Consider the following 57,671-nt stretch of genomic DNA (forward strand, 5'->3'; position numbering starts at 1 on the left):
TGTGTACTTAGCGAATAACTTCAACATTATGAAAATCAGCGGATTCGGAAAGGTCTGGAGTGTAGCACTACAAATTGTTTTGATCGATATAAACGATCAATAATGTGATATTTGATAGTTTAAACTTATTGTTATCTTATTAATTGATCGTTGTTACCGATCAATTGGGACTACTGATTGCTAAGTGGTTTGGGACAAAAACGGGACACACAAAGCTTTGCATCGGCTTGCAAGGCTTTGCATGTTTTTCGAAGATGGGGCGAGTGTGAGTGCCGTAGTATGGGATAACTTGTTGTTAGCTCAGGTAGTTCCAGAAACATCTAAGCCGTGGGTCGCAGGTTCGAATCCTGCAGGGCGCGCCATTTAACCTCTCAAAATTATGTTAATCCGTAAGCTTCTGCGGCGACGACGTTGCGCCATCCGCAGTACGTGACGCTAATATGCAAATAACTAATTGCGTTTAATCTGTTTATGGTGTTCCTCAGCCTGGATCTCGTGGGCGAAAGAATGGGCATTATTCATCGATTGATGGATGACCATTGCTTTTTCATAGTCGTCCATTTCAGAAAAGGGTGTCGCATTTTCCACAGTAGTCGGGGCGCTGGGTTTCTGTGTCTGAGCCATTTGCTGATGCGCGAAGGCGTCACCGTTATTCATCATCTCATGCGCCGTGGCGGATAATTGGCGGGATTCCATTTTCTCTGCGGCGTTTACGCCAGCTGAAATAAAAAAACGACAGCTAAAAGGGATGTAAACTTATTTATCTTATTTCTCCGGTGTGGGTTAATAAGAGAAATAATAAAACAGTCGTTGGGTCTGGCGCGTGACGGGATAATGACGATGATGTCAGATTATTTTGCTGGCTAGTGATAGCGCCTTTCACTATCGCTACAGTTCAACGGAGGTGTTTGGGTAATGTCAAAATAAAACGAGTAGCGCGCGTATCGGAGGTGACAGAAACTTTTCCCTGATGCGCAATGACGATGGATTTTACAATTGCCAGGCCTATACCGCTGCCTTCCCCTTTACGCTGGCGGGAGGGATCAATGCGATAAAAATGATCGAAAAGGCGCGGCAAATGTTCCGGCGCGATTGGCGTACCGGGGTTTTCAACAATAATATGTATCTGGTCGTCCGCTTCTTTTATCCGAAGAGTAATGGTTTTACCCGGCGGCGTATAGCGCATCGTATTAGAGAGTAAATTACTGATCGCTCTGCGCAGCATGATGGGATCGCCGGTGATCCAGCAGGCGCGGCCTTCAAAGCGCAAGCTCCCAACACCTTTTCGGCAGAAAAACTCGATGAGACGCTTTACCACGGGGCGGTGCTCCGGGTGCGGCCAAAAGCCATGACGGTAGCGGTGATTATCGCCGGTCTGCTGCCTTTTTTATGGGGGGCTGGCGCGGGTTCTGAGGGGATGAGCCGTATTGCCGCGCCGATGGTCGGCGGCATGATTACCGCGCCGTTGCTGTCGCTGTTCATCATTCCGGCAGCCTACAAGCTGATGTGGCTGCGCAGGCATCGTCGCCTTGCGGTATAACGTGTGCCGCCCGCCTGCGGCGTCAAACTGCAGGCGGGTTCAGCCTACGTTTATCGTCCGAGCGCGCTGACCCGTTTGCGGTACTCGCCTGGTGTACAACCGAATTCACGGACAAAAGCTTTGTGAAAAGAAGATTCGCTCGCATAACCTACCGACTCGGCAATCACCATCACCGGCAGCGCTTCACGCGACAGGGTCTGAGCGGCGATTTGCAGGCGCAGCGTTGTTAACACGGCTAAGGGCGTCGTAGCGGATACGTCGCGAAATAGCTGGGCGAAGCTTGCCCGCGACATGTGTACCCGTTGCGCCAGCGTTTCGACCGTCCAGGGATGCGCCGGTGTTTCCAGCATGTGAAGGATCACGCGGCCCAGCCGGGGATGCAGCAATAAATTGAGCACGCTTTTCGCTGTGCCAGCCTGCGATAGCCAGTCGCGAACGGCAAGGGTAAACAGCGTGGCGCACTGCTGACTGTATAAGACATCAGCGCCAGGTAAATGGCGTTCTGACTCCTGCTGTAACAGCAAAATGGCGGCGTTAATCCAGATACTGGCGGGGCTATGCGGCGGCGGGGCAAGACATAACACTTCCGGCAACGCGGTAAGGAAATAACGCGACGTCGTGTGCAGACGTAGACTACCGCACACGATATGTGTCGGTGCTTCGCCAGACTGGCGCAAACGGTGGGCGGAGTTTTGCGGCAGAATCACCACCTTTCCCGGCGTAAGCGTCATGGCGTCGCCGGTAGGCATTTCCAGTTGCGCTTCGCCCTGCGTAACGGTATGCCAGCGAATCACCGATAGCTCGCCAGCGGCGTGCGGTAACTGCCAGTCGCCGCCTAACGGGCAATTCTTGTCGATTGAGCCCTGAGGGGCGTTAAGCGTCAATAGCCGACTAAGCGCATCCATATAGACTCCAGAGCAGATTTATTTTCAAAAATAGAGATAACCATTTCTGTATCTGTTCACTATATTTCTGACTCAATGTCATTTCTACCCTTATTTTTGCTAACCGCCAATTTAGACGATAAGACAAAAAATGACGCGTTGCGGATAACCCTGTCTTTTTTGACGTTACTTATACTTGTCCTGACAAACAGATGGTGATTTGGCGGAGAAAGAAGATGACACAGTATCAGGCGCTCATTATTGGTTTTGGCAAGGCAGGAAAAACGTTGGCGGCAACTCTGGCGAAGACGGGATGGCGCGTGGCGATTATCGAACAGTCCGCCAGTATGTTCGGCGGAACCTGCATCAACATTGGCTGTATTCCAACGAAAACGCTGGTGCATGATGCGGAACGTGAGGGCGATTTTTCTGTCGCCATGCAACGCAAAGCGGCGGTCGTAAATTTTTTACGCGACAAAAATTTTCATAATCTTGCCGACCTGGACAATGTCGATGTGATTGAGGGAAGGGCGGAGTTTATTGATAACCATACCTTACGGGTATTTCAGGCGGACGGCGAGCGGGTGTTACGGGGAGAAAAGATCTTCATTAATACTGGCGCAGAGTCGGTGATCCCGGCTATTACGGGCTTAACAACGACGGCAGGGGTGTTCGATAGCACCGGGCTACTCAGCCTGAGCCAGCGTCCGGCGCGGCTGGGGATTTTAGGCGGCGGTTATATTGGCCTTGAATTTGCCTCAATGTTCGCCAACTTCGGTACGAAGGTCACTATCTTTGAAGCAGCGCCGCAATTCCTGCCTCGTGAAGATCGGGATATCGCGCAGGCAATTACCCGTATTTTACAGGAAAAGGGCGTCGAGCTGATTTTAAACGCCAACGTACAGGCCGTATCCTCAAAGGAGGGCGCGGTACAAGTAGAAACGCCGGAAGGCGCGCATCTTGTGGATGCCCTGCTGGTGGCGTCGGGGCGAAAACCGGCGACGGCTGGCTTACAGTTGCGGAACGCCGGCGTGGCGGTGAACGAACGCGGCGGGATCATCGTGGATGATTACCTGCGTACCACGGCGGACAATATCTGGGCGATGGGCGATGTTACCGGTGGGTTGCAGTTTACCTATATTTCACTGGATGATTTTCGTATTGTACGCGACGGGTTATTGGGAGATGGCAAACGCAGTACCCGCGATCGCCAGAATGTTCCGTATTCCGTCTTTATGACGCCGCCGCTCTCTCGTGTCGGGCTGACGGAAGAACAAGCGCGGGCAAGCGGCGCAACGGTGCAGGTGGTGACATTACCGGTGGCGGCGATCCCTCGCGCCCGTGTTATGAACGATACCCGTGGCGTACTAAAAGCGGTAGTGGACGTGAATACGCAGCGTATCGTAGGGGTGTCATTGTTATGCGTCGATTCTCATGAAATGATTAATATCGTTAAAACCGTTATGGATGCAGATTTACCTTATACGGTGTTACGCGACCAGATCTTTACCCATCCTACAATGAGTGAGTCTTTAAACGATCTCTTCTCTCTCATTAAGTAAAACATAAATAACGTAGCCCTGTTAATCAGGGCTTTTTTTGCCTGTCAGGCTATAAAAATACGCCAGGACAAATATGCTGGCGTCTGAAAGAAAAGGCTTTAGTCAGGCGTAACGTATTATAACACCATTGAAATAACCCACGACTGGAAATCTCGATGTTAAAAGTTACCACACTTATTGCTTCATTATTGGCTGCGCCGCTGGCGTTTTCCGCCTCCGCCCAGCCGCTAACTGACGTTGAATATATCAGCGTTTCTGCGGTGTCAGCAACGCCGTCAATGCTTGAAGACGCTATTGCCAGACTGGCGCAAAGTAAACAGGCGTCGTCATGGAAAATTACGTCCATGCGTATTGATAATACGGGTTACGCCACTGCGATATTATATAAATAAGGAGAGCCTGAGATGGATAAATATCTTCGTCTGTTAAGTCAGGGGGATCGGCTGGGATTAACATTAATTCGCCTGAGTATCGCCATCGTTTTTATCTGGATTGGACTACTAAAATTTGTGCCCTATGAGGCAGACAGTATTACCCCGTTTGTAGCGAACAGTCCGTTTATGTCTTTTTTCTATGAACATCCTGAAGAATATCGTCAGCATCTGACTCATGAGGGCGAACTAAAACTGGAGGAACGCGCCTGGCAAACGGCCAATAATACGTATGCGTTTTCGGATGGTCTGGGCGTGGTGGAATTGATTATCGCGGCGCTGGTACTGGCTAACCCTGTCAGCCGCTGGTTAGGGCTGGCGGGCGGCGTGCTGGCATTCCTGACGCCATTTGTCACGCTGTCGTTTTTAATCACCACGCCGGAGGCCTGGGTTATGCCGCTGGGCGATGCGCATTATGGTTTTCCGTATTTATCGGGCGCCGGACGGCTGGTATTAAAAGATACGTTAATGCTGGCAGGTGCGGTGATGATCATGGCGGACTCCGCCCGTTCGTTACTTTTACAGCGACAGTAGCGCCCCTCTTACCCTCTTTATGCCGCGATTCGTCGGGTGGCGCTTGCGCCATCCGACAATTTATTGATGAATGATGGACTACCCTGACAGAAGTTCCTGTTCCACCTGTTGAACCTGCGCCTCCAGCGTATTGCGAATTTCGGTTAGCGCCCGTTCCTGCTCGGAGAAATAGGCTTCCTTATCCGCAACGGAAGAGGCGAGCCGCCAGGCATTTTCCGTTTCCAGTTGCGTTATCTCTTTCAACAGCGCGTCGATTTGCGTGCGGAGCTGGCGTATTTTATGGCGCAGATGTTCCAGATTATTTAGCCTGTCGCTTGCCATCATCGGTTCCAGACCGCTTTGCAGCTGCGTCAATAACGCGCGAATTGCCGCCAGATCGGCATTCTGCCGCGCCTGATTAAGCTGTACCATCATCTGGTGCGCTTTTTCTTTCAATTCATCGGCGACCACATCCGGGTGACACAGGCGGCTGGCCTGACGCCACAAACGTTTTAATTCACTGCGTTCGTCTGCCGACAAACGTTGATCGCGGGCGTAGCGGAATTGCGCTTCCTGCTGCTGCTCCCGGTACTGGTGATAGTCCTGTTCCGCATTTTCCTGCGCCTGGCGGAATGCGCTGTCGTCCTGATGGGAAAAATCCGCTTCCAGCTCGCGAATTTCCGCCAGCAACGCGGTAATTAATTCCGTCTGCTGCTGGATTCGCTGACGGATGCCCACCGCTTCGCGCGAGGCGGCATTCAATCCTGTCCACTGCTGTTTTAGCGTTGCCAGTTGATCCACGGCCTGGGAAATAAATTGCAGGCAGGATTGATAATCCTTTTCCCGGCGTTTTATTTCGGCTTCTTGCTTACGCTGCATACTCACCGCGAGCTGTTTACGCAACTCCAGAATACGGCTCATCAACGGCCCGAGGCGCAGATGATAGAGGTCGTTGAAATCGTCGAGGATTTGTACCCGCGCATTTCGTTTGTCAATCAGATCGCGAAGCTGGGCTTCAAGCGCTTTCAGCTCCAGCTTACTGGCGGCAATAGAGGGATCTTGCCACGTCGAGAGCGCCCGTTGAGCCTGTAGCCAGGCGGCGATCTCTTGCATGGCGTCACTGAATCGACGAGCTTCAATCGCCTGGGCAATCGCGCTGATTACGGCATCCTGCGGCTCATTTTTCAGGTAGATGAGCTGCTGACGGATAATCTCTTCGTCCTCAAGTTCAATGGCGCTTTTGATGATCTCTAAACGTTTGATGATCTTATTCATGACGTTGATGCCTGGCGTGGCTCAAAAACGGATAACAGATACCAGGTCTGATTCACCTTTTTGAAAATACTGAAAAAATACTAAATGTATTCTGTAGGGTGTCGTACTTTTCGTCCAGAGTTATTCACATGTTTTATACTCGGCGTCTGTCACCCGTAACGTTCTATATCGGCGCGCGCTCTTTTCTTTTTACTCCCCGCGATATCTTTTTTTACACGATAACGTTAACGTCCGGAGTTGAGCCTTGACAAACGATTGCGCCTTGCGGCAGCGAGAGCGAAATGTTAAAAGGTGCCCCTCAATAAAAACGATACAGGGGTAGGACGTGAAAAACGCGTCAACTGCATCCGGCGCCAGCGTGTCGGATGCCGCGTCGAAGAATGAACCGACGCTTCAACGGGGGTTGCAAAACCGCCATATTCAGCTAATTGCGCTGGGCGGCGCCATTGGCACCGGACTGTTTCTGGGCATCGGCCCGGCGATTCAAATGGCGGGGCCGGCTGTTTTGTTGGGCTATGGCGTTGCCGGGATTATCGCTTTTCTCATTATGCGCCAGTTGGGTGAAATGGTCGTGGAAGAGCCGGTTTCCGGATCGTTTGCCCACTTCGCCTGGAAATATTGGGGGCCGTTTGCGGGCTTTTTGTCGGGCTGGAACTATTGGGTCATGTTTGTGCTGGTCGGGATGGCGGAGCTGACCGCGGCGGGCATCTATATGCAGTACTGGCTGCCTGACGTACCAACATGGGTATGGGCGGCGGTGTTTTTTATTATCATTAATGCCGTGAATCTGGTGAACGTTCGTCTGTATGGCGAAACGGAATTCTGGTTCGCGCTGATTAAAGTGCTGGCGATTATCGGCATGATAGGTTTTGGTCTGTGGCTGCTGTTCTCCGGCCACGGCGGCGAACATGCCAGCATTGATAACCTCTGGCGTTATAACGGTTTCTTCGCTACCGGTTGGCATGGTTTGCTTCTGTCGCTGGCGGTGATTATGTTTTCTTTTGGCGGACTGGAGCTGATCGGCATTACTGCGGCGGAAGCGCGCGATCCGCAAAAAAGCATTCCGAAAGCGGTGAATCAGGTGGTATACCGTATTTTGCTGTTCTACATCGGTTCGCTGGTGGTGTTGCTGGCGCTCTATCCGTGGGTAGAGGTGAAATCCAATAGCAGCCCTTTTGTGATGATCTTCCATAACCTGGACAGTAATGTGGTGGCGTCGGCGCTGAATTTCGTTATTCTGGTCGCGTCGCTTTCGGTGTATAACAGCGGCGTTTATTCGAATAGCCGAATGCTGTTCGGCCTGTCCGTACAAGGCAACGCGCCGAAATTTTTAACCCGCGTCAGCCATCGCGGCGTGCCGGTGAACTCGCTGATGCTTTCCGGAGCGATTACCTCGCTGGTGGTGCTGATCAACTATCTGTTGCCGCAAAAAGCGTTTAGCCTGTTGATGGCGCTGGTTGTCGCGACGCTATTGCTAAACTGGATAATGATCTGTCTCGCGCATTTACGTTTTCGCGCGGCGATGCGTCGTAAAGGGCGCGAGACGCAATTTAAGGCGCTGTTCTATCCCGCCGGAAATTATTTGTGCATTGCGTTTCTGGCGCTGATTCTGGTGTTAATGTGTACGATGGACGATATGCGATTGTCGGCGATTTTGCTGCCGGTATGGATTGTATTCCTGTTTATCGCGTTTACAGTTTTGCGCCGTAAGGCTCATTAACTTTTTTGCCCGATCCCATGCTCATGCGATCGGGCAATCCATTAATGCCGCAATGTCCCTGACAGCGCGCGAATATCGCTGCCGGTCGGCGTCTGATGAATACGCAAGCCAAACTCTTCCACCACGGCAAAAATATGGTCGAAAATATCGGCCTGAATGCTCTCATATTCCAGCCACACGACGGTATTGGTAAAGGCGTAGATCTCTATCGGCAAACCATGATCGTCAGGCGCCAGTTGGCGTACCATCAGCGTCATATCTTTACGGATGCGCGGATGGTGGCGTAAATATTCGTTCAGATAGGCGCGAAATGTCCCGATATTGGTCATTCGGCGGTGATTTAAGGCTGATTCCGGCGCATCCAGCTGTTTATTCCATTCATCGATTTCCTGATGACGGCTGGTAAGGTACGGCTTTAACAGTTGCGCGGTTAACAGCCGCTGTTTTTCATCATCATCCAGAAAATGGATACTGGTCGCGTCAATATTAATGCTGCGTTTAATCCGGCGTCCGCCGGACGCAGACATGCCGCTCCAGTTTTTGAACGAGTCGGAAACCAGTGACCAGGTGGGAATGGTGGTGATGGTATTATCCCAGTTGCGTACTTTTACCGTGGTTAAGCCAATATCAATGACCGCGCCATCTGCGCCATATTTTGGCATCTCCAGCCAGTCGCCCAGTTTGAGCATATCGTTGGCGGAAAGCTGGATACCGGCAACCAGGCCAAGAATCGGGTCTTTAAAGACCAGCATTAATACCGCGGCCATCGCGCCCAGCCCGCTGATTAAAATTGCTGGTGACTGGCCAATCAGCAGTGAGATCATCAGAATGCCGACGATAATTGCGCCGATGAGCTTAATGCCCTGAAATATTCCTTTTAGCGGCAACTGAGAGGCGGCGGGCCATTTTTGCGATAGATTGAAAATCACGTCCAGCAGAGAAAATAACGACAGCAGGGCGTAGGTCATAATCCATAACTGCGCGCAGGTCGTCAGGATATCCGCAGCCTCACTGCCTTTTTGTAGCCAGAGCGCGGCCTGAATATTGACAATGATGCCTTGCAGCGTAAAAGCCAGACGATGGAATAATTTATTCTGGGTAATAATTTGCAGCCACAGGCGGGAACTGGCGCTGGCGCGTTTTTCAAAAGCGCGCAGTACTATCCAGTGCAAAATAATATGCACGACAACTGCCGTCAGAAAAATAATACCAAATATCACCACCAGCGATGTGGTGTGATTCATTTCAATTCCCGCTAAATCTTCTACCCGGGATATCAATTCCTGCATAATCTCTCCTTTATAAACAGCAGCCTATGATGACTGCTGAATGGCATTTATGCAAATCAGGACGCTCGCGCTTCAGGCATAATCAGCAACAGACGGGTAAAAGCGCTTCAGGGGTTATCCATACGCTATATTTTATCCAGCGCCCCATAAACGTCGTTATTTTACGCCACCCCATTTTTTTGAACAGGCGCCAGTTCGTCAACAATGGATGAAAACATTTTAACCAGAATGCTTAAAACGATTGCAATGTTTCTGTCGGATGATGATTAGCACCGTCGTACCTCTCAACAATAACATTAAGGAACATCGGATGACCCAAAAGCGTACCCTGCTAAAATACGGCATACTCTCGCTGGCGCTGGCCGCGCCATTATCTGCCTGTGCGTTTGACTCTCTTACGGTATTTGGCGATAGCCTTAGCGATACCGGGAATAACGGTCGCTGGACCTGGGATAGTGGTCAAAATAAGCTCTACGACGAACAGTTGGCCGAACGATTTGGGCTGGCATTAAGCCCTTCCAACAATGGCGGTTCTAATTATGCCGCCGGCGGCGCGACGGCGACCCCGGAATTAAACCCGCAGGATAATACCGCGGATCAGGTACGGCAGTGGCTTGCCAAAACGGGGGGAAAAGCCGACCACAACGGTTTGTATATTCACTGGGTCGGCGGAAACGATCTGGCGGCGGCCATCGCGCAACCAACCATGGCACAGCAAATAGCCGGTAATAGCGCCACTAACGCGGCGGCGCAGGTAGGACTGTTACTGGATGCCGGCGCCGGGCTGGTTGTGGTGCCAAACGTACCGGATATTAGTGCGACGCCAATGCTTCTGGAGGCGGTAATCACCGCCGGGCTGGGCGCAGCGGCGCCTCCGGCGTTAAAAGCGGCGTTAGACGCTCTGGCGGAGGGTGCTACGCCCGATTTCGCCAGTCGGCAACAGGCGATCCGCAAGGCGTTGCTGGCGGCGGCTGCAACGGTAAGCAGCAATCCGTTTATTCAGCAACTGCTCGTTGAGCAACTGCTGGCGGGCTATGAAACGGCGGCAGAGCAGGCGTCAGCTCTGACCGATTATTATAATCAGATGGAAGAGAAGGGGCTGGAGCAACACGGCGGCAATATAGCCCGTGCCGATATCAACGGCCTCTTTAAGGAAATTCTTGCCAACCCGCAGGCGTTTGGTCTGACAAATACCGTAGGTATGGCCTGCCCGCCGGGCGTATCCGCTTCGGCGTGCTCCTCGGCAATGCCTGGATTTAATGCGTCGCAGGACTATCTGTTTGCCGATCATTTACATCCCGGTCCGCAGGTCCATACCATTATTGCGCAATATATCCAGTCGATCATTGCCGCGCCGGTACAGGCGACATACCTGAACCAAAGCGTTCAGTCGATGGCGCAAGGCAGTCGTACCACGCTTGACAGCCGTTATCAGCAGCTTCGCCAGGGGGAAAATCCTGTTGGTTCACTGGGCATGTTCGGCGGATACAGCGGGGGATATCAACGTTATGATAATAATGAGGCCGACGGGAACGGTAATCATAATAATCTGACGGTTGGCGTCGATTATCAGCTTAACGAGCAGGTACTGCTGGGAGGGCTGATAGCCGGTTCTCTGGATAAGCAACATCCTGACGATAATTATCGTTATGATGCCCGCGGTTTTCAGGCCGCCGTATTCAGCCATTTACGCGCCGGTCAGGCGTGGCTGGATAGCGATTTACACTATCTGTCCGCTAAATTCAGTAACATCCAGCGCAGTATAACGCTCGGTGCGCTAAGACGGGTGGAAGAGGGCGAAACCAACGGTCGGCTGTGGGGCGCGAGGTTAACCAGCGGTTATGATTTTGTCATGATGCCGTGGTTAACGACCGGACCGATGCTGCAATATGCATGGGATTACAGCCACGTTAATGGTTATAGCGAGAAGCTCAATACCAGTACATCAATGCGTTTTGGCGACCAAAACGCCCATTCGCAGGTGGGTAGCGCTGGTTGGCGTCTGGATCTCCGCCACAGCATCATTCACTCCTGGGCGCAGATTAATTATCGCCGTCAGTTTGGCGATGATACGTATGTGGCGAACGGCGGCCTTAAATCGACCGCGCTGACGTTTAGCCGCGACGGAAAAGCGCAGGATAAAAACTGGGTTGATATCGCGATTGGCGCAGATTTTCCGCTGTCGGCAACGGTGTCCGCTTTCGCCGGGCTGGCGCAAACGGCAGGGTTAAGCGATGGCAATCAAACCCGTTATAACGTTGGGTTTAGCGCCCGATTTTGATGATACGCCAGGGAGGGCCAACTCCGTGGTGACAATATCGCCATCGTAGGCGCAAACCGGTGTCACGCCGTTTTCTCCTTCATCCAGATAGGGGTATCCAGATATGGCAAACGGCGTGCCAGTTTTAAATATTATTTATTTTCAATAGGTTGAGAGAGGGAGTTAACACTAGCGATGTAAAACCTGGCACTTCGCGCTATTAATCATTGGGGAACCTGGCAGAAAGGTGAAAAAAGCCGGACGGGCGTCCGGCTTAGGCAGGGGATTAAACTTCCGTCAGTGTGGTTTCAAGCGGCAGACGTGATTTCGGCAGCCCGGCGTTGAAATCCTCGACGCTATGATGGCCGACCGGCACCACGACCAGACTGGTATAGCCTTTTTCTTTCAGACCAAATTCAGCGTCGAGCACCTCGGCGTCGAAACCTTCAATGGGGACGGCGTCGAGACCCATCGCGGCGACGCCCAGCAGAAAGTTGCCGACGTTCAGATAAACCTGCTTCGCCATCCACTGGTGGTCATCTTTCAGCGAGACGCGGTGCATATCGGCGAAAAAGCGGCGACCTTTATCATTTGCCGCTTTAGCTTCCGGCGTAGCGAAACGGCCATCAGCATCTTCCTGATCGACGACGCGCTCAAGCCATGCGTCATCCATTGCGGTTTTGGCGCAGAAGACCACCACATGGGAGGCGTCCAGCATTTTGCGTTCGTTGAACGTGTAGTTTCCGGCAGCGGATTTTGCTACGCGCGCTTTGCCTTCTTCCGTACTGGCGACAATAAAGTGCCACGGCTGGGAATTGGTGCTGGAGGGGCTGTACTGTAGTAGTGTTTTTATTTTATCCGCTTCTTCGGCGGTCAGTTTTTTGCTGGGATCGAACGCCTTGGTGGAGTAGCGCTGTAAGGCGACAGAAACGATATCCATAAATGCTCCTGGTTGGTTTAGTACCCTTTTGTATCAGCAGGGTACCGGGTTATCGGTAAAAAGATAAGGGAGGAAAATGCGGAAACGGTTATTGCATCAGCGCGGCCGCAGGCGCAGTTGCTCTCTTTTAGGCAGCCCGTCTACGACCAGATTCCATGAGTCATTTATCAAATCGTTGAGTAGCGAGACGGTGATATCCTCACCCGCATAGACTGAAATCCAGTGTTTCTTATTCATGTGATAGCCAGGCGCAATGCTGGGGTAAATTTGTTGATTTACCAGGGATTTTTGGGGATCCGACTTCAGGTTCACCACTGGACGGCAGTGATGTTCAGTGAAAAGCATGAATATTTTGCCGCCGACTTTAAACACATCGTACTGTGGGCCGAAAGGCCAGCAGTGTTCGGTAAAAGGCAGTTCCAGCGCAAAGCGTTTTGCACAGGCGTGCAGTGTTTGACCGTCCATTATTGCTCCTCGCGAGTCAGCGCGCGCCACATGGCTTCGAATCCCAGCGCAATATATTCGCCAGCGCGAGCGGGATCGCGCGCGGCGAAATCCATTGTTGTTTCAGCCAGCGCCAGAAAAAGGCCGTCGCCGAAGGCGCGGTACTCATCCGACATAAACACCATCAAAACGGAACGATGACATAAATCGCGCAATTCGGGGAACATATCGTCGGCCCGTTGTTCCGTCTCTTTGGTGAGCTTTTCGCTGACGGCCAGTTGACGGATCGCCCGATGGCGCGCGGGATGGTTCAGACCCCAACTGATGTAACTGTTCCAGATAAAACGAGTCATCATTTTGGCATCGGTAATGGATCGATCCAGCTCCATTATCATTGACTGGCAGAGATCCTGCTTTAAATGCAAATACAACGTGTTAATCAGCTCATCTTTGGTCGCGAAATAGCGAAACAATGTTCCTTCTGCAACACCTGCGTTACGCGCAATCACCGCCGTTGAGGCAGCGATGCCGGATTGCGCTATCGCCTGGGTTGCCGCTTCCAGTAATGCTTGTTTTTTGTCTTCACTCTTCGGACGAGCCACTACACGTTACCCTTATGTCTGGAAAAACATGATTGAATCATGCCCGTTGTCGCGTCGCAACGGTGAATGTCAACCTTTGAAAAGTACCTTGACGGCGTATCTTTGCTTTCTATAATGAGTGCTTACTCACTCATAATCAAGGGCTGCCGCATGAAGTGGTAGAAAAGCATATTGCAGGCCATGCGATAAGCCGTCTCACAATTTGTGTGGTTATTACTATGCTTATTGCTGTTGCCGTAAATGTGCGGTGCGGGAGCCGCTGACGAGTTTGATAGAGGGGAGAGCACGATGACCATTTCCGCTCAGGTTATCGACACGATTGTCGAGTGGATTGATGATAATTTGAATCAGCCGTTACGTATTGATGATATTGCCCGTCATGCGGGGTATTCCAAGTGGCACCTGCAGCGCCTTTTTATGCAGTACAAAGGGGAGAGTCTGGGGCGCTACGTGCGTGAACGTAAGCTAAAACTGGCGGCGCGCGACCTGCGCGACACCGACCAGAAGGTGTATGATATTTGTCTAAAGTATGGTTTTGATTCGCAGCAAACCTTTACGCGCATTTTTACCCGCACGTTCAACCTGCCGCCAGGCGCTTATCGTAAAGAAAAGCATGGCCGTACGCATTGAAATGTTTAATCGGCCAGCGAAAACCAACGCCGCCAGATAAAGCGAATAACATAATATTCCAGCGCGCCGAGCAAAAGAAACCATAAACAAAACAACAAAGTATAAAGCTGGTTGAGATCCATAAGATGAAAGATCCCGACCAGTTTTTGCGCCAGCGCAAGGCCGAGCGAAGGGGCGGGCAGCAGCAGGCTGGAGAGCAACGCCATCAGCAAAATACCGGCAGCGGTCATCAATGATTCAAGCGGGTGTTTCATGGCTTTGTTAAACGTAAGTTAAAACGCCATTGTCCGGGATATCGCCTGGTAAGGCAAATATGCTGTCTATTGTCCCGCCCAGATTTCACAATGTTTTTGTACCAGGCCTATCAGCGATCCGCCGTCGGCAATAAACTCCCGCATATATTGCGCTTCGTTACCGCCTTTTTTCACCTGCAGACGTAGTGCGTCAATGGCGCTGTCGGCGCCCAGCTTGCGCGCAGAGGGGGTAACGTTGTCCAGCAGACGCAGTGTATCATCTGCCAGGCGACGGCGGTCGCCGGTATAGGCATCGGTTAGCAAGCTCTCCAGACCATAGCGGCAAGCCTGAAAACGGTTGAATTTATATAACAGATAGTCTTGTTCCTGCGGTTTAAAGGGACGCTCGGTCAGCAGCCAGTGCGCGGTCGCCTGAATCAACCCTGCCATATTGATGGCATGATCAAGGGTGAGCGGCGTATCCATCACCCGAACTTCTACCGTGCCAAAGGCCGGGCTGGGGCGGATATCCCAGTGCAAATCTTTGATGCTGTCGATCATCGTGGTGTAAGACAGACGACGAAATAGTCCGGCAAACTCTTGCCAGTTACTGACCCACGGCATGGGACCGTTATCGGGAAAAGCGGAAAAAATATTCAGGCGCGCGCAGGCAAAACGGGTGTCAGATCCTTGCATATAGGGAGACGCGGCGGAGAGCGCAATAAAGTGTGGCACAAAATGCGACAGCCCGTGTAAAAGATAAATCGCATCGTCGCCGTTCGCGCAGCCGACGTGGACATGCTGGCCGAAAACCGTCGCCTGTTGAATTAAGTAGCCGAAATTTTCCAGCGTGCGTTGATAGCGCTCATTATCACAGACCTCCTGACGCTGCCATTTTTGAAAAGGGTGCGTACCGCCGCCGCAAATGCCGAGATGGTGTTCCGACGCCGCCTGTAAAATAACGTGCTGCATGGCAGAAAGTTGGGCCGCCGCCTGGTCAATATCGCGGCAGACGCCCGTGGCCATCTCCAGCATACTTTCGGTGATATCGTGCTTAATTTCTCCCGCAGTAAGTTGGGGCTTAACGGCGTCGATCAGTGTAGAAGAGTCCTGACTTAAATCGTAGCCAGGTGGATTGATCACCTGCATCTCCAGCTCAATACCAAGCGTATAAGGTTCAGAAACGTGAAAATCATTCAGCGCCATAGTGATCTCATTTATCGGGGTATTGCGCTAAGTATAGAAGCGGGAGCGCTCCTGTCGTGGGGAAAGCGCGTTATTGCAGAAACAAGAGTAATAACGCTATTGCCACGTTGAAACCATTCTGTACGGACGGTACGTTCAGCCATCGTGGCGGCAAAGGCTGGCAGCAGATGTAACGAGATGTGCGTGGCGGTAAGCGAGGTAACTTTTGCGCTATCGAATCCCGGGAGCGTGACGCGGTCTGAAAAGGCTTTATAAACGCTCTCCTTGGCGGAGAAAGCCAGCGTCAGGGCAAGCGGAAAAGGGAGCGAGCTCGCCTGGAGAATTTGGTGCTCATCGCTATCGATAATGGACGGCGCCAGCTCTGTCGCCGTGTGCTGACTCATGATTTTTTCTATATCAACGCCGACACGTTGTCGGGATATGACGGCCAGCGCCGTTGACGCACAGTGGCTGATGCTGCCAAATAGGCCGTCCGGCCATAGCGGCTGTCGCTTGTCGCCAATACCGGGCACTGTCCTGACGCCCACCTCGCGTAGCGCGTGAACGGCGGCAATGCGGCCTGCCAGATGTTCAGCTTTACGCTTGCGTCCGGCAGACCGGAGCCGATCGTGATGAGGAAGCCATAGCAGGTCGTGTTCGTGAAAGCTGCTCGCATCAAAGTCGACGATATGCAGCCTGTGTCCGGCAAAGGGAAGGGGAAAATGAGATGTCCGCATCGTTTTTTGCTAATTCCCTCCCCGAATGAGGGAGGGAAGGTTGCCATCAGAAATGGGTATTAATGCTCATATACCACGTACGTCCCGGTTCGTTATAGGTGTACGCGCCAGCGCCCGCCATATAAGCGCCAGTTTGAGTATCCCTGACGGTTTGCGCGTTACCTTCACGCCACAGACGTTTGTCAAAGAGGTTATCCACGCCACCGGTCAGGCTGACATTTTTGGTCACGTCCCAGGTCGCGCTCAGGCCAACAATACTGTATGGGCTGACCGCTTGCTTATCTGTTCCGGTAACGGGGTTACCCTGATAATCATATTTCTTCGGCTCTTGTTTGCCGTACCAGGTGAAGGTCGATTGCAGAGAAACGTCCTGACGTACCTGCCAGCTCAGGGTTGAGTTAAGCGTGTACTGTGGAATAATCGACAGGCGTTCGCCGGTCTCTTTGTTTTTACTCTGCAGCATATACGTAACGTTATTCGTCCAGTTGACGGTGTCGCTAACCGGTACGTTTAACGTGCCTTCCAGACCTTCAACGACCGCTTTCGGCACGTTCTCCCACTGATAGACATCCGTTTTGCCGTTGTTGATACGCTGCAACGGCACCGTACCCGCTTCAATCTTATTGCGGTAATCATTGCGGAACCAGGTGATGCCGGCCAGCCAGCCATCGCGTTTAAATTCCAGACCGATCTCTTTATTGATGCTGGTCTCGGCTTTCAGATCATCGTTACCCATCATATAGCAGCCGATGCCGGTACCCGCGCCAGTCGCGTAGCAACCCTGACCTTTACTGTACAAAATATAGTTTGGGTTAGTCTGGTACAGACTCGGGGCTTTATAAGCGCGGGCGATCCCCATTTTCAGGGTAAAGTCATCCCCCAGACCTTGCGACAGGTTCAGCGACGGGCTCCAGTTATCCCCCACAATACTGTGATGATCGAAACGTAGCCCCGGCGTCAGCATGGTGCTGTCGGTCAGTTCCATGTTGTTTTCAGCAAACAGAGAGAAAATTTCCGCTTTTGAATAGGGGCTACGATTGGTACTGCTGTAACCCGGGATATTTCCCCCCATAAAGGTTTGCGAGTTGGAGAGCTCGTCTTTCATACGCTGTTGGGCCCATTCGCTACCCAGCGTCAGGTTTTGATTGACCAGCAGATCGAAAGGAAGGCTCACTTCGCTGTGTAGGGTGACGTCATTCAAATCGGCATCGGCATATTTTTGCGATGCTTTGGGATCGAAAATTCCTTCGGTGCCGCCTGCTAAGCCTTCCGGCATCCGGGAGTTACGGGTATGTTCGTATTGCACCCAGTTACTGGTGGTTACGCCATTATCCCAGCCGCCGTTCCAGGTCAGAGAGTAGTTCTGCCGATAGAGGCGGTTCGTCTCTTTTCCGTAATTATCTTTCACCAGTTGGTTCGTATTGGTGTTCTGAGTATCACCGGCATAGAGATTGCCCTGGCGACTGTATCCGGCCTCCAGCTCCAGAGACTGAAGCGGAGCAAAATCCCAACGAACTACGCCGTTGATATCTTTGTTAATGACCCCCTCGCGTCCTGCCGGTAGCGTGTCGGCGTAACTCCCGGTACGTTCAGACTGATGCCCCTGGTTAATATTACGCGCATCCGCCTGCGTTTTGTCGAGGTTGCCATACAGACGGAAGCTGAAATCCCCGCCCAGCGGGCCGTTCAGGCTAAAGTTAGTGCGTTTGGTCGCGCCTTCGTCTTTATGTTCCGGCGCGTTGAAATAGGTATTCCAGGAACCGTGCCACTCGCTACCGCCTTTTTTGGTAATGATATTGACCACGCCACCCGCCGCGCCGTTACCGTAGCGTGCGGCGGCAGGGCCACGCAGCACTTCAATGCGTTCGATCATCTCCGGCGGCACCCACGCGGTATCGCCGCGGGTATCGCGTTCGCCGCGCCAGCCCAGGCGCACCGAGTTACGGCTGGTGACGGGTTTACCGTCTATCAGGATGAGGGTGTTTTCCGGCCCCATGCCGCGAATATCGATTTGGCGGTTATTCCCGCGCTGACCGCTGGTGGAGTTGCCGGTCAGGTTTACGCCTGGCATGGTGCGGATGATTTCTGACACGTCGCGCGCGGGCGGATTTTTGCGGATCTCATCGGCGGTGATGGTGGATACGCCTGGCGCCTGTAGGTTTTGCTGGGCAGCGGTCACCACGATGGTGTCTTCATTGGTGAGCGCAGCGCTATCGGTTTTTTCTTCCGCCATCACGGGCAGAGCGGCCCCGTAAATCCCTAAATTGACCAGTAAGGTCAGGGAATGAATCTTCTTGTTCATTGTATATCCTGCTTTTCTTTAGCCACATAAGCCAAAGCGCCCGTCAAAGGCATTGGCCGGGTGGTGAAATTGTGTTCGCGCGTCCCATAGCGCGACAATACGCTATTGCAAATGCAAATAGTTATCAATAATATTATCAATATATTTCACCTTTTATATACAAAATTCATAATAAACACAGGGTTATAATGAAAGAGGCGCTGGCAACGGGAAGCGAGGCCTGGTGGAGGACGAAAACCGGGCCGGAATGGATACGGGAAAAAGACGGAAATTATCGGGTCACTTTTTGGTGGCGCGACCCGCAGGGAAACGAAACACACTCCCCGATACGGCATGTCTGGGTCTACATCACTGGCGTAACCGATCATCATCAAAACGCGCAGCCTCAGACGATGGCGCGTATTGCCGGAACGGATGTCTGGCGCTGGAGCACGGCGCTTAGCGCTAACTGGCGCGGCAGCTACTGTTTTATTCCTACCGAGCGCGATGACGCTTTTGCCGCTTTTGCGCCGGGCGAAACGCCCGATCGGAACGCACTGCGTGAAGGCTGGCGACAGCTATTACCGCAGGCAATTGCCGACCCGCTTAATTCGCAAAGCTGGCGGGGAGGACGTGGTCATGCGGTTTCAGCGCTGGAAATGCCGGATGCGCCCCTTCAGCCGGGATGGGATCGTCCTGAAACGCCGTACTCGCCGCCTTTGATGATGCAGTGGCATAGCGCACGTCTGGGCAATTCCCGCCGCGTATGGATATTGACGACCGGAGACGAGGCGCCGGAGGAAAAACCGTTGGCTATTCTGCTGGACGGTCAATTCTGGGCGGAAAATATGCCCGTCTGGCCCGCGCTCGCCTCGCTGACTCATCAACGCCTGCTTCCTGGTGCCGTCTACCTGCTGATTGACGCGATTGATACTCAACACCGCAGCCAGGAGTTGACCTGCAATGCCGACTTCTGGCTGGCGGTGCAGCAGGAACTGTTGCCGCAAGTCAGAGCCGTGACGCCTTTTAGCGATGATGCCGGGCGAACGGTGGTCGCCGGACAGAGTTTTGGCGGCCTGTCGGCGCTGTATGCCGGCCTGAACTGGCCGACGCGTTTTGGCTGTGTACTAAGCCAGTCAGGATCGTTCTGGTGGCCCCATCGCATCACCCCGCCGGAGGGGGAAGTCATTACCCGGCTGAAAACCGGCGCATTATGCGCGCACGGACTGCGTATCGTACTGGAAGCCGGCGTGCGTGAGCCGATCGTGTTTCAGGCGAATCAGGCGCTTTATGCCCAACTGAATACCTCGCAGCAGTCCATTTTCTGGCGTCAGGTTGACGGCGGACACGATGCGCTTTGCTGGCGCGGCGGGCTAACGCAAGGGCTGATGCTGCTTTGGCAGCCGCTTATCGACACGCTTTAACCGGGCACATGTCCATGACAGGAGTTGAGTATGGAATTCAGTAATCCCTTCGATAATCCGCAGGGACAGTTTTACATCCTGCAAAATGCGCAGCGTCAATTCAGCCTTTGGCCAGCGGCGTGCGCGCTTCCCGCAGGCTGGGACGTGGTATGCGAACCGCAATCGCAGGACGCGTGCCAGCAGTGGCTTAATACGCGCTGGACAACACTGAATCCGGCCCATTATGCCGATAAGCAGGAGGCGAAATGACGCAGCGTTTACCGTTAGTCGCCGCTCAGCCGGGGATCTGGATGGCGGAAAAACTCTCTGATTTACCCTCCGCCTGGAGCGTGGCGCACTACGTGGAACTGAATGGCGAGCTGGATGCCCCCTTGCTGGCAAAAGCGGTAGCGGTAGGGATGCAACAGGCGGATACGCTACGGATGCGTTTTACCGAAGAGAACGGCGAGGTCTGGCAATGGATAGATCCTGAGCGCACCTTCGGCGAGCCCCCGATTGCCGATTTACGCGACCAGCCCGATCCGCATCACGCGGCGCTGACGTTAATGCAGGCGGATTTACGGCAAAACCTGCGCGCAGATAGCGGTAAGCCGCTGGCTTTTCACCAGTTAATCCGCATTGATGATACCCGCTGGTATTGGTATCAGCGCTATCACCATTTGCTGGTGGATGGCTTTAGCTTCCCGGCGATAACCCGCCAGATTGCGGCGATTTATCGCGCCTGGCAGAGCGAGGCCCCTACACCGGAGTCGCCTTTTACCCCCTTTGCGGATGTGGTCGAGGAATATCAGCGCTATCGCCAGAGCGAGGCCTGGCAGCGTGACGGCGCCTTCTGGGCGCAGCAGCGCCGCGAGCTGCCGCCGCCGGCGTCAATTTCTGCCGCGCCGCTGCCGGGGCGGTCGGCGAGCGCGGGTATTCTGCGTATGAAATTGAGCGCGCCGGCGGGGGCGTTTCGCCAACTGGCGGCGCACATGCCTGAGATACCGCGAGCGGATCTTGCCCTGGCGCTGGTGACGTTGTGGCTGGGACGATTATGCGGGCGAATGGATTATGCCGCCGGATTTATCTTTATGCGGCGGATGGGCTCGGCGGCGTTAACGGCGACCGGGCCTGTCCTTAACGTGTTGCCGCTGGCGGTTAACCTTCATGCGACGGAAGATCTGCCAACGCTGGCGAAGCGTCTGGCGGCGCAGTTAAAGAAGATGCGCCGCCACCAGCGTTACGACGCCGAACAGATTGTACGCGATAGCGGGCGAGCCGCAGGGGAGACGCCGCTATTTGGCCCGGTGCTCAACATAAAAGTGTTTGATTATCATCTGGATCTTCCTGGCATACAGGCGCAAACCCATACCCTGGCGACGGGGCCGGTTAACGATCTTGAACTGGCGCTTTTTCCGGATGAAAACGGCGGTCTGGATATTGAATTGCTGGCGAATGCACAGCGTTACGATGATGCCACGCTCTCCCGCCATGCCTTACGGTTGATGGCGCTTATCACACAGTTTGCGGATAACCCGGCGCTGTGCTGCGGCGATGCGCAAATGCTGCTGGCGGAAGAACAAACGCAATTAACACACCTTAATAATACGGCGGTAACGATTCCCGCCGCCACGCTTAGCGATTTGGTGGCGCAGCAGGCGCAAAAAACGCCAGAGGTTTCCGCGTTGGCAGATGCGCATTATCATTTTACCTACCGTGAAATGCGCGAACAGGTTGTAGCGCTGGCGTACGCGCTGCGGGAACGCGGCGTTCAGCCTGGCGATAGCGTGGCGGTGGCGTTGCCGCGGTCGGTTTTCCTGACCTTAGCGCTGCATGGCATTGTCGAGGCGGGCGCCGCCTGGCTGCCGCTGGATACCGGTTATCCTGACGATCGGCTGCGAATGATGCTGGAAGATGCGCAGCCGAAACTGTTAATTACGACTCAGGCGCAGCTGGCGCGCTTTCACGATATTCCGGGGATGGAATATTTGTGTTATAGCCAACCGCTACCGGTCAGTGACGCCACTCCGCTGGGGCTGTCGTTACCGCATCATACCGCTTACATCATTTTCACCTCTGGCTCGACGGGCAGGCCGAAAGGGGTGATGGTGGGACAAACGGCGATAGTCAACCGGTTGCTGTGGATGCAGGATCACTATCCGTTGACGGCGGATGATGTAGTAGCGCAAAAAACGCCGTGCAGTTTTGACGTCTCAGTATGGGAATTTTTCTGGCCGTTTATCGCCGGGGCGAAACTGGTGATGGCTGAACCGGAAGCGCACCGCGACCCGCTCGCGATGCAACGGTTCTTTGCGCAATACGGCGTCACGACCACCCATTTTGTGCCGTCGATGCTGGCGGCCTTTATTGCCTCGCTCACGCCAGCGTCGGCTGGGAAAAGCTGCGCTTCCTTAAAGCGCGTTTTCTGTAGTGGCGAGGCCCTGCCGACGGCGCTGTGCCGCGAATGGGAGACGTTAACCAACGCGCCGCTACACAATCTGTACGGACCAACGGAGGCCGCGGTGGATGTGAGCTGGTATCCGGCCTGTGGTGATGAGCTGGCGGCTGTTGACGGCAACAGCATCCCGATTGGTTATCCCGTCTGGAATACCGGTTTACGTATTCTCGATGCGCATATGCAGCCGGTGCCGCCGGGCGTGGCTGGCGATCTCTATCTTACCGGTATCCAACTGGCGCAGGGCTATCTGGGGCGTCCGGATCTTACCGCCAGCCGTTTTATCGCCGATCCTTTTGCGCCAGGCGAACGGATGTACCGTACCGGAGATGTGGCGCGCTGGCTGGATTCCGGCGCGGTGGAGTACTTGGGGCGCAGCGACGATCAGCTCAAAATTCGGGGTCAACGTATTGAACTGGGCGAGATTGACCGCGTCATGCAAACGCTGCCGGATGTTGAACAGGCGGTAGCACATGCCTGCGTCTTTAATCAGGCGGCGGCGACGGGCGGGGATGCCCGGCAACTGGTCGGCTATCTGGTGTCGCACTCCGGTTTGCCGCTGGATTTACCGGCGCTGCAGGAAAAATTACGCCAAAAACTTCCCGCGCATATGGTGCCGGTTGTGTTGTTGCAACTTGCCGGTTTGCCGCTTAACGCTAATGGCAAGCTGGATCGTAAAGCCCTGCCGCTGCCGGACCTGACGCCGCGCGTGAAAGGGCGTGCGCCGCAGTCCGCAACGGAGATTGCTGTCGCCGCGGCGTTTTCCCGCCTGCTGGGCTGTGAGATTAACGATGTTGAAAGTGATTTCTTTACGCTGGGCGGACACTCGCTGCTGGCGATGAAACTGGCCGCGCAGCTAAGCCAGACGTTTAATCGCCAGGTGACGCCGGGGCAGGTGATGGTGGCGTCTGACGTGGCGCAGTTGAGTAAGCTGCTCGATACTGACGATGACGAACGCTCGCGCAATCTGGGGTTCGGGCCGCTGTTGCCGCTGCGTGAAAGCGATGGTCCAACGTTATTTTGTTTCCATCCGGCGTCGGGGTTCGCCTGGCAATTTAGCGTATTATCACGCTATCTCAGCCCGTCGTGGTCGATTATGGGGATTCAGTCGCCGCGCCCCGCTGGCCCTATGCAAACCGCAACCACCCTTGATGAGGTATGTGAACATCATCTGGCGACTTTGCTCGTGCGGCAGCCGCATGGCCCTTATTATTTATTAGGCTATTCGCTGGGCGGGACGCTGGCGCAAGGGATCGCCGCCCGGTTGCGCGCACGCGGCGAAACCGTAGCGTTTTTGGGGTTACTGGACACCTGGCCGCCGGAAACGCAAAACTGGCGGGAAAAAGAGGCGAATGGCCTCAATCCGGACGTATTGGCGGAAATTGAACGTGAACGCGCAGCGTTTGTCGCCGCTCAGCAGGGAAATGCCTCCGAAGCCTTATTTACCGCCATTGAAGGCAATTATGCGGATGCCGTCCGTTTGCTGACGACGGCGCATAGCGTACCGTTTGATGGACATGCTACGCTCTTTGTGGCGGATAAAACGGTGCCGGAAGGCGTATCGCCTGAACAGAGCTGGTCGCCGTGGATAGCGTCTTTGGCTATTTATCGCCAGCCGTGCGCGCATGTAGATATTATTTCTCCCTCCGCTTTTGAAACTATCGGGCCCATCATCAGCGAGCTCATTAATAAATAACGGGCGTTGTTTCTGCCTTTAACAAATTAAATCCTGAAACCCATAATAATTACTAATTATTATGGGTTTTTTATTGCAACGATTAATTCTTTTAACATAAGTGATACATGCTACAGGCAAGTTTAATTCCGAATATTTAGCTTTTCGGGCACTGGCGCGCAAAGAGTGTTTCGGATAATTCTGACTTGCTGTTAGAATCTCTGACAGGAATGTGTTCTTTCATTGGATAAAGTTTTCAGGTCATACGGCATGCCATCTCTTAATGTAAAACAAGAAAAACATCAGTCACTTGCAGGTTACTCACTGCCGCCCGCCAACAGTCATGAAATCGATTTGTTTAGCCTTATAGAGGTGTTATGGCAGGCGAAACGTCGTATTCTTGCTACCGTTTTCGCCTTTGCGTGCGTGGGGTTACTTCTGTCCTTTCTGCTGCCGCAAAAATGGACCAGCCAGGCGATTGTCACACCGGCGGAGTCGGTACAGTGGCAGGGGCTGGAGAGAACGTTGACCGCGCTGCGCGTGTTGGATATGGAGGTAAGCGTTGATCGGGCCAGCGTCTTTAATCTGTTTATTAAAAAGTTTAGCTCGCCCTCGCTGCTGGAAGAATATCTTCGTTCTTCTCCGTATGTCATGGATCAATTAAAAGGCGCGCAAATAGACGAGCAGGATCTTCACCGGGCGATTGTCGTGCTGAGCGAAAAAATGAAAGCGGTGGACAGTAATGTCGGCAAGAAAAATGAAACGTCATTATTCACGTCGTGGACGTTGAGTTTTACCGCGCCGACGCGGGAAGAAGCGCAAAAAGTGCTGGCTGGCTATATTCAGTACATCTCTGATATCGTCGTGAAAGAGACGCTGGAAAATATTCGTAACCAGCTGGAAATCAAAACCCGCTATGAGCAGGAAAAGCTGGCGATGGATCGGGTGCGTCTCAAAAACCAGCTTGATGCCAATATTCAACGTCTCCATTATTCGCTGGAAATCGCCAACGCCGCCGGCATTAAGAGACCGGTTTACAGTAATGGTCAGGCGGTAAAAGATGATCCGGATTTTTCTATTTCTCTCGGCGCGGATGGTATTTCCCGCAAACTGGAAATTGAAAAAGGGGTAACGGACGTGGCCGAGATCGACGGTGATTTGCGTAACCGTCAATACCATGTTGAACAACTGGCGGCAATGAATGTGAGCGACGTGAAGTTTACCCCGTTTAAATATCAACTGTCGCCGTCTCTGCCAGTGAAAAAAGATGGCCCGGGTAAAGCGATCATTATTATTCTGGCGGCGTTGATTGGCGGTATGATGGCCTGCGGCGGCGTATTACTGCGTCACGCGATGGTCTCGCGTAAAATGGAAAACGCGCTGGCGATAGATGAACGGTTAGTCTGATTTAAACGAAAAGCCGGATAGCGATTATCCGGCTTTGTCATCTGTGTGAACGACTATCGCCGCCCCAGCGGTACCACCAGCGGCGTCCCGGCAACCGGATCGTCGATAATCATACAGCGCAGCCCATAGATTTTTTCGATAAGCTCTGCGGTAACAATCTCTTTCGGCGCGCCCTGCGCGACAATGTTACCTTCGCGTAATGCAATCAAATGCGTGGCGTATCGGCAGGCCTGATTCAGGTCGTGCAGGACGGCGGCGAGCGTATAACCTTTTTCGCGGTTGAGATCGCTTAACAATTCCAGCAAATCAATTTGATGGCTAATATCCAGCCACGTTGTCGGCTCATCCAGCAGCATGATGGACGTTTCCTGCGCCAGCACCATGGCTATCCACGCCCGCTGGCGTTGGCCGCCGGACAGAGTATCTACGCTTTGCGTCGCCAGTGAGGTGATACCTGTTGCACGCATGGCACTGGCGACGGCGTCGGCATCTTCCTTGCGCCAGCGGGTAAATAACGGCTGATGCGGATAACGCCCTCTGGCGACCAGCTCTTGTACGGTGATATCGCCCGGCGTAGTGGCGTTTTGCGCCAGCAATCCGATGCGCCGCGCCACCTCTTTACTGGCGTAACGCTGTATTTGTTCGCCATCCAGCCAGACATGGCCATCAACAGGCGTCATCAGACGGCTTAGCGTGCGTAGCAACGTTGACTTGCCGCAGCCGTTAGGGCCGATGATGGCGGTAAAATGGCCGTCCGGAATCGAAACATTAAGGTTTTTTGCGACGGTATAGCTGCCATAACCCAGCGTTAACTGGTCGCCGCGCAAACGGGCTACGGATTCGGTCATTTTTTGCGGGACTCCTGAATTAACAAGACGATAAGATAAATACCGCCGAGGCTGACGGTGACCACGCCCACTGGAAGCTGATAAGGCATAAACAGTTGCTGCGCGCATGCATCGGCGGCCAGTAGTAACAACGCGCCGCACAGCGCCGACTGGGTTAATCCCCAGCGCGCTGTGCCGCTAAGACGGCGGGCGATGTGCGGCGCGACAAGGGCAATAAACGAGATGGGGCCTGCCAGTGCCGTTGCCGCAGCGGTGAGCGACACCGCCACCAGCATCAGCATCAGGCGTGACCGCTCCACGCTAACACCCAGCGCGCAGGCGCTGTCATCGCCCATCTCCAGCAGCCGCATACGACGCACCAGTAGCGCGGCGCCTGTCAGCATCACAATAATCAGCGGCGCCGAAGGCCAGGTTTTTGCCCATGTCAGACCGTTGAGCGACCCGGCGTTCCATAAGCCGGCGGTGAGCGCCGTTTCCAGCGACGCCTGCAACAGAAGCCAGGTATTAAAGGCGACTAACATCGCGCGGATGCCGATACCGATGATAATCAGCCGGAAAGTTTCAATCCCGTTACGCCAGGCGAGCAGCCAGACAATCAATGACGTGACGATACCGCCCGCCATTGCCGCCAGCGCGATCGCGGTAAGATGCTGGCCAAACAGGACCATTGCGACCAGTACGCCGCTCCAGGCGCCGGTATTAAAGCCCATCACATCAGGGCTGCCTAGCGGGTTACGCATCAGCGACTGAAAAATCGCGCCACTGACGCCAAGCGCAGCGCCAATCAGCAACGCCATTAATACGCGCGGTAGTCGCCATTCGGTTACGACAAGGGTGATGTTACGCGGCGCGTCGCCCAACAGCGCGGCAATAATCTGCCCGGTCTCAAGAGGCACGGCGCCGCTTTGCAGGCTCCATAAACCAATGGCGAAGCAGCCAGCCGCCAGAAGCAGGCAGCTTACGATAAGCCGACGAGAAAGAAACATCACAGGCCGCCTCCGTTCGATTTACGGCGTACCAGAAAAATAAGTACCGGCGCGCCGATAAATGCACTGACAACCGATACGCGGAGTTCGCCCGGCACCAACAGACGACCAATAATATCGGCAAAAAGCAGCAGAGCAGGGGTTGCCAGTAGCGTCACTGGCAGCGACCAGCGGTGGTCTGCGCCCACCAGCCAACGCGCCATATGCGGCATCATCAGACCAATAAAGGCGATAGGGCCAACCAGCGCCGTTGCGCTGCCGCACAAGACGGTAATCGCCAGTAAACCGATAAGTTGGGTGCGCGCCACTTTACTCCCCAGCGCCGTCGCGGTATCGCTGCCGAGGCTCAGGCTGTTCAGCGCACGGCTCAGAAATAGCGCCACGATCCCTGCGATAACCACGGGCGCAAGCGCGACTTTCAACGTTTGCAGGCTGCGAATGTCCAGCGATCCCGCCTGCCAGAAGCGAAGCTGGTCATAGACCTCTGGATTTAACAGCGCGATGCCGCTGGTCAGTCCTTCCAGTACCGCGCCAAGCGCCACGCCCGCCAGTGTCAGGCGGACCGGGCTTAACTGGCCGCCGCCCTGACTACCGGTGAAGGCGACAATCAGCGATGCGATAAGCGCGCCGCTAAATGCCATGAAAAGCTGTTCCAGCGGCGTGGAGAAACCAAACAGCGCCGCGCCCAGTACAATGGCGAAGCTGGCGCCGTTGTTAACGCCCAGAATTCCCGGGTCGGCGAGCGGGTTGCGAGTAAGTGTTTGCATGAGCGCCCCGGCGAGACCCAACGCGCCGCCTGCCAGTAATCCGGCCAGCGTACGCGGCAAACGCGCATCCAGGACGATGGTGCAATCGGCGCTTTGGCATACGCCGGTGAACGCCTCCAGCACGGCGGCGGCGGGCAGCGGTTTCGCGCCAATGACCAGGCTTAAAACCGCGGCGAGACTCAGTAATAACAACAATCCGGGCACGGCAAACGCGCGCGTCACGGAAAACGAGCATGACATAGTAACTTCCCTGATAATGATAGTAATTATCGTTATCTATCTTATTTGGTTATGTTAGCATGTGCAGCCATTGAATGGATATTTAAAAAACTCGCATTAAGGCGTTGTAATGAATCGACAATCCTGGCTGCTCAATCTCAGCCTGTTGAAGACGCACCCTGCATTTCGCGCAGTATTTCTGGCCCGTTTTATCTCTATTGTCTCGCTGGGGCTGCTTGGCGTGGCGGTTCCGGTACAGATCCAAATGATGACGCACTCCACCTGGCAGGTAGGGCTGTCGGTAACGTTAACCGGCGGCGCCATGTTTATTGGCTTAATGGTGGGCGGCGTACTGGCCGATCGCTACGAACGTAAAAAGGTGATTCTGCTGGCGCGCGGTACTTGCGGTATTGGCTTTATTGGCCTGTGCGTGAACGCGCTGCTGCCGGAACCATCATTGCTGGCGATATATCTCCTTGGCCTGTGGGACGGCTTTTTCGCGTCTCTGGGCGTGACCGCGTTACTGGCGGCGACGCCAGCGCTGGTCGGAAGAGAAAATCTGATGCAGGCCGGCGCGATTACCATGCTGACGGTACGTCTGGGATCGGTTATTTCGCCGATGTTGGGGGGCATATTGCTTGCCAGCGGCGGTGTAGCCTGGAACTATGGGCTGGCGGCCGCCGGGACGTTTATTACGCTATTGCCGTTACTGACGCTGCCGCGACTGCCTGTCCCTCCGCAGCCGCGGGAAAATCCATTTATCGCGTTACTGGCGGCATTTCGTTTTTTGCTCGCCAGTCCGCTTATCGGCGGTATTGCGCTGCTTGGCGGCCTGGTGACGATGGCAAGCGCGGTACGCGTCCTCTATCCGGCGCTGGCGATGAGCTGGCAGATGTCGGCGGCGCAAATCGGTTTGCTGTATGCGGCAATTCCGCTGGGGGCGGCCATTGGCGCGCTGACCAGCGGACAACTGGCGCATAGCGTTCGTCCGGGGCTCATTATGCTGGTTTCGACAGTGGGTTCTTTTCTGGCGGTGGGGCTGTTCGCCATCATGCCGGTCTGGATCGCAGGTGTTATCTGTCTGGCACTGTTTGGCTGGCTTAGCGCCATCAGTTCGTTATTACAATATACCCTGCTGCAAACCCAGACGCCGGAAAATATGCTGGGGAGAATGAACGGCCTGTGGACTGCGCAAAACGTCACGGGAGACGCTATCGGCGCGGCGCTGTTAGGCGGTCTTGGCGCAATGATGACGCCGGTCGCTTCCGCGAGCGTGAGTGGATTCGGGCTGGTAATTATTGGTTTGCTGCTGCTGTTAGTGCTGGGCGAGCTACGTCGTTTTCGCCAGACGCCGCCGGTTAGCGATGCTGGCTGATGAAGAGGCGTTTATCCGACTGACAAAATCGGTCTGGTCAGTCGGATAAGACTCCGATAAGGCTAAAACAGGGCGGCCAGCCGGTTAAGCAGCAACGTTGCGCTGTAATAATCCAGACGGAACGTCTCCGTGCCCAGGGCATAGACGCGCTTATTTTGCACCGCTGGCAGGTGCGCGAGCAGCGGATTGGTGTAAAGGGCCGCGACATCTTTGTTGTCGCCGGCAAACAGGAAAAGAGATTGGCCGTTTAACCCGGCGGCCAGATTTTCACCGCCAAGCTGAATGATATCGTGGCGCTTACCCTGGCTTTTGCTGGTTTGCAGCCCTCGGGGCAATGTCGCCAGCGTAAAGCCTAACTGCGTCAATAGCTTGCCTTGTGCTGATTCTGGCGTCCACAAATTGGCGCTATGCGCGGCAGGGGTATACACCAGCGCGCTAACCGGCTGCGGCGGCAGGGCGATTCGCTGTTTAACCGTCGTCAGTTGCGCCTCAAATTCCGCTATTCGCGCGGCGGCCTGTTTCTCCTGACCGGTGATCTCGCCAAGTTGCGTGAGCAAACTCTGCCAGCTTTTATCGTCATAATTGATGACGAGCGTCGGCGCGATAGCGGAGAGCTGATCGTAAAGCGCCAGCGCGGAGTCGCCGCCGGTGGCGCTAATCAAAATGAGATCCGGCATTTGCGCGGCGACCGTTTCGGCATTCGGTTCGCCGATATACAGCCGGGCGACATGGCGAGCCTTTGCTACGTCGCTCCACTGACGCATAAACCCTTGATCGTCAGCAAAGCGGTTATTCGGCGTAGTGGCCCCGCTGGCGACGACGGGCGCATCAATCGCCAGCAGCGAGCCTGTTAACGTCACGCTGGTAGAGACGATACGCGCGGGTTTGTGGTCCAGAGTATGAACGCCGCGGCTGTCCTGGATTTGCCGGGGCCAACCGGCGTCCTGGGCTAAGGATATTCCTGAAATTGATAAACCAACCACTAAAAGCAGCCAACGATAAAAGGCGGGGAGTCTCACAATAGCGTCCTGTTATTAATAAAGTTAATGCTTCTCATTTTCATGTCAGCAGCAGCGAGATGCAAGCCTTAGTGCCATTTAACTCATGACCAGAGTTGACAGAGCGACGTTTTACTCTTAGGTTAGCGCACTAAAAATAGAAATAATAATCATTATTATACACAAAATCATTCAAGAAGCATCGCAACGGCAAGGGAAGAAATCCCCGCGACCATAGATAACTGTGTGACCGGGGTTTCTGAGCGCAGCCAACAAAGAGGCAGCTTGAAAGATGAAGTGTATATAAGCCTTTATCATTGGAGGATGATATGGATATGTCACTGGCCGAGGACGCTCAGGAGACAATGGCAACGCTTGCTCCCGATCGCTTTTTCTTCATGTCGCCGTATCGCAGTTTTACCACTTCCGGGTGCTTCGCCCGTTATACCGAGCCTGCGGTTGCCGGAGATTCGCCGGATAGCCCTTTCCAGCAGAAATTGCGCCAGCAATTTGCCGAGGCCAAATCGCAGGGCATCGCCAACCCTATCCTGGTGGGGGCGATCCCCTTTGATACCCGTCAGCCGTCGTCGCTATTTATCCCGATGGCGTGGCAGTCCTTTTCCCGCCAGCAAAAGCAGCGCACGGCGCGTTATTTTACTGACCATCAGCCACTGACGGTGACGGCGCGAAAGGCGATTCCGGAGCAGGATGCTTTTGAAGCAATGGTCGCACGCGCGGCTATGCTGACCGCCACGCCAGACGTCGATAAAGTGGTGCTTTCCCGGCTAATAGATATCACCACTGATGTGGCGGTGGATAGCGGAGCATTGCTGGAGCGGCTGGTTGCGCAGAATCCAGTTAGTTACAACTTCCATGTGCCACTGGCGGATGGCGGCGTTCTGCTGGGCGCCAGCCCCGAATTGTTGCTACGCAAAGAGGGCGAGCGGTTTAGTTCGCTGCCGTTAGCAGGCTCGGCACGCCGACAGCCGGATGACGTTCTGGATCGCGAGGCGGGAAACCGACTGCTGGCTTCACAAAAAGATCGCCATGAACATGAGCTGGTGACGCAGGCGATGAAGCAGATCCTGCGCGATCGCAGCACGGAACTGCAATTACCTTCCTCTCCGCAGTTGATCACCACGCCGACGCTATGGCATCTCGGTACGCCGTTTGAGGGCAAGGCCAACGCCGGAGAAAACGCGCTGACGCTGGCCTGTCTGCTGCATCCGACCCCTGCGTTAAGCGGTTTCCCCCATCAGGTCGCGAAAAAGCTGATTGCTGAACTGGAACCGTTCGATCGTGAACTGTTTGGCGGCATTGTCGGCTGGTGCGACGCCGAAGGAAACGGCGAGTGGGTAGTGACGATTCGTTGTGCGAAATTGCAAGGTAATCAGGTGCGCCTGTTCGCCGGCGCCGGGATTGTCCCTGCCTCTTCGCCAGTCGGCGAGTGGCGGGAAACCGGCGTCAAGCTCTCTACGATGTTGAACGTTTTTGGACTGCATTAAGGAACGATGATGCGTATACCTTTCACCCGTTGGCCGGATGAATTTGCCCGCCGTTATCGTGAAAAAGGCTACTGGCAAGACGTGCCGTTGACCGATATTCTGACCCGCCACGCTGACAGCGACAAGACGGCGGTCATTGAAGGCGAGCGCGCATTCAGCTATCGCCAGCTCAACCAGGCCGTGGATAATCTGGCCTGCAGTTTACGCCGTCAGGGCATCAAACCTGGCGAAACCGCTCTGGTGCAACTGGGGAATGTACCGGAACTGTATATCACCTTTTTCGCCCTGTTGAAGCTTGGCGTAGCGCCCGTTCTGGCGCTGTTTAGCCATCAACGTACCGAACTTAACGCCTATGCGATGCAGATCGCGCCGACGCTGGTGATTGCCGATCGCCAACATACGCTGTTCGCCGGGGAGGACTTTCTCAACACGTTTGTGGCTGAACACCGCTCTGTGCGGGTGGTGTTATTGCGCAACGACGACGGCGATCACAGCCTGGACGCGGCGATGCGGCAGGCGGCGGAAGATTTCACCGCCACGCCATCACCTGCTGACGAAGTGGCCTACTTTCAGCTTTCCGGCGGTACTACCGGCACGCCAAAGCTTATTCCCCGTACCCATAACGACTATTACTACAGCGTGCGCCGCAGCAATGAGATTTGCGGTTTCAACAAGGAGACGCGTTTTCTGTGCGCGATTCCCGCCGCGCATAACTACGCCATGAGTTCGCCGGGCGCGCTGGGCGTTTTTCTCGCCAAAGGAACGGTAGTGCTGGCGACCGATCCCAGCGCCACGCTCTGTTTCCCGCTGATCGAAAAACACCAGATTAATGCCACGGCGCTGGTGCCGCCCGCGGTCAGTCTATGGCTACAGGCTATCCAGGAGTGGGGCGGTAATGCGCCGCTGGCGTCATTAAGGTTATTGCAGGTTGGCGGCGCGCGGCTTTCTGCGACGCTGGCCGCCCGTATTCCGGCTGAAATTGGCTGTCAGTTGCAGCAGGTCTTCGGCATGGCGGAAGGGTTAGTGAACTATACCCGGCTGGACGATAGTCCGGAACGGATTATCAATACCCAGGGAAGACCCATGTGTCCGGACGACGAAGTGTGGGTGGCGGATGCCGACGGGAATCCACTGCCGCCGGGCGAGATTGGTCGTCTGATGACGCGCGGCCCCTATACTTTTCGCGGCTATTTCAACAGTCCGCAACACAATGCCAGCGCCTTTGACGCCAACGGTTTTTACTGCTCCGGCGATCTGATCTCCATTGATCAAGACGGCTACATCACCGTTCACGGGCGTGAAAAAGATCAGATCAATCGGGGCGGCGAGAAGATAGCCGCCGAAGAGATAGAAAACCTGTTACTGCGCCACCCGGCGGTGATCCATGCGGCGCTGGTCAGCATGGAAGATGAACTGCTGGGGGAAAAAAGTTGCGCATATCTGGTGGTAAAAGAGCCGCTGCGAGCGGTACAGGTACGCCGTTTCCTGCGAGAGCAGGGCGTGGCGGAATTTAAATTACCGGATCGCGTGGAGTGCGTTGCGTCACTGCCACTGACGCCGGTTGGTAAAGTCGATAAAAAACAATTACGCCAGCGGTTGGCGTCACGTTCACCGCTCTGAAGGAGAAAGAGAGATGGCCATTCCGAAACTACAGTCTTACGCGCTGCCCACCGCACTGGATATCCCGACCAACAAAGTGAACTGGGCATTTGAGCCGGAGCGCGCGGCGCTGCTCATCCACGATATGCAGGATTACTTTGTCAGCTTTTGGGGCCGCAACTGCCCAATGATGGACCAGGTGATTGCCAATATCGCCGCTCTGCGCCAGTACTGTAAGGAACATCATATCCCGGTCTATTACACCGCTCAGCCGAAAGAGCAAAGCGATGAAGATCGCGCGTTACTCAATGATATGTGGGGACCGGGACTGACGCGCTCTCCGGAACAGCAGAAGGTGGTAGAAGCCTTAACGCCGGATGAGGCGGATACGGTGCTGGTGAAGTGGCGTTATAGCGCGTTTCACCGCTCGCCGCTGGAACAGATGTTAAAAGATACCGGACGCAATCAGCTCATCATTACCGGTGTGTATGCGCATATTGGCTGTATGACCACCGCTACCGATGCGTTTATGCGCGACATTAAGCCGTTTATGGTGGCGGATGCGCTGGCGGATTTCAGCCGGGAAGAGCATCTGATGGCGCTGAACTATGTGGCGGGGCGTTCCGGTCGCGTCGTCATGACTGAATCGCTGCTGCCGACGCCGGTTCCTGCCAGTAAAGCGGCGCTGCGGGCGTTGATTCTGCCGTTGCTGGATGAGACTGACGAGCCGCTGGATGATGAAAACCTGATTGATTATGGCCTGGATTCAGTACGCATGATGGGGCTGGCGGCGCGCTGGCGTAAAGTACACGGCGATATCGACTTCGTGATGCTGGCGAAAAATCCGACCATTGACGCCTGGTGGGCGCTGCTTTCTCGCGGGGTAGAGTAATGGCCAGCTTTGATTTTTCAGACAAAACGGTATGGGTGACCGGGGCGGGGAAAGGAATCGGTTATGCGACGGCGCTGGCGTTTGTTGACGCCGGGGCGCGGGTGATCGGCTTCGATCGCGAATTTACGCAAGAGAATTATCCCTTTGCTACCGAAGTCATGGATGTGGCGGATGCCGCACAGGTTGCGCAGGTGTGTCAGCGTGTGTTGCAAAAAACGCCGCGGCTGGATGTGCTGGTCAACGCCGCCGGTATTTTGCGTATGGGAGCGACCGATGCGCTTAGCGTCGACGACTGGCAGCAGACGTTTGCGGTTAATGTGGGCGGGGCATTTAACCTGTTTTCGCAGACGATGGCGCAGTTTCGCCGTCAGCAGGGAGGGGCGATTGTCACCGTAGCCTCAGATGCGGCGCATACGCCGCGTATCGGTATGAGCGCTTACGGCGCCTCTAAAGCGGCGCTGAAAAGCCTGGCGCTAACCGTAGGGCTGGAGCTGGCGGGCTGCGGGGTACGCTGTAATGTGGTGTCGCCGGGTTCGACTGACACCGATATGCAGCGCACTTTATGGGTGAGTGAAGATGCCGAACAGCAGCGTATCCGCGGTTTCGGCGAACAGTTTAAGCTCGGTATTCCGCTCGGTAAAATCGCCCGTCCGCAGGAGATAGCCAATACCATTTTGTTTCTTGCCTCCGATCTGGCCAGCCACATTACCTTGCAGGATATCGTGGTGGACGGTGGTTCAACATTGGGAGCCTGACGATGATCTGGAAACGGCATTTAACGCTGGATGAATTGAACGCTACCAGTCAGAACACGCTGGTGGCGCATCTGGGCATTGTTTACACCCGTCTGGGCGATGACGTGCTGGAGGCGGAAATGCCCGTCGATGCCCGCACTCATCAACCGTTTGGTCTGCTACACGGCGGCGCATCGGCAGCGCTGGCGGAGACGTTAGGATCAATGGCGGGTTATCTGATGACCCGCGACGGGCAGTGCGTGGTCGGGACCGAGTTAAACGCCACCCACCACCGCGCCGTCTCGCAGGGGAAAGTACGCGGCGTTTGCCTGCCGCTGCATCTGGGGCGGCAGAATCAAAGCTGGGAAATTACGCTCTTTGACGAGCAGGGGAGGCGCTGCTGCACCTGTCGCCTGGGAACGGCGGTAATGGGATAGTTCTGGCAAAGTAAAATGCAATTGCAGCGTTAACGAAGAAAGGAAGTGATCTGGTTAACACTGTAATGTAAAAAATGGGTAACGATCCGGTTTTATCATGTTGTTGTGTTGTTAATTACGGTAAAGGTGTTATAGAAACAAAATGTAACATCTCTCTGGAACACCCAAACGGACAACAACTATGAATAAATCAGGGAAATACCTCGTCTGGACAGCGCTCTCAGTATTGGGTGCGTTTGCCCTGGGCTATATTGCGTTAAATCGTGGGGAACAGATCAACGCGCTATGGATCGTGGTGGCGTCGGTCTGTGTCTATCTTATTGCGTATCGTTTTTATGGGCTCTATATCGCCAAAAAAGTGCTGGCGGTTGACCCAACGCGTATGACGCCCGCGGTACGTCATAATGATGGTCTGGATTATGTCCCGACCGATAAAAAAGTGCTTTTTGGTCACCATTTTGCGGCCATTGCTGGCGCAGGTCCGCTGGTCGGGCCGGTACTGGCCGCGCAGATGGGCTATCTGCCGGGGATGATCTGGCTGCTGGCGGGCGTTGTGCTGGCGGGAGCGGTGCAGGACTTTATGGTGCTGTTCGTCTCGACCCGGCGTGATGGGCGTTCGCTTGGCGAGCTGGTTAAAGAGGAGATGGGCGCGACGGCCGGGGTGATCGCGCTGGTGGCCTGCTTTATGATCATGGTGATCATTCTGGCCGTCCTGGCGATGATCGTGGTGAAAGCGCTGACCCATAGCCCGTGGGGAACGTACACTGTTGCGTTCACCATTCCACTGGCGATTTTTATGGGCATCTACCTGCGTTATCTGCGTCCGGGGCGCATCGGCGAGGTATCGGTCATTGGGCTGGTATTTCTTATTTTCGCTATTATTTCCGGCGGATGGGTGGCGGCAAGCCCAACCTGGGCGCCGTACTTTGATTTTACTGGCGTGCAGCTTACCTGGATGCTGGTGGGTTATGGTTTTGTCGCGGCGGTACTGCCGGTCTGGCTGCTGCTCGCGCCGCGTGATTATCTCTCTACCTTCCTGAAAATTGGTACGATTGTCGGTCTGGCGGTTGGGATTCTGATCATGCGTCCAACGCTGACTATGCCAGCGCTGACCAAATTTGTTGATGGTACAGGGCCGGTCTGGACAGGCGACCTGTTCCCGTTCCTGTTTATCACCATCGCCTGCGGCGCGGTATCCGGTTTCCATGCGCTCATCTCCTCCGGCACGACGCCGAAGATGTTGGCCAACGAAGGCCAGGCCTGCTTTATCGGCTACGGCGGGATGTTAATGGAATCTTTCGTCGCCATTATGGCGCTGGTCTCGGCCTGTATTATCGATCCGGGCGTTTACTTTGCGATGAATAGCCCGATGGCGGTACTGGCGCCAGCGGGGACTGCGGATGTCGTTGCTTCTGCTGCGCAGGTGGTCAGCAGTTGGGGTTTCGCTATCACGCCGGATACGTTACACCAGATTGCCAATGAAGTCGGCGAACAATCCATTATCTCCCGCGCAGGCGGTGCGCCAACTCTGGCGGTAGGGATGGCCTACATTTTACATGGCGCGTTGGGCGGCATGATGGATGTGGCGTTCTGGTATCACTTTGCCATTCTGTTTGAAGCGCTGTTTATTCTGACGGCGGTGGATGCGGGTACCCGTGCGGCGCGCTTTATGTTGCAGGATTTGTTGGGCGTAGTGTCGCCAGGGCTGAAACGTACCGATTCGCTGCCAGCGAACCTGCTTGCTACGGCATTGTGCGTGCTAGCGTGGGGGTATTTCCTCCATCAGGGCGTGGTCGATCCGTTGGGCGGTATTAACACCCTGTGGCCGCTGTTTGGCATCGCTAACCAGATGCTTGCGGGGATGGCGCTGATGCTTTGCGCCGTGGTACTGTTCAAAATGAAGCGTCAGCGTTATGCGTGGGTCGCGCTGGTGCCAACGGCCTGGCTGCTGATTTGTACGCTGACGGCGGGCTGGCAGAAAGCGTTTAGTCCGGATGCGAAAATCGGCTTCCTGGCCATTGCCAATAAGTTCCAGGCGATGATCGACAGCGGCAATATTCCGCCGCAGTACACCGAATCGCAGCTCGCGCAGTTGGTATTCAATAACCGTCTGGATGCCGGGCTAACCATCTTCTTTATGGTGGTGGTCGTGGTGCTGGCGATCTTCTCTATTAAGACGGCGCTGGCCGCTCTGAAGATTGATAAACCGACGGCGAATGAAACGCCGTATGAGCCGATGCCGGAAAATGTGGATGAGATCGTGACGCAGGCGAAAGGCGCGCACTAATCTTTTTACATCAATAGCCCTCTCCAGAATAAGGAGAGGGCATTTGGATGACAGGTGACAACGATGTTCGATACGCTTTCGAAAGCCGGAAAATATCTGGGACAGGCAGCAAAAATGATGATTGGCGTGCCAGACTACGACAACTATGTGGAACATATGCGCATAACGCATCCGGATCAGACGCCGATGACCTATGAAGAATTTTTCCGCGAGCGGCAGGATGCGCGCTATGGTGGAAAAGGCGGCGCGCGTTGCTGCTGAGTGTTGCCAGGCCTGATAAGCGCAACGTCACCAGGCTATATTCTGAAAAATTCAACTTTTTCAAACGCCGCACGCAGGGTGTCTGGCGTTAACGTCACCGGTAAATAGTGGATGGATTCGACCGGGCGCAGGGTATGTGCGATTACCCTATCGATCTCGGCGGTGTTATGAATATCCACCTCCAGTTCGCTAAGTCGGGCCGGCAGATGAAATCGCCGGTACGCTGCAATCAATTGCGCCAGCACGTCATCTTGTCCCAGTAGCGCGCTTTGCACCAGAATGCCATAAGCCACTTTCGTTCCGTGCAGGAATTTTTCCGTTTGCGGCAGGACGGTCAGACCGTTGTGTACCGCATGGGCGGCGGCGACACGGGTATAGCGTTCCCCGAGGCCGCCGACCATACCGCCGCCAGCGATAATCGCATCCACCACGTCGCAAAATGCCTGGGTCAGCCGACGCTGCTGTTTATCCGCTAATGCTTGTTCGCTGCTGGTCAGCAGGAGATCGCGAATAGCGCACGCGCTGTTAATGCCCAGTCTTACGGTCAATGGCAACGTTTCAGGCTGCGGCGCAAGCACAACGGCTTCATACCATTTCGCCAACGTATCGCCAATGCCAGCTAACAGATAGTCATCGGGCGCCTGCAGAATAATGCGCGGTTCGACCAGCACCAGAAAATTGGCATCATCAAAAATTTCGAACTGTAACGCCTGTCCCGCGTCGTTATACCAGACGGAAAGCGGTGTCCAGGCGGCGCAGGTCGCCGCGATGGTCGGGATAGCGACAAACGGCAGCGCCAGACGGCGGGCGAGCGCTTTGGCGGTATCGAGCAGCGCGCCGCCGCCGACGCCTATCACCACCTGACGATCGTCGTTGCAGGCGTGCGCCAGTTGGGCAACATGGCGTTCGCTACAATGGCCGGTAAACTGCAGATGTTTTGCGCCAGCACGTTCAAACGCTTCCGGCAGGTAAGGCCGGGCGGCGGCAATCGCGCGTTCGCCGAACACCCAAACGGCGTGGGAAAGCTGTTCCGGCGTGAAAAAGTCTGTCAGTCTTCCGAGGCTTCCAGCATGGGAAAAATAATTCGCCGGGCCGGTAACGACGCGGATTTCAGTGTGGTTCATGTTGTGTTGTCCTTAGGGTCTTCTCACCGTTGTTATTATATTTAGACATCTAAACGTCTTGATTGCCAAATACTAACACCCTGTGATAGTGTGTCAACAACCACATCACTGGCGGGTATGAAGATAATGAGAAATAACCCACTGATTCCAAAAAGCAAATTGCCCAATCTTGGCACCACGATTTTTACGCAAATGAGCGCGCTGGCGCAGAAACATCAGGCAATAAATTTATCGCAAGGCTTCCCTGATTTTGATGGTCCTCGTTATTTGCACGAGCGGTTGGCTTATCATGTCGCGCAGGGCGCGAATCAATATGCGCCGATGACGGGCGCGCAGGCGCTGCGGGAGGCCATTGCCGATAAAACGGCGGAAATATATGGTTATCGACCCGATGACGTCAGTGATATCACCGTCACGGCGGGCGCGACAGAAGCGCTGTATGCGGCGATTACCGCGCTGGTGCGGGCAGGGGATGAGGTTATCTGTTTCGATCCCAGTTACGACAGCTATGCCCCGGCCGTGGCGCTTTCCGGCGGCGTGTTAAAACGCATAGCGCTTACGCCGCCGCATTTTCGCGTCGACTGGCAGGCGTTTTCGGCGTTGCTTAGCGAGCGCACGCGGCTGGTGATCCTCAATACGCCGCATAATCCCACCGCTACCGTCTGGCGTCAGGCGGATATCGAGGCGCTGTGGCAGGCTATCGGCGAGCGGGAAATTTATGTGTTAAGCGATGAAGTGTACGAACATATTTGTTTTGCCGTCGAAGGTCATGCCAGCGTATTGGCGCACCCTCAGTTACGAGAGCGGGCGGTTGCCGTTTCATCGTTTGGTAAAACCTTTCATATGACAGGATGGAAGATTGGTTACTGCGTTGCGCCTGCGGCCATTAGCGCCGAAATACGCAAAGTTCACCAGTACCTGACGTTTTGCGTCAATACGCCGGCGCAACTGGCGCTGGCGGATATGCTGCGCGCCGCGCCGGAACACTATCGCGCGTTACCCGATTTTTACCGGAAAAAACGCGATGTGCTGGTTAACGCGCTGGCGCAAAGCCGATTAAAAGTGCTGCCCTGTGAAGGTACCTATTTTCTGTTAATCGATTACAGCGCAGTGTCGACGCTAAATGACGTTGAGTTTTGTCAGTGGCTAACCGAAGAAGTCGGCGTCGCCGCTATTCCGCTCTCTGTCTTTTGCGCCGCCCCTTTCCCGCATCAGCTTATACGTTTATGTTTCGCTAAACAGGAATCAACGCTGCTGGCCGCCGCAGAGCGCCTGTGTAAACTGTAGTTATTTAACCGTCCACGCTCTGGAGAATCGACGGTCTGCAAAAAGCTCCTGCAGGCCGTTGATCTGTTTCAGGCGCAGGACTTCATCGGCGTCCATACCTAACTCCTGGCCGATTTTGCTTTCGTCCCAGCCTAGCAGAGAAAGTTCGCGCACGATTTCTGACATGGCGTGGATCTGGTGGCGTCCGCGCGCGCGGTTATGCCGAATGGTTGCCGCCATGCGTTCGTGACGTTCTCTGTCCAGACACGTTATCGGCAGGTAGCCTTTCAGACGCCTTTTCAGGACCGTTTTTCCTTTGCCCAGCTCATGACGGTGAAAACCGTCCACAATCTCGTACTCCTCGGCATCGGCCTTTACCACCACTATCGGCTGAGTAAACCCATCTTGTTCAATCGATTTAAGCAGCAGTTTTTTCTCCGGCGGCGCAACGTTATTCGGGTTGTAGTCATTAGGCGAAATATGATCGTTTTTCACCCACAGGACACAATCGACAGGCTCATCGCGAAAAGGACTAACGTTATGTATCGCCATTCTAAATTCATTAATGGCGGCGATTCTCTCTTCTTCAGGCAGTTCAGAGAGAAAGTGAGTTATTTCGGCTGTGATTCGGTGTTGCATAAGATCCCCCATTCCTGGCGTTTAGCTTTCATACGTTCGTTATAACGCTGGTAATTCTTAGGTTTTGTCGGACTGAATGACAGCGCCCGGCACCAGTAATCATTGTTCAGTAAAACTTTGCAGATCCGTCGCCACGACGGAATATCCCGCGATCCAATATCGCCCTGCTGCGTCTGTGGGATGGTGTTCATGCCTTTTTTCTTATACCACTGCAAATAAACGGCGATTTTATTACGGTAATGTTCAGCAGTGACTTCAGGCATACTGTGTAGCAGGAGCAACGCATACTCTTCCCAGTTAAGGTGATCGGGTTTTAAAATTTTCCGGTGGCCATAAAAATGGTTGTCTTGTCCGGCGTAAATACCTCCGCTGAGCACGCCGCTGACTCTGGCGCACATGGCCGCCCAGCGCTCAGGTTCGATAACATGATACAGCCATAACCCCTGTCGTTGTTCCGGGCCGAACGGTTCGCAAATACGCATGTAACGGGGCGGTACGCCAGCCTGATACATCAAATTATACAAAGGGTTACATGGTTTACCTGTTTTGGCGAACCAGGTCCAGATATCTGCGGTTTTCCAGTCATAGATGGGGTAGATATACCAGGTGTGACCCTTAGGGGCTAACGTGGTCCAGGGCTTGTCGTCGGCAAAGCGCAGCTTATGCGAGTTAGCGATAGCGGCAAATCGGTTATAGGATTCGTCGGAACGAATACCGACCAGCATAGCGGCAGGACGCTTTTCTGAAAACCAGTCGGCAAAATCGCGAACGAACTGTTCAAAGGTCATGCCGTGTTGATAAAAGGAAAAAAAGGCCGGATCGGTAATCGCATCTTCTGGCGGTTGTCGTACCCAGTCGGCACCCGGCTGCCAACACTGCCACTCCGGCTGGTATTGTGAAAGGGAATTTTGTGTGGTTAAGGGTAATGCGACCCAATAAAAACGCTCGATAACGTCCGCGTAGTATTCACGTAATGATTCAATATAGGCGATGGTACAGGAGAATTGCGCTTCCCAGTCAATGAAGAGAACGTGGATCTTTTTATTCATTTTGCGCGCCAACGTTGCCGTCAGGTGCAGCATAAGTCCTGAATCTTTACCACCGGAAAATGAGACGCAGACCCGGGGTAAGGTTTCTAGGGTCCACATTATACGCTCTTGAGCCGCTTCCAGAACATTTTGCTCAAGCGGAACTTTATAAACCGACATCTCTGGATAGTCTCCGATGTGTTAACTACAGTATATTCGAAATAATTAACATAAAGGATAAGCAGATTAGATGAACTTGCAATGCTTTATTATATTTACTAAATAAATGCATTCTATAAATATATAGATTGAATTTATGTTAATGCCCGTTACCTGACCTTTTTATTCATGCTTTTTTGTAATGTACTCAATGAGCTCAGTAAATCCGCTATTATTCATCGAAGCTCTATTATACATAAGATAGAGTTGTACAGGAGCAATGGTAAAAGGTATGGAGACTTTTTTAAGTTTGATAGTGGATGAGTAATAGTCAACAAGTGATTGTGGTAAAAAACCAATAAGCTCCGTGGCGCTGATGGCGTTGGCGATGGTTATCAGCGATTTGCTTCTGAAACCAATTATTCTTTCCCCCAGCATATCATGGATAACTGAATGATGCTCTTTTATATCGTTTTTCCGGGCGACGAATTGCGTAAATGACTCTTGTAGAATTTCGTCGATAGTTGCGGTTTCACCTAGCCGGGGATGGTTTTCACTGCAAGCCAGGATACATTCCACCTTATTAAAGTGAGTACAAACAATAGAACGATTATTGAGTGGGGCCATTGAAACCACAATATCTGCTTTGCGGTAGGCAAGAAGATCTTCAGGCTGTTCGTCAGTGGTCAAAATGTCGTGATGTTCAATTTCAACCTGTGAATCTTTGCGAATATATTCAACTAATTTCATCACATATTGGGTGATCAACAGCTGTGGGCTATAGATAATAAACTTTTTCTTCAGACTGGACTGATTCATTATATTAATAGTTTGTTCCAGACTGTTAAGGTTATTTTCTAAATGATAATGTAAATTAATGCCTGTTACGGTAGGCGTAATTCCTTTACCTGAACGAATAAATAAAGGGTCATTGAATTGCGTGCGCAGGCGTTGCAATGACTGGCTTACGGCAGAAGGTGTAATATAGAGAGTTTCTGCCGCTTTGCTAATGCTTAAATGTTGATAAATACATTCAAATATAACCAACAAGTTAAGATCAAATTTTTTAAGGTCGTAAAGATTAGCCATAGTATCTTCCAGGCATAATCATGGTATCTTCCATGATTATGACTTAATCTCAATAATTTACCAGAATTATGTTTATTAAACTTAATGTAGAGTTTATTTAAACTAAAATACCACAGTTATGAATATTTTAGCGAGTAAATAATCACAGTAAAGACGAACATAACTTACACTTTTATAATCACGCCGTTAGTCTAAAAAAGCTGTGCTGGATGATATGCTGGTCTGGCGTCGCGTTAATGCCAGGAGGAGGTTGGCCCGACAAACGCAGCGCTATCGGGCGTGGTACGGTTAAGCTTCTGCCTTGCTAATTTCTGCGTTAAGGCTGCCCCATCATGGCGTCCAGTTGCGCTTTTTCCGGTAAACCCACAACCTGTTGCAACGTCTTATCTTTATTCATGTAATAAATTGCTGGCGTCGCGTTAGCGCCAAGATCGTCCATTAACTGCTGATTCTGATTAATGACTTTCATCTGCGCCGGGGGGATGGACGCCGGAACCTCCAGCTTCATCTTTCCTGCGGAGGCTTCATAGTCATGCCATGTTTTCGCCGGGTCTTTCGCGCCTAAAATCGCTGCGGCTGTGGCCGGGCTTTCCGGTTTAATCACGCCGACCAGTAACGTACGTAATTGTACCTTGCCGGATTCGACCCACGGGCGAGCTTGCTGCCAAAACTGCTTACAATAGGGGCAGAAAGGGTCGGCGAAGACATACAGCACCACCGGCGCGTCTTTTTTACCGTCGAGTATCCATGACGCCTTTTCCATTTTCTGCCACATTTCTCGTCCGGCCGGCGCATAGATCTCTTTTTCTATCAGGGCGTTGCTAAGATTTTCACCTTTTTCATTATACATATAGCCGGAAATCGCGTGTTTGCCGTCCGGCGTCAGGTAAATCGTGACGCCCATATCCTGATACTTTCCGAGATAGCCCTTCATGCCCCCCGGCGCCTCGAAGGATTTCAGGATTGTTATGCCCTGTTTTTCAATGGCTTTAACCGGCGCAGGCAGTTCTTCCGCGTGGGCGAGAATGGGCAGCATAGCAAGCAGCAATGTACGTTTAATCATATTTTTTCCTTTTAAGATCAAAGCGAAAAGAGTATTAATGATGATGCCTATCACAGACATAGGTAAGAGCTGGCGTGCCGGGATTGCCCTTTCTATGCTGGGGTGATGTAATCCTTTTCGCTGTTACAGCCTTTGTTAAGGTAATGTAGAGCGCAACACTTAGCCAGCATATACGCTATGGATTTCGAGTTGCAGACAATACGTCTGTAATTTGCAAGACGAGTCGTACTGGCTCTGAAGTTACCTACGGGTAGTTCAGGTAATGGGGCCGCCTGTCAGGCGGCCTTTTTACTTTAGATGGCTGACAGGGCGCAGTGTTCACAATGTCGCCCGAATCGGGTTGTTAGTTAACGCTTATTGATTTGATAATGGAAACGCATTAGCCGAATCAGCAAAATTTCGTTAACTTACTCCTCAACGAAAACACGGAGGAAGTATAGATGTCCTTAATTAACACCAAAATCAAACCTTTCAAAAACCAGGCGTTCAAAAACGGTGAATTCATTGAAGTCACCGAGAAAGATACCGAAGGCCGCTGGAGCGTCTTCTTCTTCTACCCGGCCGATTTTACCTTTGTTTGCCCGACTGAACTGGGTGACGTTGCCGACCATTACGAAGAACTGCAGAAGCTGGGCGTAGACGTTTATTCCGTCTCAACCGATACTCACTTCACGCACAAAGCATGGCACAGCAGCTCTGAAACTATCGCAAAAATCAAATATGCGATGATCGGCGACCCGACTGGCGCCCTGACCCGTAACTTCGACAACATGCGTGAAGATGAAGGTCTGGCAGACCGTGCGACCTTTGTTGTTGACCCGCAGGGTATCATCCAGGCGATCGAAGTTACCGCTGAAGGTATCGGCCGTGACGCGTCTGACCTGCTGCGTAAAATTAAAGCAGCACAGTATGTTGCCGCTCACCCAGGCGAAGTATGCCCGGCGAAATGGAAAGAAGGTGAAGCGACTCTGGCTCCATCTTTAGACCTGGTCGGTAAAATTTAAATTTCCGTCGTCTTTCACGCCATAGCTGCGTTGGCGTCGCCTGCTCACCCCGGTCACTTACTTCAGTAAGCTCCCGGGGATTCTCAGGCTAGCCGCCTTACTCTGACGTGAAATACTTTGGAAATTGTTTCAGTCATGGGCGCACCCGCGCCCATTTCATTTCAGCACCATGACGCAAGTTGTATTAATGCAGTCCCGCGAAGTCGGCTTGCATGATGATGTTTTCAGAGAGGGAAGAAGAATGCTCGACACAAATATGAAAACCCAGCTCAGGGCTTACCTTGAGAAACTGACCAAACCTGTTGAGCTGATTGCCACGCTGGATGACAGCGCTAAATCGGCGGAAATCAAGGAACTGCTGGCTGAAATCGCCGAGCTGTCCGACAAAGTCACGTTTAAAGAAGACAATACTCTGCCGGTGCGCAAGCCGTCTTTCCTGATTACGAATCCAGGTTCTCACCAGGGGCCGCGCTTTGCCGGTTCTCCGTTGGGCCACGAATTTACCTCGCTGGTTTTGGCGCTGCTGTGGACCGGCGGTCATCCGTCAAAAGAAGCGCAGTCGCTGCTGGAGCAGATTCGCGATATTGACGGCGATTTTGAATTCGAAACTTATTATTCACTCTCCTGCCATAACTGCCCGGATGTAGTGCAGGCGCTGAACCTGATGGCGGTGCTGAACCCGCGTATTAAACATACGGCAATTGATGGCGGCACCTTCCAGAACGAAATTACCGAACGTAACGTGATGGGCGTTCCGGCGGTGTTTGTCAACGGTAAAGAGTTCGGCCAGGGACGTATGACTCTGACCGAGATTGTCGCTAAAGTAGATACTGGCGCAGAAAAACGTGCGGCGGAAGCGCTGAACAAACGCGATGCGTATGACGTGCTGATTGTTGGCTCCGGCCCGGCGGGCGCGGCGGCGGCGGTCTACTCGGCGCGCAAAGGTATCCGTACCGGTCTGATGGGCGAGCGCTTCGGCGGTCAGGTGCTGGATACCGTGGATATCGAAAACTATATCTCGGTGCCGAAAACCGAAGGCCAGAAACTGGCGGGCGCGCTGAAAGCGCATGTCAGCGATTACGACGTTGACGTTATCGACAGCCAGAGCGCAAGTAAACTGGTTCCGGCCGCAACAGAAGGCGGCTTGCATCAGATTGAAACGGCGTCCGGCGCAGTATTGAAAGCGCGCAGTATCATCATCGCCACCGGCGCGAAATGGCGCAATATGAATGTGCCGGGCGAGGATCAGTATCGCACCAAAGGCGTCACCTATTGTCCGCACTGCGACGGTCCGTTATTTAAAGGGAAGCGTGTGGCGGTCATCGGCGGCGGCAACTCCGGCGTTGAGGCGGCTATCGATCTGGCAGGTATTGTAGAACACGTTACGTTGCTGGAGTTCGCGCCGGAGATGAAGGCGGATCAGGTGCTACAGGACAAAGTGCGTAGCCTGAAAAATGTCGATATCATTTTGAATGCGCAAACGACAGAAGTGAAGGGCGACGGTTCGAAAGTGGTGGGGCTGGAGTATCGTGACCGTGTCAGCGGCGATATTCATAGCGTCGCGCTGGCAGGGATTTTTGTGCAGATTGGTCTGTTGCCGAATACCCACTGGCTGGAAGGCGCGCTTGAGCGTAACCGCATGGGCGAGATCATTATTGACGCCAAATGTGAAACCAGTGTTAAGGGCGTCTTCGCCGCAGGCGATTGTACCACCGTTCCTTACAAACAGATTATCATCGCCACAGGCGAAGGGGCGAAAGCCTCGTTGAGCGCCTTTGATTATCTGATTCGCACCAAAATCGCATAAAAAGAAGTAAGCACACCTGCAAGGTCAGTTAACTGGCCATCGTAAATGGCCCGATAGTGTAAGCTATTCGGGCCTGCGCTGTTTATGCCTGGGGCATGCCGCCAGCTAAAACACATTCTTCATTATCAATACTCTGAAACCGTCTGTTAATAACAGACGGTTTTTTATTTCAACGGTCTTCTGTTTTTAAACTTTGAAACAATAAAAACCTCTTCTACGGATTTAACGGGAATTTTTCTGTTTTTTTATCAAAGAAAGATTAAGCGCTTCCGTTAACATGCCCATTCTTTTTTCTTGATTTATATTGCATTTGTATGTGAGGTTATTTATTCATGGATTCAATCTATGAATCACTGACGGAATTAGAAAAAACAGGGCTTACATTGCGTGATTTTTTTAATTCTCATGATAGTCGTTCACTGAAATCTGCCTACGTGAGATTAAATCCCACTGCTGCGGTAAACCTTACCGATCGGGCGTGGCTGGAGGCGGAGTATGACTTTAATGCGCTATTCGTTGGTCCTGGCAAGCTGCTGGCTGCGCCTTTCGCTTCAGTGTATCTGGAAGATGATGCGCTGGTGATGGGAAAGGCGACGCTGGAGATACGGGATTTTATGGCAGCGTTGGGATTATCGGTTAATCAGGAGAGCAATATCCCTGACGATCATATTTCCTGCGTGCTGGAATTGACCACACTATTACTGGCTAATATCCGGCAAACGTCACAATACCGAACTACTCTCACTCAATATATCAATAACTATTTAACAAAGTGGGTGCCATTATATATCGAAAAAATAAAAACTCATGCGCAAACGACCACGTTATATACGGTGGCGGACATCTTATTTTATTGGCTTGATGAATTAAAACGAGAGTATCAATATGAGTAATGAGACAGGACATCTGAACAGACGTTCTTTTTTAAAGGGGATAGTGGCACTGGGCGCCGTTGCGGCTTTACCCGGAGGATTACTGACCTCCCGATGCGCGCTTGCGCAGCCGCCTGTTCCCTTTAACCCTAAAACGTACAAAATTTATCGTAACGCGTGTCCGCGTAACTGCTATGACACCTGTAGCCTCAAGACATGGGTAAAGGACGGGGTCATTACTTTCGTGGAAGGCGCGCCGGAATCAACATTTACTCACGGTACCCCTTGCGTCAAAGGGTTAAGCTATCCGCGCCGGGTTTATAGCCCCGATCGTATTAAATATCCCATGGCGCAGGACGTTCGCGGTAGCGGCAACTGGCGTCGCATCTCATGGGAAGAGGCGATGCAGCGCATTGCCGCCAAAATGCTGGAGATTAAGAAAAAAGACGGTTCTATGCTCGGTCTGGCGCTGACCAAATATTCCGGTAAGTTTGGCGTGCTGAACTATGCCGTTGAAGGGATGATGTCCTCGCTTGGCTACACCACCCGTTTCGCCGGTACGCCGTGCTGGCCTGCCGGTATCGACGCGCAAAACTACGACATGGGCGACATGTGGTGTAACGACCCGGAAGATATGGTGAAAGCGAAATACATCATTATCTGGGGCGCGAACCCTGCCTGGTGCTCAATGCACAGCATGAAGTACATCTATCAGGCGCGCGAGAAAGGGGCGAAGGTCGTGGTTATCGACCCGCTGCTGTCGCAAACTGCCGCCAAAGCCGATCTCTACCTGCGCGTGCGGCCTGGCTCAGACGGCGCGCTGGCGCTGGGAATGGCGCGCCACTTGGTGGATAAAGGGCTGGTGGATCAAGATTTTGTCAACAACGATGCTCACGGCTATCCGGAATTTGAAGCCTATCTGCGTAACCATGTGACCGTGGAGTGGGCATCAGAAATCTGCGGCCTGTCTGCGGATGTCATTCGCCAGCTGGCGGAAGAGTTTACGGCGGTTAAGCCGGCCACGGTCTGGATTGGTTACGGGATGCAGCGTCATGTCAACGGCGGCGCCAACGTTCGCGCTATCGATGCCTTTGTCGCTATGTCCGGCAACATCGGTGTCGAAGGCGGCGGCGCGCGTTATGGTCATCTGCACACCTGGGGCTTTAACTACAGCGCCATGCTGCAGAAGCCGCCGGAGGGCGCTATTGGTATACCGGGAGCGGCGGGCACCACCAGTGAATTCGGGGCTGCCGCTGGCAGCGACGCCGTGCAGTACTCCGATCGCTCTCTGAATATCAACCAGACGGCGCAGGGGATTCTGGAGGCCAACGATCCGCCGGTTCGTATGCTGTGGGTCGCCTGTAAAAACCCGTTTGCCCAGGATTTCGATCGCAGCAAGATGAAAAAAGCGTTTGAAAAACTGGAAATGGTGGTCTGCGCCGATCAGTTCTTCAACGAAACGGTGCAACACGCTGATATCGTGCTGCCCGTTACCACCGCGTTTGAAGAGTGGAACGTGGATGCTTCTTACTGGCACTACTGGCTTTCCATTAATCAGCCGGCGATTAAGCCGATGTATGAAGCAAAATGCGACCTTGAAATCGCTACCATGCTGTCGCGCGCCATTAATAAGATGGCGCCGGGTTCCTGTACTTTCCCGCAAGAGTTCGATCATAAGCGCTGGCTGGATCAGGAGTTCAACGACGGTATGGCGAAAATGTTCGGCATCTCTTCCTGGGACGATCTGCTGGACGGGCCGAAAAAAGCGATCCTGCCAAGCTCTGCCGCCTGGTATGACCGCAAGTTCAAAACACCGTCAGGCAAGTATGAATTTAAATCTGAACTGGCGGAGAAAAACGGCCACACCGCGCTGCCGGAATACAAACCGGAAGCCGAGAGCAAACTGCCGTTCCATCTGTTTACGCCGCACGTGCAGTTTGGTCTGCACTCGCAGTTTATCAACCTGGACTGGATGCAGGTGTTCTACCCGGAACCGTTCGTTTATATCCATCCTTCTTCCGCACAGAAAAAAGGCATCAGCGAGAACGATCTGGTCAAAGTTTTCAATGGCACCGGTGAAGTTGAGCTGCGGGCAAAAGTCACCACCAACGTGCCGGAAGATTTTCTGGTGATGTATGAAGCCTGGTTCCCGAAACGGCAGTACAACGTGCAAAACGTCGTGGCTGATACGCCTGCTGATATGGGGCTGATGAAAACTGGCGCGCCGGGCGCCGCTATCCACAGTCAGTTTGCTGACGTTGTATTGATCGGTAAAGGGGAGTCCGTAGCATGAGACGTGCGTTTTTAGTGAATAGCGATAAGTGCATCGGCTGCCGCGGCTGTGCTATGGCGTGTAAAAGCTTTAACCAACTGGAGCCGGATCGCTTCTGGCGCTACGTTTATCCGTTGGATAAAGACATCTATCCACATGAAGAGCGGGCGTTTTACTCGCTGGCCTGTAACCACTGCGAACATCCGGCCTGCGTCGCCGCCTGTCCGGTCGAAGCCTATACCAAACGTGAAGATGGCGTGGTGGTGCATAACCCTGAGCGCTGCATCGGCTGTAAAAACTGTATTCGTAACTGTCCTTATGGCGCGCCGCGTTTTAATGAAGAGACGCGTAAAGCGGAAAAATGCAGTATGTGCTACGAGCGTCTTGATATCGGTATGAATCCGGCGTGCGTGAACGCCTGTCCGGTGGGCGCCTTGTCGATTATCGATTTGGATGTCGATCCTGTGCCCGATAATGCGGTGCAGTATCCGCCAGGGTTCCCGCATATGCCACAGCTCAATCCAGGAACGCGCTTTATTCTGGCGCGCCAGCCTAAGCAGCCGGAGGACAAGTAATGGAAAAATATGAACTGCCGCTGGTGTTTTTTACGGTATTAAGCCAGATGTCTGTCGGGATGGCTTTGGTACTGACATGGCGTACGCTGCGTGGTGAAGTGGAAGGCCAGCGTTTCTATTGGTTGGTCACTGGGCTGGTGCTGGTACTGGCGTCTATTGCCGCGATTCTGCATCTGGCGCATCCCGATCGCGCTTATAATGCGCTGATTAACCTGCGACATGCCTGGTTAAGTCGGGAAATCCTTGGTGCTACGTTGTTTGGCGCAACGGTCGGCGTAACGTTCCTGGCAAAGGGACATAAAGCGATGACTCTTATCGCCTCCGTGTTCGGCGTGTTACTGGTGGCGGTGCAGGGGATGACCTACGCCGCGCCAGCGATGGTGGCTATCGCTAATGGATTTACCATGCTGTTATTTTTTATTACGGTATGGGTCATGGGTTGCGCGGCGATTCCGCTGTTAAAACTCAGGCCTGCCGTTCCTGCGTTACGCCAGGGAATTGTGGTGTGTATCGCGGTACTTATCGCGGCGCCGCTGGTGTGGTTAAGCGGGGGAACGATAATGCAGATGACGGCGCATTCATGGCTGGCTTCACCGTTTTATCTGGCAAGCCTGGTTTGCCTTGCGCTCGCTTTTGTCGCCAGCCGTCACGGTGATTCGCGCCCGAAACTCCTGTTCGTCTTGTTATTCGTTGGCGTATTTCTGAGTCGGCTGGTCTTTTTTGGCGACACGGTGAGTACTATTGTGAATATCGGGCATTTGTACTAACGATGATGCAATAAAAAGCCCTGCCAGGCGCGACCTGGCAGGGCGTGTCAGTTTTTAGCCACCAGAGTTAACGCACAACCAATACTGGCAGCGTCGCATGGCGCACCACGCTTGAGGCGTTAGACCCCAACAGGTGTGTCGTGATGGACGGATTACGCGAACCGATTACCACGACATCCGCATCCAGTTCTTCGCCCATCTCATTGACGACATCGCGCACGCTACCAAAGCGAACATGTGTTTTAATTCGTGAAGGATCGATACTGAAGTGTCCCACCATCGTTTGCAGACGCGTTTCCGCCTCATGCTGTAAATGTTCTTCAAAGCGACGCACGTCGGCGGCAAAACGGTGCAGACTCATGCTCGCGGACCCAGGCAGTACATGCAACAGATGAATGACGCCATCCTGTTGCGCCAGAAACTCAGCGTGGCGAATAGCTTTATCGCTAAGTTCCATTTCAAAAACATCAACCGGCATAATGATTGTCTTATACATACCCGTTACTCCCTGTTAATCAATACTGAATTTATTCAAGCATATAATAATGTTTCTTTCTGCTATTTGTCTGGCAATTTTAAATATTGCGACAACCTGGCGCTAAAAAATCGTATATTTTCCAGGAAAAATCCTAAAGCCGCCTGTTTTGCCGGCAGTCTCTCCGGGATAGCTACCCTTTTATAGTCGAACGCAACATTCACCGTTACCCCGGAGGCTGCATGAAAGCATTGACGTATCACGGTCCACATCACGTAAAGGTTGAAAACGTACCCGATCCCGGCATTGAGCAGCCTGACGATATCATTTTGCGTGTTACCGCCACCGCGATTTGCGGATCTGATTTGCATCTCTATCGCGGCAAGATCCCACAGGTAAAACATGGCGATATTTTCGGCCATGAGTTTATGGGCGAGGTGGTGGAAACCGGACATGATGTAAAGAATATTCGGAAAGGGGATCGGGTCGTTATCCCGTTTGTCATTGCCTGTGGTGACTGCTTTTTCTGTCGGCTACAGCAATATTCAGCGTGTGAAAACACTAACGACGGACACGGCGCGGCGATGAATAAAAAACAGATCCCACCGCCGGCGGCGCTGTTTGGGTATAGCCATCTGTATGGCGGCGTTCCCGGCGGACAGGCCGAATATGTTCGCGTGCCAAAAGGTAATGTTGGTCCATTTAAGGTGCCGCCGCTGTTATCTGACGATAAAGCGCTGTTTCTTTCTGATATTTTGCCTACCGCCTGGCAGGCGGCAAAAAATGCCCAGATTCAGCAAGGTTCCAGCGTGGCGGTTTTTGGCGCAGGGCCGGTAGGATTACTGACTATCGCCTGTGCGCGCCTGCTGGGCGCGGAGCAGATCTTCGTCGTTGATCACCACGCCTGGCGCTTGCGTTTCGCCGAAGAACGTTATGGCGCGATACCGATCAACTTCGATGATGAGAACGATCCGGCGGAAAAAATCATCGAGCAGACGGCAGGACACCGCGGCGTGGACGCGGTAATTGATGCCGTAGGCTTTGAAGCGAAAGGCAGTTTGACGGAGACGGTGCTGACGAACCTTAAACTGGAAGGCAGTAGCGGCAAAGCGCTGCGACAATGTATCGCGGCGGTCAGACGCGGCGGCGTGGTCAGCGTACCCGGCGTGTATGCCGGTTTTATTCACGGCTTTTTATTCGGCGACGCCTTTGATAAGGGGCTAACTTTTAAAATGGGTCAAACCCATGTTCACGCGTGGCTGGGGGAGTTATTACCGCTTATTGAAAAAGGGTTGCTGAAGCCGGAGGAGATTGTCACGCACTATATGCCGTTTGAAGAGGCGGCGCGCGGCTACGAAATTTTCGAAAAACGCGAAGAAGAGTGCCGAAAGGTTATCCTGGTGCCGGGAGCGACGTCGGCACAAGCGGCGCAGAAACAGGCGACGGGAGTAATCAACCCGATGCCAGGCGGCGTTGTCTGAAACAGGCAGAAATGAAAGGGCTAACGGAAAGAGGATGCGTAGGCATCCTCTGTGTAAACGCATTAACGCTTATGCAGATGGGGTTTAACGCAGGAAGTCGCCCGCGGCTTCAGGCTGATATTCGAGTTCCAGCACTTCGAGATGGGTGGAGGCGCCGCCCGGCAGTTCCCAGTGAATGGTGTCGCCGACGCGCAGTCCCAGCAACGCCGCGCCGACGGGCGCCATTACCGAAAGCTGGGTACTGCTGTCCGTCATATTGGCGGGGTACACCAGCGTCCGCACGCGTGTTTCACCATCGCTCAAATTGCGGAATTTAACGCGGCTGTTCATGGTGACGACATCGTTCGGCATCTCTTGTGGCGAACACATTTGCGCGCGATCCAGTTCGGCGTTGAGCGCGTCGGCAATCGGCAGATCCGCATACGCAGGCTGTTCCAGAAGACGATCGATACGTTCGGCGTCAAGGTCGTTAATGATAATAGTGGGTCTGGACATTTCTTACTCCATGTCATCGATACTGCGAGTAGTGCAGGTAAATGGTCCCAAAAGAAAACCCTCACCGTCTGGCGGCGAGGGTTTAACTCTCATGATGATACTGAGACTTCCCCCGTCTTTGAAGTGATTTAGTTCACATTCGGGTAAATCCTCAAACGTCATAGCCTTGAGTGAATTTTAGTCTACATTCGGGCCTGTTCTCAAATGTGGCTACGGTTTTAAACCTCTGCTTCGTCAATAACCGGCTTTATCGATAATAAACTGTTTCCCGCAGTTGCCGGGATGCGGCTGCGGCAAGAATGAGGCAGAGGAGAGCGGGGCGTTAATCATCGACGCCTTTAATGAAAACTGAATCTCTGTTAAATAGGCGGGGTTGCCATGGCAGTTTACTTTAACGGCTTTGACATTATCCTGGCCCCACATTTGTGCGACGACGCTATCAAACTCAGCGCGGCTAACGGTTTTGCCGTAATTATCCGCCAGAAACTGCCCCAGCGCGCTGTCTTTTATCGCCTTATCCAGCCGTATCATGGTGCCGAAATAGGCATTGGGATCAAACCCGAAACAGGCGCCATGTTTGGCATATTCGTAGCGCTCCAGACAGGAATTCCCCCCCGCACCGGGCATCACTTCCTTAAGCGCTGCCGCGATGTCAGGCGAAAGTCCGGGGGCGGGGGCGGAGCATTTCCGGCTGGCCTTGACTTCAGGCAGATTCGGGATTGGCCGCGTCGCACAACCAAAGCGCTGCCAGCGTCGCTGGTCAACGCCGCGTGCGGCGATAGATTTGGGTAATCCAGGCCACAGGCCGTGGACGGTCAGAAAGTCTGCTTTGTTGGCTGGCTCTTTTTGCAGACGGCACTCATCGGGCTCCCGATGGCGGCGTTCATGCTGGCTTTGACAAAAACCGGTTTGCCAGGAAAGCGCCAGCACATAGTCAGTGAAATCACCGTACTGTTGCGCCTGAAGTTCGTCGGCGTTGGCGGCAAAAATTGGGGTTAAGAGGGCAGCCAGCAGCGGACTGTAATGCCATATTGTGTTCATGATGAATTCGATAATTTATACACATTATGAATGTTACCCATTTAATCATAAAAAATGCCGCTCAGGTGAACCTGAACGGCATCATTTTTAACCTACGTTGGCGTAATGTTTAATTCCACATTGCCAGAATCGGCCAGCCCACCAGCAACAGCATCGCGATATAGATAACGCCAAAGATTGCGCCAAGCCGCCAGTAGTCTTTGGATTTCACGTAACCGCAGCCGTAGATAATCACACCAGGGCCGGTGGCATACGGCGTCAGACAGCCCATGATACCGATAGACAGCACCAGCAGAATACACAGTTGTTCCATCGGAACGCCCGGAATGCCTTTACCCACCGCCAGAATGACCGGCAGCATGGTCGCGGTGTGAGCGGAAAGGCTGGCGAACAGGTAGTGCGCGAAATAGAACACCAGTACCAGTACAATGACGGTTGCATCCGGCGAGAAACCTTCCAGATGCGTACTCATGGTATTGGCGAACCAGTCAATAAAGCCGGAGCGGGTTAAGCCATTGGCCATGACCACCAGCGTAGCGAGGTTCACCAGGGTGTTCCAGGCGCTGTTGTAGCGCGTAATGTCTTTCCACGGCACAACATGCAGCGCCAGCATCAGCGAGACGGCCAGCAGACCCACGGCAGTGGCGTTGATGATTTTTCCACCAAAAACCCACAATCCTAAGCTAAGCAGCACCAGGCCAATCAGCGTCCACTCTTTGCGGGACAGACGCCCCATGTTTTTTAACTCGCCGCCAGCCCAGGCTGCGACTTCCGCACTGTGGGTCACTTCGGGTTTATAAAGCACATAGGAGAGCCACGGCGCAACGATCAGTAAAATAATCCCTACCGGCAGAAAGCTGAGAAACCACTGCAGCCAGCTAATCTGGACGCCGGCGATCTTGCTGACGAACTCCAGACCTAACACGTTTGGCGCCGCGCCAGTGACAAACATCGAAGAGCTCAGGCTGGTACTGATCACCATCATCCACATCAAATAACCGCCGATGCGGCGTGCGGAAGGATCGTTTGGAAACGATTTAAACAGCGGCGGCAGGTTCTTGATGACCGGGAAGACAGTCCCGCCGGTACGAGCCGTATTGGAGGGAGTAAATGGCGCCAGCAAAATATCGATAATGACAATCGCATAGCCGAGCGTCAGCGTGCGTTTACCCATGAATTTTACCAAAAACAGCGCAATGCGGCGCCCCAGCCCGGTCACTTCGTAGCCCAGCGCGAAAATAAACGCGCCGAAAACCAGCCAGACCGTGGTGCTGGAGAAACCGGCAAGCCCCCATTTTAGTGCCTGTTTACTGGCGTTAAACGCCGGATCGGCCAGTTCCGAAGCGTCAAATAGCAGGTAATTGCTGCCGATAACGCAAATGGTTACGGCGATAAAACTGATCGCTGTCGCCGGGATCGGCTCCAGGATCATACCGACAATCATCGCGACAAAAACCGCAAAATAGTGCCAGGCCTGCGGCGGCATACCATCTGGAACAGGAATTAGCAACATGACGCCCATCACCACTAATGGGGCCAACAACTTCCATATATTATCTTTAGATAAAGACATAAATGACTCTCCGGAAAGGATATTTTCTATAATTGTGTTAATGATTAACTTGCGAAATTTGCGCTAAAAACCAGGTCACGATCAGCAGATCGGCGCTACCGCCTGGGCTGAGATTGCGTTCAATGCATTGCTGATCGAACCGGTGGAGATAAACGAGATCGTCAGGCGTCCGTATGCCGCCCTGATGTAATAAGAACGCCGCTTGCTGCTGTAACCAGCGCAGACCATCCGCCCCGCCGCGCGACGCGACGTTGGTATCGCCGTTAAGCGACATCAGCAGCAGTAAGGTATCAAGCAGCGCCAGTTCCGGATCGCGCCCCTGCGCCAGCAATGCGCGGTAGTGCGGCAACGCGTGGCGGATGACCAGCGGATAGCCCGCTTCCGCTTCGCCGCGCGCGCCGGTTAATCCCAGTTGCTGATACAGCCGCTGGCCTGCGGTGAGCTGTAGGTTGTTCTGGCGCAGTTCGCGCGTGGTCAGGCCGCGGCAAAAATCGGCGGCGGTAGCGCAGAGTGTTTCTGCGGCGATCGGCTGGCGTAGCTGATACAGGCGGCCAATGGCGGCGCACA

General features: G+C 53.5%; 51 protein-coding genes and 2 pseudogenes (1 of these 53 running past the window's edge). 27 read left to right on the top strand and 26 right to left on the bottom strand.

What is annotated here, in order from left to right:
* Positions 1-450: 450 nt before the first annotated feature.
* Positions 451-696, bottom strand: coding sequence for a copper-binding protein (locus NA624_RS06240; RefSeq protein WP_000445905.1), 246 nt, complete (start codon positions 694-696; stop codon positions 451-453).
* 199 nt (positions 697-895) lie between these two features.
* Positions 896-1,270 (bottom strand): annotated as a pseudogene (locus NA624_RS06245) (ATP-binding protein); the annotation flags it as partial.
* Between the two features lie 3 nt (positions 1,271-1,273).
* Here NA624_RS06245 and NA624_RS06250 point away from each other — a divergent pair.
* Positions 1,274-1,540 (top strand): annotated as a pseudogene (locus NA624_RS06250) (efflux RND transporter permease subunit); the annotation flags it as partial.
* Between the two features lie 50 nt (positions 1,541-1,590).
* Here NA624_RS06250 and rclR read toward each other — a convergent pair.
* Positions 1,591-2,445, bottom strand: a complete 855-nt coding sequence (gene rclR / locus NA624_RS06255; RefSeq protein ID WP_000339619.1) for a reactive chlorine-specific transcriptional regulator RclR — start codon at positions 2,443-2,445, stop codon at positions 1,591-1,593.
* A 215-nt stretch (positions 2,446-2,660) separates the two neighbouring features.
* Here rclR and rclA point away from each other — a divergent pair, with 215 nt between their 5' ends.
* The 3 genes from rclA (at position 2,661) to rclC (ending at position 4,951) form a co-directional block, all read left to right on the top strand.
* A complete protein-coding gene (gene rclA, locus NA624_RS06260; protein ID WP_000195932.1) occupies positions 2,661-3,986 on the top strand; it encodes a reactive chlorine resistance oxidoreductase RclA in 1,326 nt (441 codons plus the stop codon).
* 155 nt (positions 3,987-4,141) lie between these two features.
* Positions 4,142-4,378 (top strand): reactive chlorine resistance periplasmic protein RclB, encoded by a 237-nt coding sequence (rclB, locus tag NA624_RS06265; protein WP_000922170.1) that lies wholly within the window; start codon positions 4,142-4,144, stop codon positions 4,376-4,378.
* Positions 4,379-4,390: 12 nt separating this feature from the next.
* The gene (gene rclC, locus NA624_RS06270; protein ID WP_000362175.1) at positions 4,391-4,951 is read left to right on the top strand and encodes a reactive chlorine resistance membrane protein RclC; all 561 of its coding nucleotides are present in this window, start codon (positions 4,391-4,393) and stop codon (positions 4,949-4,951) included.
* A gap of 78 nt (positions 4,952-5,029) precedes the next feature.
* Here rclC and NA624_RS06275 read toward each other — a convergent pair whose 3' ends face one another.
* Positions 5,030-6,205 (bottom strand): DnaJ family molecular chaperone, encoded by a 1,176-nt coding sequence (locus tag NA624_RS06275; protein WP_001033457.1) that lies wholly within the window; start codon positions 6,203-6,205, stop codon positions 5,030-5,032.
* Positions 6,206-6,530: 325 nt separating this feature from the next.
* On the opposite strand from NA624_RS06275, the gene pheP reads away from it, so the two are divergent.
* Complete coding sequence (gene pheP, locus NA624_RS06280) at positions 6,531-7,925, top strand: phenylalanine transporter (protein ID WP_000786293.1); 1,395 nt, start codon at positions 6,531-6,533, stop codon at positions 7,923-7,925.
* A gap of 41 nt (positions 7,926-7,966) precedes the next feature.
* On the opposite strand, the gene NA624_RS06285 is transcribed toward pheP, so the two are convergent.
* Entirely contained in the window at positions 7,967-9,214 is a 1,248-nt protein-coding gene (locus tag NA624_RS06285; protein WP_001156978.1) for a mechanosensitive ion channel family protein, read from the bottom strand.
* Between the two features lie 310 nt (positions 9,215-9,524).
* On the opposite strand from NA624_RS06285, the gene NA624_RS06290 reads away from it, so the two are divergent.
* On the top strand, positions 9,525-11,495 hold the full coding sequence (locus tag NA624_RS06290) for an autotransporter domain-containing esterase (RefSeq protein ID WP_000192408.1): 1,971 nt from the start codon (positions 9,525-9,527) through the stop codon (positions 11,493-11,495).
* Between the two features lie 265 nt (positions 11,496-11,760).
* Here the strand turns inward: NA624_RS06290 and nfsB are convergent, their stop codons facing one another.
* From nfsB to NA624_RS06305, 3 genes are all read right to left on the bottom strand, one after another.
* A complete protein-coding gene (gene nfsB, locus NA624_RS06295) occupies positions 11,761-12,414 on the bottom strand; it encodes an oxygen-insensitive NAD(P)H nitroreductase (protein ID WP_000355879.1) in 654 nt (217 codons plus the stop codon).
* A 96-nt stretch (positions 12,415-12,510) separates the two neighbouring features.
* Positions 12,511-12,879 carry an MmcQ/YjbR family DNA-binding protein gene (locus NA624_RS06300; RefSeq protein ID WP_000348989.1) on the bottom strand — a complete coding sequence of 123 codons (369 nt, stop codon included), beginning with the start codon at positions 12,877-12,879 and terminating at the stop codon, positions 12,511-12,513.
* Positions 12,879-13,460: a TetR/AcrR family transcriptional regulator gene (locus NA624_RS06305; RefSeq protein WP_000113609.1), complete on the bottom strand. Its 582-nt coding sequence runs from the start codon at positions 13,458-13,460 to the stop codon at positions 12,879-12,881. The genes NA624_RS06300 and NA624_RS06305 overlap by 1 nt, the downstream gene beginning before the upstream one ends.
* 288 nt (positions 13,461-13,748) lie before the next feature.
* Here NA624_RS06305 and NA624_RS06310 point away from each other — a divergent pair, with 288 nt between their 5' ends.
* Entirely contained in the window at positions 13,749-14,090 is a 342-nt protein-coding gene (locus NA624_RS06310) for a RamA family antibiotic efflux transcriptional regulator (RefSeq protein WP_000155633.1), read from the top strand.
* Positions 14,091-14,095: 5 nt separating this feature from the next.
* Here the strand turns inward: NA624_RS06310 and NA624_RS06315 are convergent, their stop codons facing one another.
* The 4 genes from NA624_RS06315 to NA624_RS06330 form a co-directional block, all read right to left on the bottom strand.
* Entirely contained in the window at positions 14,096-14,344 is a 249-nt protein-coding gene (locus NA624_RS06315) for a DUF1158 family protein (protein WP_000682497.1), read from the bottom strand.
* Between the two features lie 66 nt (positions 14,345-14,410).
* Positions 14,411-15,529 (bottom strand): YbdK family carboxylate-amine ligase, encoded by a 1,119-nt coding sequence (locus NA624_RS06320; RefSeq protein ID WP_001196912.1) that lies wholly within the window; start codon positions 15,527-15,529, stop codon positions 14,411-14,413.
* Between the two features lie 11 nt (positions 15,530-15,540).
* Positions 15,541-16,245, bottom strand: coding sequence for an enterobactin synthase subunit EntD (entD, locus tag NA624_RS06325; protein WP_001260566.1), 705 nt, complete (start codon positions 16,243-16,245; stop codon positions 15,541-15,543).
* A 46-nt stretch (positions 16,246-16,291) separates the two neighbouring features.
* Complete coding sequence (locus NA624_RS06330; RefSeq protein WP_001034964.1) at positions 16,292-18,547, bottom strand: TonB-dependent siderophore receptor; 2,256 nt, start codon at positions 18,545-18,547, stop codon at positions 16,292-16,294.
* A 188-nt stretch (positions 18,548-18,735) separates the two neighbouring features.
* Here NA624_RS06330 and fes point away from each other — a divergent pair, with 188 nt between their 5' ends.
* The 4 genes from fes (at position 18,736) to wzz(fepE) (ending at position 25,466) form a co-directional block, all read left to right on the top strand.
* Positions 18,736-19,950: an enterochelin esterase gene (fes, locus tag NA624_RS06335; RefSeq protein ID WP_000656586.1), complete on the top strand. Its 1,215-nt coding sequence runs from the start codon at positions 18,736-18,738 to the stop codon at positions 19,948-19,950.
* Positions 19,951-19,980: 30 nt separating this feature from the next.
* Positions 19,981-20,199, top strand: coding sequence for an MbtH family protein (locus NA624_RS06340; RefSeq protein ID WP_000396006.1), 219 nt, complete (start codon positions 19,981-19,983; stop codon positions 20,197-20,199).
* Positions 20,196-24,080 carry an enterobactin non-ribosomal peptide synthetase EntF gene (gene entF / locus NA624_RS06345; RefSeq protein ID WP_000194166.1) on the top strand — a complete coding sequence of 1,295 codons (3,885 nt, stop codon included), beginning with the start codon at positions 20,196-20,198 and terminating at the stop codon, positions 24,078-24,080. The genes NA624_RS06340 and entF overlap by 4 nt, the downstream gene beginning before the upstream one ends.
* A 249-nt stretch (positions 24,081-24,329) precedes the next feature.
* Positions 24,330-25,466: an LPS O-antigen length regulator Wzz(fepE) gene (gene wzz(fepE), locus NA624_RS06350; protein ID WP_001139571.1), complete on the top strand. Its 1,137-nt coding sequence runs from the start codon at positions 24,330-24,332 to the stop codon at positions 25,464-25,466.
* 53 nt (positions 25,467-25,519) lie between these two features.
* On the opposite strand, the gene fepC is transcribed toward wzz(fepE), so the two are convergent.
* The 3 genes from fepC to fepD are packed head-to-tail and all read right to left on the bottom strand — an operon-like array spanning position 25,520 to position 28,307.
* Positions 25,520-26,314 (bottom strand): iron-enterobactin ABC transporter ATP-binding protein, encoded by a 795-nt coding sequence (fepC, locus tag NA624_RS06355; protein ID WP_000140622.1) that lies wholly within the window; start codon positions 26,312-26,314, stop codon positions 25,520-25,522.
* Positions 26,311-27,300 carry an iron-enterobactin ABC transporter permease gene (gene fepG, locus NA624_RS06360; protein WP_000480064.1) on the bottom strand — a complete coding sequence of 330 codons (990 nt, stop codon included), beginning with the start codon at positions 27,298-27,300 and terminating at the stop codon, positions 26,311-26,313. The genes fepC and fepG overlap by 4 nt, the downstream gene beginning before the upstream one ends.
* Positions 27,300-28,307, bottom strand: coding sequence for a Fe(3+)-siderophore ABC transporter permease (fepD, locus tag NA624_RS06365; protein WP_001277869.1), 1,008 nt, complete (start codon positions 28,305-28,307; stop codon positions 27,300-27,302). Before fepD ends, fepG begins: the two co-directional genes overlap by 1 nt.
* Before the next feature lie 109 nt (positions 28,308-28,416).
* Between fepD and entS the strand changes: the two genes are divergently transcribed.
* Positions 28,417-29,661: an enterobactin transporter EntS gene (gene entS / locus NA624_RS06370; RefSeq protein ID WP_001081661.1), complete on the top strand. Its 1,245-nt coding sequence runs from the start codon at positions 28,417-28,419 to the stop codon at positions 29,659-29,661.
* Between the two features lie 62 nt (positions 29,662-29,723).
* Here the strand turns inward: entS and fepB are convergent, their stop codons facing one another.
* Positions 29,724-30,680, bottom strand: coding sequence for a Fe2+-enterobactin ABC transporter substrate-binding protein (fepB, locus tag NA624_RS06375; RefSeq protein ID WP_001238995.1), 957 nt, complete (start codon positions 30,678-30,680; stop codon positions 29,724-29,726).
* A 308-nt stretch (positions 30,681-30,988) separates the two neighbouring features.
* On the opposite strand from fepB, the gene entC reads away from it, so the two are divergent.
* The 7 genes from entC (at position 30,989) to NA624_RS06410 (ending at position 38,374) form a co-directional block, all read left to right on the top strand.
* A complete protein-coding gene (gene entC, locus NA624_RS06380; RefSeq protein ID WP_000367597.1) occupies positions 30,989-32,164 on the top strand; it encodes an isochorismate synthase EntC in 1,176 nt (391 codons plus the stop codon).
* A gap of 9 nt (positions 32,165-32,173) precedes the next feature.
* Positions 32,174-33,784: a (2,3-dihydroxybenzoyl)adenylate synthase EntE gene (entE, locus tag NA624_RS06385; protein WP_001222462.1), complete on the top strand. Its 1,611-nt coding sequence runs from the start codon at positions 32,174-32,176 to the stop codon at positions 33,782-33,784.
* Positions 33,785-33,797: 13 nt separating this feature from the next.
* Positions 33,798-34,655, top strand: a complete 858-nt coding sequence (locus NA624_RS06390) for an isochorismatase (RefSeq protein ID WP_001007166.1) — start codon at positions 33,798-33,800, stop codon at positions 34,653-34,655.
* Complete coding sequence (entA, locus tag NA624_RS06395) at positions 34,655-35,410, top strand: 2,3-dihydro-2,3-dihydroxybenzoate dehydrogenase EntA (protein WP_000135728.1); 756 nt, start codon at positions 34,655-34,657, stop codon at positions 35,408-35,410. The genes NA624_RS06390 and entA overlap by 1 nt, the downstream gene beginning before the upstream one ends.
* A gap of 2 nt (positions 35,411-35,412) precedes the next feature.
* Complete coding sequence (gene entH, locus NA624_RS06400; RefSeq protein ID WP_000637966.1) at positions 35,413-35,826, top strand: proofreading thioesterase EntH; 414 nt, start codon at positions 35,413-35,415, stop codon at positions 35,824-35,826.
* A 181-nt stretch (positions 35,827-36,007) separates the two neighbouring features.
* Positions 36,008-38,113: a pyruvate/proton symporter CstA gene (gene cstA / locus NA624_RS06405; RefSeq protein WP_001043107.1), complete on the top strand. Its 2,106-nt coding sequence runs from the start codon at positions 36,008-36,010 to the stop codon at positions 38,111-38,113.
* A 63-nt stretch (positions 38,114-38,176) separates the two neighbouring features.
* Positions 38,177-38,374 (top strand): YbdD/YjiX family protein, encoded by a 198-nt coding sequence (locus NA624_RS06410; protein WP_000460619.1) that lies wholly within the window; start codon positions 38,177-38,179, stop codon positions 38,372-38,374.
* Between the two features lie 35 nt (positions 38,375-38,409).
* Here the strand turns inward: NA624_RS06410 and NA624_RS06415 are convergent, their stop codons facing one another.
* Positions 38,410-39,498, bottom strand: a complete 1,089-nt coding sequence (locus tag NA624_RS06415; RefSeq protein WP_001016865.1) for an oxidoreductase — start codon at positions 39,496-39,498, stop codon at positions 38,410-38,412.
* Positions 39,499-39,624: 126 nt separating this feature from the next.
* Between NA624_RS06415 and NA624_RS06420 the strand changes: the two genes are divergently transcribed.
* Positions 39,625-40,785 (top strand): pyridoxal phosphate-dependent aminotransferase, encoded by a 1,161-nt coding sequence (locus tag NA624_RS06420; RefSeq protein ID WP_001245597.1) that lies wholly within the window; start codon positions 39,625-39,627, stop codon positions 40,783-40,785.
* Here NA624_RS06420 and NA624_RS06425 read toward each other — a convergent pair whose 3' ends face one another.
* The 4 genes from NA624_RS06425 to dsbG all read right to left on the bottom strand — a co-directional run bounded on the left by NA624_RS06425 (position 40,786) and on the right by dsbG (position 44,742).
* Positions 40,786-41,403 (bottom strand): IbrB-like domain-containing protein, encoded by a 618-nt coding sequence (locus NA624_RS06425; RefSeq protein WP_001164698.1) that lies wholly within the window; start codon positions 41,401-41,403, stop codon positions 40,786-40,788. It lies immediately after the preceding gene.
* Positions 41,376-42,611, bottom strand: coding sequence for a phosphoadenosine phosphosulfate reductase (locus NA624_RS06430; RefSeq protein WP_000118135.1), 1,236 nt, complete (start codon positions 42,609-42,611; stop codon positions 41,376-41,378). The genes NA624_RS06425 and NA624_RS06430 overlap by 28 nt, the downstream gene beginning before the upstream one ends.
* A 162-nt stretch (positions 42,612-42,773) precedes the next feature.
* Positions 42,774-43,679, bottom strand: a complete 906-nt coding sequence (gene citR / locus NA624_RS06435) for a DNA-binding transcriptional repressor CitR (RefSeq protein ID WP_000002494.1) — start codon at positions 43,677-43,679, stop codon at positions 42,774-42,776.
* 316 nt (positions 43,680-43,995) lie between these two features.
* On the bottom strand, positions 43,996-44,742 hold the full coding sequence (gene dsbG / locus NA624_RS06440; RefSeq protein ID WP_000597129.1) for a thiol:disulfide interchange protein DsbG: 747 nt from the start codon (positions 44,740-44,742) through the stop codon (positions 43,996-43,998).
* Positions 44,743-45,182: 440 nt separating this feature from the next.
* Here dsbG and ahpC point away from each other — a divergent pair, with 440 nt between their 5' ends.
* From ahpC to NA624_RS06470, 6 genes are all read left to right on the top strand, one after another.
* Positions 45,183-45,746: an alkyl hydroperoxide reductase subunit C gene (ahpC, locus tag NA624_RS06445; RefSeq protein ID WP_000052802.1), complete on the top strand. Its 564-nt coding sequence runs from the start codon at positions 45,183-45,185 to the stop codon at positions 45,744-45,746.
* A 241-nt stretch (positions 45,747-45,987) separates the two neighbouring features.
* A complete protein-coding gene (ahpF, locus tag NA624_RS06450) occupies positions 45,988-47,553 on the top strand; it encodes an alkyl hydroperoxide reductase subunit F (protein WP_000887635.1) in 1,566 nt (521 codons plus the stop codon).
* Positions 47,554-47,885: 332 nt separating this feature from the next.
* Positions 47,886-48,446, top strand: coding sequence for a TorD/DmsD family molecular chaperone (locus NA624_RS06455; protein WP_000377437.1), 561 nt, complete (start codon positions 47,886-47,888; stop codon positions 48,444-48,446).
* A complete protein-coding gene (locus NA624_RS06460) occupies positions 48,439-50,718 on the top strand; it encodes a molybdopterin-dependent oxidoreductase (RefSeq protein WP_000064315.1) in 2,280 nt (759 codons plus the stop codon). Before NA624_RS06455 ends, NA624_RS06460 begins: the two co-directional genes overlap by 8 nt.
* Positions 50,715-51,272 (top strand): 4Fe-4S dicluster domain-containing protein, encoded by a 558-nt coding sequence (locus NA624_RS06465; protein WP_001250387.1) that lies wholly within the window; start codon positions 50,715-50,717, stop codon positions 51,270-51,272. The genes NA624_RS06460 and NA624_RS06465 overlap by 4 nt, the downstream gene beginning before the upstream one ends.
* Complete coding sequence (locus NA624_RS06470) at positions 51,272-52,039, top strand: dimethyl sulfoxide reductase anchor subunit family protein (protein WP_000417110.1); 768 nt, start codon at positions 51,272-51,274, stop codon at positions 52,037-52,039. Before NA624_RS06465 ends, NA624_RS06470 begins: the two co-directional genes overlap by 1 nt.
* A 67-nt stretch (positions 52,040-52,106) precedes the next feature.
* Here the strand turns inward: NA624_RS06470 and uspG are convergent, their stop codons facing one another.
* Positions 52,107-52,535, bottom strand: coding sequence for a universal stress protein UspG (uspG, locus tag NA624_RS06475; protein ID WP_000278499.1), 429 nt, complete (start codon positions 52,533-52,535; stop codon positions 52,107-52,109).
* 221 nt (positions 52,536-52,756) lie between these two features.
* Here uspG and NA624_RS06480 point away from each other — a divergent pair, with 221 nt between their 5' ends.
* A complete protein-coding gene (locus NA624_RS06480; protein WP_000646115.1) occupies positions 52,757-53,995 on the top strand; it encodes a zinc-dependent alcohol dehydrogenase in 1,239 nt (412 codons plus the stop codon).
* An 84-nt stretch (positions 53,996-54,079) separates the two neighbouring features.
* Here the strand turns inward: NA624_RS06480 and rnk are convergent, their stop codons facing one another.
* The 4 genes from rnk to citG form a co-directional block, all read right to left on the bottom strand.
* Positions 54,080-54,490 (bottom strand): nucleoside diphosphate kinase regulator, encoded by a 411-nt coding sequence (rnk, locus tag NA624_RS06485; protein ID WP_000089748.1) that lies wholly within the window; start codon positions 54,488-54,490, stop codon positions 54,080-54,082.
* Positions 54,491-54,724: 234 nt separating this feature from the next.
* Positions 54,725-55,531 (bottom strand): ribonuclease I, encoded by an 807-nt coding sequence (gene rna / locus NA624_RS06490; protein WP_001092569.1) that lies wholly within the window; start codon positions 55,529-55,531, stop codon positions 54,725-54,727.
* A gap of 109 nt (positions 55,532-55,640) precedes the next feature.
* Entirely contained in the window at positions 55,641-57,104 is a 1,464-nt protein-coding gene (gene citT, locus NA624_RS06495) for a citrate/succinate antiporter CitT (protein ID WP_000059039.1), read from the bottom strand.
* A gap of 37 nt (positions 57,105-57,141) precedes the next feature.
* Positions 57,142-57,671, bottom strand: partial view of a triphosphoribosyl-dephospho-CoA synthase CitG gene (gene citG, locus NA624_RS06500; RefSeq protein ID WP_000982652.1) — the 3' portion only. 367 nt of this gene lie beyond the right edge of the window; the window shows 530 of its 897 coding nt (coding positions 368-897); the start codon falls outside the window, past its right edge — the gene reads right to left on this strand; the stop codon is at positions 57,142-57,144.

It is taken from the genome of Salmonella sp. NW38 (genome assembly GCF_051807745.1).
Lineage (GTDB): Bacteria > Pseudomonadota > Gammaproteobacteria > Enterobacterales > Enterobacteriaceae > Salmonella > Salmonella enterica.

What these genes read in the sequence shown, in the direction of transcription:
- citT (WP_000059039.1), bottom strand. Translation starts at nt 57,104, where the DNA reads ATGTCTTTATCTAAAGATAATATATGGAAGTTGTTGGCCCCATTAGTG.
- NA624_RS06420 (WP_001245597.1), top strand. Translation starts at nt 39,625, where the DNA reads ATGAGAAATAACCCACTGATTCCAAAAAGCAAATTGCCCAATCTTGGC.
- NA624_RS06425 (WP_001164698.1), bottom strand. Translation starts at nt 41,403, where the DNA reads ATGCAACACCGAATCACAGCCGAAATAACTCACTTTCTCTCTGAACTG.
- entD (WP_001260566.1), bottom strand. Translation starts at nt 16,245, where the DNA reads ATGCGGACATCTCATTTTCCCCTTCCCTTTGCCGGACACAGGCTGCAT.
- NA624_RS06470 (WP_000417110.1), top strand. Translation starts at nt 51,272, where the DNA reads ATGGAAAAATATGAACTGCCGCTGGTGTTTTTTACGGTATTAAGCCAG.
- rclA (WP_000195932.1), top strand. Translation starts at nt 2,661, where the DNA reads ATGACACAGTATCAGGCGCTCATTATTGGTTTTGGCAAGGCAGGAAAA.
- entC (WP_000367597.1), top strand. Translation starts at nt 30,989, where the DNA reads ATGGATATGTCACTGGCCGAGGACGCTCAGGAGACAATGGCAACGCTT.
- uspG (WP_000278499.1), bottom strand. Translation starts at nt 52,535, where the DNA reads ATGTATAAGACAATCATTATGCCGGTTGATGTTTTTGAAATGGAACTT.
- fepC (WP_000140622.1), bottom strand. Translation starts at nt 26,314, where the DNA reads ATGACCGAATCCGTAGCCCGTTTGCGCGGCGACCAGTTAACGCTGGGT.
- NA624_RS06300 (WP_000348989.1), bottom strand. Translation starts at nt 12,879, where the DNA reads ATGGACGGTCAAACACTGCACGCCTGTGCAAAACGCTTTGCGCTGGAA.
- NA624_RS06320 (WP_001196912.1), bottom strand. Translation starts at nt 15,529, where the DNA reads ATGGCGCTGAATGATTTTCACGTTTCTGAACCTTATACGCTTGGTATT.
- cstA (WP_001043107.1), top strand. Translation starts at nt 36,008, where the DNA reads ATGAATAAATCAGGGAAATACCTCGTCTGGACAGCGCTCTCAGTATTG.
- NA624_RS06330 (WP_001034964.1), bottom strand. Translation starts at nt 18,547, where the DNA reads ATGAACAAGAAGATTCATTCCCTGACCTTACTGGTCAATTTAGGGATT.
- rclR (WP_000339619.1), bottom strand. Translation starts at nt 2,445, where the DNA reads ATGGATGCGCTTAGTCGGCTATTGACGCTTAACGCCCCTCAGGGCTCA.
- NA624_RS06390 (WP_001007166.1), top strand. Translation starts at nt 33,798, where the DNA reads ATGGCCATTCCGAAACTACAGTCTTACGCGCTGCCCACCGCACTGGAT.
- citR (WP_000002494.1), bottom strand. Translation starts at nt 43,679, where the DNA reads ATGGCTAATCTTTACGACCTTAAAAAATTTGATCTTAACTTGTTGGTT.
- rclB (WP_000922170.1), top strand. Translation starts at nt 4,142, where the DNA reads ATGTTAAAAGTTACCACACTTATTGCTTCATTATTGGCTGCGCCGCTG.
- entA (WP_000135728.1), top strand. Translation starts at nt 34,655, where the DNA reads ATGGCCAGCTTTGATTTTTCAGACAAAACGGTATGGGTGACCGGGGCG.
- NA624_RS06465 (WP_001250387.1), top strand. Translation starts at nt 50,715, where the DNA reads ATGAGACGTGCGTTTTTAGTGAATAGCGATAAGTGCATCGGCTGCCGC.
- dsbG (WP_000597129.1), bottom strand. Translation starts at nt 44,742, where the DNA reads ATGATTAAACGTACATTGCTGCTTGCTATGCTGCCCATTCTCGCCCAC.
- NA624_RS06290 (WP_000192408.1), top strand. Translation starts at nt 9,525, where the DNA reads ATGACCCAAAAGCGTACCCTGCTAAAATACGGCATACTCTCGCTGGCG.
- NA624_RS06275 (WP_001033457.1), bottom strand. Translation starts at nt 6,205, where the DNA reads ATGAATAAGATCATCAAACGTTTAGAGATCATCAAAAGCGCCATTGAA.
- nfsB (WP_000355879.1), bottom strand. Translation starts at nt 12,414, where the DNA reads ATGGATATCGTTTCTGTCGCCTTACAGCGCTACTCCACCAAGGCGTTC.
- fes (WP_000656586.1), top strand. Translation starts at nt 18,736, where the DNA reads ATGAAAGAGGCGCTGGCAACGGGAAGCGAGGCCTGGTGGAGGACGAAA.
- rna (WP_001092569.1), bottom strand. Translation starts at nt 55,531, where the DNA reads ATGAACACAATATGGCATTACAGTCCGCTGCTGGCTGCCCTCTTAACC.
- NA624_RS06285 (WP_001156978.1), bottom strand. Translation starts at nt 9,214, where the DNA reads ATGCAGGAATTGATATCCCGGGTAGAAGATTTAGCGGGAATTGAAATG.
- NA624_RS06455 (WP_000377437.1), top strand. Translation starts at nt 47,886, where the DNA reads ATGGATTCAATCTATGAATCACTGACGGAATTAGAAAAAACAGGGCTT.
- fepG (WP_000480064.1), bottom strand. Translation starts at nt 27,300, where the DNA reads ATGTTTCTTTCTCGTCGGCTTATCGTAAGCTGCCTGCTTCTGGCGGCT.
- entH (WP_000637966.1), top strand. Translation starts at nt 35,413, where the DNA reads ATGATCTGGAAACGGCATTTAACGCTGGATGAATTGAACGCTACCAGT.
- NA624_RS06460 (WP_000064315.1), top strand. Translation starts at nt 48,439, where the DNA reads ATGAGTAATGAGACAGGACATCTGAACAGACGTTCTTTTTTAAAGGGG.
- NA624_RS06315 (WP_000682497.1), bottom strand. Translation starts at nt 14,344, where the DNA reads ATGAAACACCCGCTTGAATCATTGATGACCGCTGCCGGTATTTTGCTG.
- fepD (WP_001277869.1), bottom strand. Translation starts at nt 28,307, where the DNA reads ATGTCATGCTCGTTTTCCGTGACGCGCGCGTTTGCCGTGCCCGGATTG.
- entS (WP_001081661.1), top strand. Translation starts at nt 28,417, where the DNA reads ATGAATCGACAATCCTGGCTGCTCAATCTCAGCCTGTTGAAGACGCAC.
- ahpF (WP_000887635.1), top strand. Translation starts at nt 45,988, where the DNA reads ATGCTCGACACAAATATGAAAACCCAGCTCAGGGCTTACCTTGAGAAA.
- NA624_RS06430 (WP_000118135.1), bottom strand. Translation starts at nt 42,611, where the DNA reads ATGTCGGTTTATAAAGTTCCGCTTGAGCAAAATGTTCTGGAAGCGGCT.
- NA624_RS06415 (WP_001016865.1), bottom strand. Translation starts at nt 39,498, where the DNA reads ATGAACCACACTGAAATCCGCGTCGTTACCGGCCCGGCGAATTATTTT.
- entE (WP_001222462.1), top strand. Translation starts at nt 32,174, where the DNA reads ATGCGTATACCTTTCACCCGTTGGCCGGATGAATTTGCCCGCCGTTAT.
- entF (WP_000194166.1), top strand. Translation starts at nt 20,196, where the DNA reads ATGACGCAGCGTTTACCGTTAGTCGCCGCTCAGCCGGGGATCTGGATG.
- NA624_RS06340 (WP_000396006.1), top strand. Translation starts at nt 19,981, where the DNA reads ATGGAATTCAGTAATCCCTTCGATAATCCGCAGGGACAGTTTTACATC.
- rclC (WP_000362175.1), top strand. Translation starts at nt 4,391, where the DNA reads ATGGATAAATATCTTCGTCTGTTAAGTCAGGGGGATCGGCTGGGATTA.
- NA624_RS06310 (WP_000155633.1), top strand. Translation starts at nt 13,749, where the DNA reads ATGACCATTTCCGCTCAGGTTATCGACACGATTGTCGAGTGGATTGAT.
- rnk (WP_000089748.1), bottom strand. Translation starts at nt 54,490, where the DNA reads ATGTCCAGACCCACTATTATCATTAACGACCTTGACGCCGAACGTATC.
- NA624_RS06240 (WP_000445905.1), bottom strand. Translation starts at nt 696, where the DNA reads ATGGAATCCCGCCAATTATCCGCCACGGCGCATGAGATGATGAATAAC.
- NA624_RS06480 (WP_000646115.1), top strand. Translation starts at nt 52,757, where the DNA reads ATGAAAGCATTGACGTATCACGGTCCACATCACGTAAAGGTTGAAAAC.
- ahpC (WP_000052802.1), top strand. Translation starts at nt 45,183, where the DNA reads ATGTCCTTAATTAACACCAAAATCAAACCTTTCAAAAACCAGGCGTTC.
- NA624_RS06410 (WP_000460619.1), top strand. Translation starts at nt 38,177, where the DNA reads ATGTTCGATACGCTTTCGAAAGCCGGAAAATATCTGGGACAGGCAGCA.